This is a genomic window from Bacillus inaquosorum KCTC 13429, from assembly GCF_000332645.1.
GTDB lineage: Bacteria > Bacillota > Bacilli > Bacillales > Bacillaceae > Bacillus > Bacillus inaquosorum.
In genome coordinates, this window is the sequence record NZ_AMXN01000001.1 from 115,344 (window position 1) to 173,014 (window position 57,671).

Consider the following 57,671-nt stretch of genomic DNA (forward strand, 5'->3'; position numbering starts at 1 on the left):
TTCATCTGTCACCGTCTCAGGATGATTAATCACTCGTGATACCGTCATTTTCGAAACATTTGCCTTTTTTGCCACATCTGACAATGTTGCCATTTTCATCCCCTCCTTACCTGTGCTTATTATCCAAACTAGTGAAAAAGTCCTTTATTACAACTGAATATACGATGCAGCAAAAAGAAATTTAAAAAAGAGATTTCCTTTAGGAAATCTCACATTGTCAAAAAACTCGATTATTAGTTGATCCTCCACCTGGATTACTGCCCCGGAATATAGTGAATCAACGGCCGTTGACCGAATACGATAGGCGGCTCACTCACTAACTCTCCTTCCCTGAAGAAGGCTCTTTTTTAGATCTCCGTCCACTTTTTCTCTAAAATCGGATAAGAGTAATTCTGCATTTGCTCAATTAACTCATCAGGGCGTGAAGAACTGTGGATCAGCTTAAGGTGTGAATCGTTAGAAAACCCTTCCTGAATGCTGTATTTGATCATTTTCATCATCGGTTCAAAATATCCGTTCACATTGTACAGTCCGATCGGCTTTTGGTGGATGCCGATCTGCGCCCAGCAAAGCACTTCAAATAATTCTTCATATGTACCGAAGCCGCCCGGCATAGCGATAAAACCATCTGCCAGCTCGCTCATTTTGGCCTTTCGTTCATGCATACCGTTTACTTCAATCAGCTCAGTCAGATTTTGATGGACAACCTCCCCGCTGAACAAACCGCTCGGCATGACCCCGATTGCAGTTCCGCCGTTTTCCATAATCGCGTCAGCAATCGCGCCCATCAAGCCTACGCGGGAGCCCCCATAGACAAGGCCGATTCCCTGTTCAGCCATGTACACGCCAAGCTCTGCCGCTTTTCTTTTATACGCTTCATTTCCCCCCGGGTTTGACCCCGCAAATACACAAATTGTTTTCATCTTGTCATCTCCGCATCTATATATCGTGTTAAATATTCAAAAAACACACTATATATTGTCCCACCTTCATGTGATAATATCAATATGAAATACATAAAGAATGCAGGAGTGATGATGTTGCAGCTGGCTGATGCAGAAAAATGGATGAAGGAGTTTTACGAAAAAAGAGGCTGGACAGAATACGGACCGTTTATTCGAGTCGGCTTTTTAATGGAGGAAGCCGGAGAACTGGCCCGGGCTGTCAGGGCATATGAGATCGGCAGAGACCGGCCGGATGAGAAGGAATCGACACGAGCTGAGCAAAAACAAGAATTGATTGAAGAAATGGGAGATGTCATCGGAAATATCGCCATTCTTGCTGATATGTACGGTGTCTCCTTAGAAGACGTGATGAAGGCCCACCAAGAAAAACTGACAAAACGATTTGAGCATGCATAAAAAAAGCGGCCGCATTGGCCGCTTTTTTTAACCTGTGATTTCATCATGGTGATCAAAGAAATGCTGCTTCCCTATTTTGTGAAATAGGCCTGTTTTATGCAGCAGCTCCTTCGGCTGCGATTGCAGTCCTACAATCATCAGCTTTCCGTTGTGGCGTTTAATTCTGTTCATAACGTTCCCAAGCACTGCTTCAGCCGACGTATCCATGTAGTGCACCTTATTCATGAGCAGGATAAGGGTCTTCGGCTTTTTCTGTACATGCTCCAGCAGTGAAGATTCAAGCGAATCAATTGATCCGAAAAACAGCGGCCCTTCTATCGCATACATGCTGACAGATGGATCTTCTCTCTTTGCCGCCTTCGCCAGAACAGGGTGCGATTCCTGATTGTGGATGCGGGTCGCTTCGCTCATTCTTCTGATGAAGAAGACAAATGCGAGCAGCAAGCCGGTTGCCACACCGACGATTAGATCAAACAGAACCGTAAGAACAAAGGTCGCCGCCAAAATAAAGGAATCAGCGTTTTTCAGTCTCAGCATGTTTGCGACTTCCTTCCGCTCACTCATATTCCATGCGACAACCATGAGAATCGGCGCCATACTGGCAAGCGGCACATGTGCCGCATAAGGCGCGAATACGAGCAGGACAAGAAGAACGACTACACCGTGAACGACCCCGGAAACAGGTGAAACCGCTCCGTTTTTAATATTGGTTGCCGTTCTGGCGATCGCTCCTGTTGCCGGAATTCCGCCGAACAGCGGCGCAGCCATATTCGCAATCCCCTGACCGACAAGCTCTTTGTTGCTGTCATGCTTTGAGCCCTTCATGTTATCAGCGACCATTGCGGACAAAATCGACTCAAGGCCGCCAAGAAGCGCGATGACAAGCGCTGCCGGAAACAGCATGACCATTTTATCCAATGTAAGCTCCGGGAACTGAAATTCCGGCAAATGGCGGGGAATTTCTCCATATGTTGACCCGATCGTTGCCATGCGGTCAGGGAAAAATACAACCGCGACCAGTGTGGAAATCAGAAGAGCCAATAAAGCGCCCGGTACTTTAGGCATCACTTTGGCGGATACAAGCAAAATGACGAGCCCGATCACTGCTGTCAAAATGGCATACATATTAAAGGTGCCGAGCTTCTGTGCAATTTCAAACATGTTGTGATGAAAATTCTCGTGTTTTTCAACATTTCTCAAACCGAGAAAATTAGCGATTTGCTCCGTGAAGATGAGCACGGCAATTCCGGCTGTAAAACCGACGATAACGGGCTTCGGCACGAATTTCATAATTTTTCCGAGCTTAAACAGCCCGAACAGCACCAGCATCACTCCTGCCATAAACCCTGCAATCAGCAGGTTCTCCAAGCCGTACTGCATCACAATGCCGAATAGAATCGGGACAAAGGCGCCTGTCGGACCGCCAATTTGATATTTGGATCCCCCAAACAAGGAAATACAAATCCCTGCCACAACAACAGTGTACAGCCCGTATTCAGGCTCGACTCCCGAGGCAATGGCAAATGCCATCCCTAAAGGAATTGCCACGACACCTACTACGATACCTGCAATCAGGTCTTTCTGAAATTTCTGCAAATTGTATCCCTTGAATCTCCCTGAGAATCGCATATTTTGTTATAACCTCCCTTATAAATGTGTGTTTATGAGCTCAGTTTCATAACCGTTAATGACGACATCAAGTTTTCCTGTTTCAGGATGAATGACAAGCCCGTGAACCGGAACCTTTTTCGGCAGCAACGGATGGTTCTTGATCATGTTCACACTGTGGGAAACGCTTTCTTCTACGCTGTGAAAACCGGTCAGCCATGATTTCAAATCAAGTCCGGCGCTCGACAGCAAATTCAGGCAGCTTTCTTCCACCCCGCGTTCCTTCGCTTTCTCGAGAATCGAAGACGCATTCAGTCCTGACATCCCGCATTCATGGTGGCCGACAATGCACACCTCTTCAGCCTGCAATTCATAAATCGCAACCAGTATGCTTCGCATCACGCTTCCAAATGGGTGAGAAACGATGGCTCCCGCGTTTTTTACAATTTTAGCATCACCGTTTTTAAGTCCCATTGCTTGCGGAAGAAGTTCTGTGAGCCTTGTATCCATACAGGTGACAATGACGAGCTTTTTTGAAGGAAATTTTGTCGTTTTGTACGGTTCATACTTCTTCTCTCTGACAAACCGCTGATTGTGTTCCAAAATTGATGTTAAAGAAACCATTTGATTCATCTCCCATCCATATGATTTTGCAAGCCTTCTTACCCAGCTTACAGTAAGGAATTATAGCATAGGAATACGCCGCGAAAAGGCTTTCAAAAAAAGACACTATAATTGGACTGTAGAATCAAAACATAAAAATTTATATCTTTCAAAGATAATAAAATTTATATTTAATGAATCCTATAATCTGGATGCAGCTCGCATATTGATGATTTGTCTGACAAAAAATATAGGTGAATTCAGATAATTAAAAAACTTTTTTAAGCGATTTTAGCTGCTCGTTCAATTTTTATATCCATTTTAAGTTCAAAAGAACCAGAAATTCAAATGAACGTAGCTATATTTTTAACATCTATTTATTTCCGATATAATGAAAGAGACAACAGCCATAAAGGGGGAGCCTTGTTGAAACCATTTGTATTTATCACAAAACCGATTCCTGAAGAGATTCAAGCATTCATCGGTGAACATTGCCGTTATGAAATATGGCAGGAGGATACGCTTCCGAATGACGTGCTTTTTGAAAAATTAAAAGATGCTGAAGGGCTTTTAACTTCAGGAACATCCGGACCGTCAATCAATCGTGAACTGCTTGAACATGCGCCTAAGCTCAAAGTGGTCAGCAATCAATCCGTTGGGTATGATAACTTCGACATAGAAGCCATGAAAGAAAGAGGTGTCGTCGGCACTCATACACCTTATACACTGGATGACACAGTTGCTGATCTGGCCTTTTCTCTGATTCTATCTTCCGCCAGACGTGTTGCCGAACTGGACCGTTTCGTCAGAGCCGGAAAATGGGGAACCGTTGAAGAGGAAGCGCTTTTCGGCATTGATGTTCATCATCAGACGTTAGGCATTATCGGCATGGGCAGAATCGGCGAACAAGCAGCAAGACGCGCCAAATTCGGCTTCGATATGGACGTGCTTTATCATAACCGCCATCGCAAACAAGAAATTGAAGACAGCATCGGCGTCAAGTACGCTGAGCTTGATACATTGCTCGAACAATCTGATTTTATTCTGCTCATCACACCGCTGACTGATGAAACGTATCACATGATAGGGGAACGCGAATTTAAGAAGATGAAGGATTCAGCAATTTTCGTCAATATTTCCCGGGGAAAGACGGTTGATGAAAAAGCACTGATTCGCGCCCTTCAGGAAGGCTGGATTAGGGGAGCCGGCTTAGACGTGTACGAGGAAGAACCTGTCGCAAAAGACAACCCCCTTTTGAAGCTAGATAATGTGACTTTACTGCCGCATATCGGCTCAGCAACAGCGAAAGTACGCTTCAATATGTGTAAACAGGCTGCCGAAAACATGGTCTCGGCCATCCAAGGGAATACACCGAAAAATCTGACAAGAGAATTTCAATAAATCAAAAATCCGGTCTGATCCAGACCGGATTTCATATTACATATGCTGGAGAACAGCGCGCTTATAAATATGACGAGTCACGATATAATAAACAGCCTGGAACACAAAATAAATGAAGATGACAATCACGGCCTCAAGAAATAAGTTGGAATTCAGCATGTTGCTTAACGCCGCATACGCAAAACCGGCGTGAATGGTGCCCGCGATAAATGGGATGAAGAACAAAAATCCAATTTGTTTTCCGAGGATGGAGTGAATCTCTTTGTCCGTAATCCCCATTCTCTTTAATGCTAATACTTGCACTCTCGTATCTTCTATTTCAGTAAACATCCGCAAATACAGCATACTTCCTTGCACGATAAAAAACAGCACGCTGACAAACAGACCGATAAACAGCATTAATGCGACTCCCTGCTTCACAATTTGATAACTGGGTGCACGCGTTTGAAAATCAGATGTATGTTCTTTCGGCACCATGTTTTCAAGCTTTTCAGAGACATCCACCTCCTCCTGCCAATGCTCAAGCTCATAACCTACCACTCTCATCTGTTCCTTCAGCGGCACATCATGTGTCAGGCTGTCAAAGCTCTTTTCACTGACAACCAATAAACGGCTGACTCCCTCGACTGACATCAATATCCCTTTGTTCTGCTGCTTTTTCATGACGTAGGAAAGTGTTTTTCCTGACTTCATATGAAATGCTGCTGTTTCCCCTTCTCCAAATGTATCTTTCACCATCATTTGAAAAGGAACATTGATAAACGCTTCATTTTCTTGTAAATGAATAACAGGGAAACCTTTTTCCTTTGCGACTTGATTATAGATTTTCTCTGAAATCAGCAAGGCCTCCGCTTCCGCTTTCCTGTTCCCATATGGCGAGTCTGATTGAAAAGTGACAGGAATTCCTGTGGCATTTACCTTATACTTGATGTCAGCATCAGCTTTTTTCAATGTATTCTCAGCCGTCTCAGGCTTCATGACCTGAAAGCTGGAAGCGTCTTTTTCTACCCAGGCAACAGATTGGGGAATGCTTTGCTCCTCTTGTCTTTCTAAATCAGCATAAAACATATAGATAACACCTGTAGCGGTTAAAATGACCGCCGTAATGACAGAGGTTAAAAACAGCATTCGGGCATGATCCTTTAGCCGGAAGATCATGTTGGAACGGACAATGATATTCGTTCCTTTATAAAAGCTGTGTTTCTTTCTGTACAGCATGCGGAAAAACGCCACACTGCTTTGTGTAAAAAAGAAATACGTCCCGATTAACACTAAAATTAAAATCGGAAAGACACGAAATACCATATCAATCGCATTCGCTGTGGCAGACAAATAATAACCGCCAGCCAGACAAAGCAAGGACAGCACAGTGAGCCACTTTGAATAAGCCGGCAAGCTTTTCGGCTTTCGGGCCGATTTAATTAGCTCAATGATTTCCAGCTTGCGAATCCGGCCCAGCGATAAAATGAGCAGCGTCTGAAACAGGATGAGAAAGCCCGCAACAGTCATCACAAACGCTTTCGGCACAATGGCAAACGAAATCGGCACTTTCACGCTGAGCATCCATGTCATAATCATAAAAAACAGTTTTGAAAATAACAGCCCTGCTCCAATGCCGGCCGCAATCGCCGCAAGAGAAATGAGGGACTGCTCATAATAAATCATTTTGCGAAGCTGCTGCTTTGATGTTCCGAACAGCGTCAGCAGCCCAAACTCTTTCTTTCTCGCCTGCAAAAACGCTGAATTCGAATATGAGATGAAAAATACACAAAACACAATGATAACGACAAGAGCTGCGCTCAAGCACGTTTTGACAAGGCTTCCGCCATATATATTGTCTTCATTGACATCAGGGTGAAAAATAAAAGATGTGAAGACAAAAAACACCGAAACGGCAAACACACAGCTTAAAAAGTAGGCGACATATCTTTGCAGATTTCCAAGAATGTTTTTACGGGCGATGGTTCTCAAATTCATGAAAATCGCCTCCCAACACACTCAAGGTATCCAATATACTTTGATAAAACACCTGCCGGTTTGTCCCTCTATGAATTTCTGAAAAGAAACGGCCGTCTTTAATAAACACAATCCGTTTACAGAAGCTTGCCGCTGTGGCATCATGCGTGACCAATAAAATGGTCGCTTCCTTTTCTTCATTCAGCTGAGCCAGCGTGTTCATTACTTGTTTAGCCGATTTTGAATCAAGGTTTCCTGTCGGTTCATCGGCAAGAATGAGCGCCGGATTGTGAATAATCGCTCTGGCACAGGCCGCTCGCTGCTGCTGTCCGCCCGACACCTCGTATGTCCGGTGGTCGAGAATATGCTTGATTTGCAGCGTATCAGCCAATTCTTCCAAGCGGGCTTCCATTTCTCTCAGCTTTACCTTGTCCAATGCGAGCGGCAGCAGAATATTTTCCCGAATCGTCAGCGTATCAAGCAGATTAAAATCCTGAAAGACGAAGCCGAGTTCTCTTCTGCGAAACAGAGCCAGGTCTTGATCCTTTAACGTTTTCGGCTGAATGCCGTTGATCATCATCTCGCCCTGAGTCGGCTTATCAATGGTGGCCAGCAAATTCAGGAGCGTGGTTTTTCCGCTTCCCGACGGCCCCATAATCCCGACAAATTCTCCTTTCGCCACACTGAGATCAAAGTCGCTGAGCGCTTGGTATGATATCGTTTCTTTATTTGAATAGTACGTTTTTGACAGGTTCGTTGTTTGTAACACGTTCATGTTCTGCTCCTCCTTTTTCTTTATTATAAAAAGGAAGTCAGCAGCCTCCCATCGAACTTTCTTTCAAATCTGCTCTCCAACCTTACAATGCTGTCACATTCACTAGGGTGTCACTTGAAAACACGATGGTCATCACAGTGCCAGCCCCTTCTTTTGATTCCGCATAAAGCTTATGGCCAAGCCGGCTGCACACCTGTTTTGCTAAATAAAGACCCATTCCCGTTGCCTCTGTCATGCTTCGCCCGTTTTCCCCGGTAAAAAACGCGTCAAAAATCCGCGGCAGATCCTGCGGCGGTATGCCGATTCCTTCATCAGCAACCGACAGGCGCGTCTCATGTCCCTCTGTTTCAATCCGGATTGTAATATGGTCGCCTACACCTTGCTTTGAATATTTCAAGGCGTTGAAAAGAAGCTGCTCAACCACAAAGGAAAGCCACTTTTGATCACTGGAAATCTGAACGGCGTTTGACGGCACATGTAGCTTTGGAAAAAGGCGCCGTTTGATAAACTGCCGTTTTTCCTGATTAATAAGTGAACGGACCAGCTCGGTCAAATCAAAGGTTTGCGGTCTTACATCAAACGCAAATTCCTCCAGCCGTGCCGTTTGCAGCATCATATCAAGACCATGGCGAAATCTCTCATTTTCATCCTCCAGCTCCTCTAAAAACGTCGGAAAAGAAGAAGCGGTTCCGTTTTTTCCTTCCTGAATCATTAAGGAAATAACAGATACCGGTGTTTTCATATGGTGGACCCATTGATTGGTGAAGGTATAATGCTGTTTTTGCTGATTCATATATTGTAAGAGCCTGCCTTCGTATTGCTGCCCGAGTGCGTTGATCATTTTCGTCCAAAGAGCTTGCTCTCGTGTTCTTGGCTTTCGGGCTTTCAAAGACGGTCCAATGTCATTCGAAGAAGAGGCTTGTTCTGCAAGCTTTTTAATATATGTGAGAAAGGAAAATTGCCGGATGTAATCAGCAGCAAAACCGGCAGCTAAAAGAGCACCGGGCAAAATCCATATGTACATCATATTTTCGGCGGGAGGTTCTGCGCCGCTCTCTATGATGCTTAAATACGCAATCAACATGGCGGTCCCTATCCCTAATAATGAAAATAGAATAATGGCTAAGCGGTCGATGAGATAAGTCTTTAACACTCCGGTTCATCCTTCCGATTGACTTGAAATTGATAGCCTTGTCCTCTTATCGTTGAAATGCAATCTTTCAGTCCGGCATTCTCCAGTTTTCTCCGCAGCCGATTGACATTGACCGTTAACGTATTATCATCAACAAAATCAATGTCATCCCATAATGCCTCCAATAGTTCATCACGGGAGACGATTTTTTTATGCTCCCTCACAAAAATCGATAGGAGCTGAAATTCTTTTTGTGAAAACAAAATGCGGGTGCTGTTCCACTCTGCCTCGTTCTGATCCGGATAAATCGTGAGCCCGCAAAGCTCCACTATTCTTGATTCCTGTGACAAAGAGGGCGAGTATTCACCATATGTGCGACGCAGGACGCTTTTGATTTTGGCCATCACTACCTCTAAATGGAATGGCTTCGTGATATAATCATCGCCGCCATTTTCAATCGCCATCACCTGATTCAGCTCATCAGTCCGTGCTGATATAAAGATAATCGGCGCATTGGAAATGGTACGGATTTGCCTGCACCAATAAAACCCGTCAAAAAAAGGCAGGTTGATATCAAGCAGCACAAGATCCGGCTTCATTTCTGCAAATTCCAATTTTATATCATTCAGCTGTTCAGCAATTTTCACTTCATATCCGTATTTTTGAAGATGACCGCCCAGCAAAGAAGCAATCCGGTCATCATCTTCCACAAGCAAAATCCGATACACGTTTATCCCCCTTATATTCTGCACGATGATTTTTCTAGAAGATTCCAAAATTCATTATAGCATGTGGCGGGATAGTAAATTGTTTTTTCTATTCGTTATGGTAGAATGGAAAAAGGAAAAAATTTCTTGATAAGCAGGTGCCATTATGAAGAAAATCATGCTACTTGTAACCATTACGTCAACTCTTTCAGCATGCCAGCCGAACTATACCGGGGAATACATAGAAATTGGAGATTCACTGACTGAATACGAAAAAGAGTGCTTTAAAGAGAATCACATTCCTTATCAATATGAAAAAGGGAAACTGTATATCCCGGAAGATGCATTTGATGTAGTAATCAATACTTGTTCATAAGAAAAAGCTTGCAGTATGTCTGCAAGCTTTTCACATTACAAAAAATAAGTATTTAATTTCTCTCCAAACTCTGAAGGGCCGATGTCACGTTTTTGACCCTCACCGCCGTTTTTATGAATCGTAAAATGGCGGTCTGACATGACCATCCGTCCGTTCGGCGTCAGCTTTGAGGCGAGCAGTGATTTGTTAAACGGAGATTTTTCATGAGAGTGAATCATGTCCTTCATGTCATCTAAATCACCGGCATCACTCTCTTCAAGGGTAAAGGCGTAACCGATTTGCCAGCCTTCCCCTTTGTCCATCAACAGGACATGGCTGCCCTTTTCTGTCTCTTCTTCTTTGATTCGGAATGACCCGACAGGTGATTGTACCGTTTCTCCAGAAAGCGGTATCGGCTGGAGCGCCAGGTTGATGCCAAATCCAATATCAACGATATAATCGCCTTTTTCCGCAGACAGCAATACAGCAGCATGCGTTCCTTCTAGTGCCCATTCTTCTTGTTGTCCTGCATAAACCGTTCCCCGAATGAGCTTCACATGAAATCCGGCCTCACGCAAGACAAAATAAAGAAAACCATTTAAATCATAGCACAGGCCGCCGTGCTGTTCTTTGACCAGGCGGCGCCATAGCTCTTCTTTTGTTATGTTGTAATTCTCTTTTGCGAGTACGGCACGGTTTTCAAATGGAAAACGGTATGCCATTGATTTGAGAAAAAGGGGGAGATCAACGAAGCTGACATGGTCTTTCTCCCAGCCGATTTTCTGAAAGCAGTCTTTTAGAAAGTCATTCATCTTTATCACCTAAACTTCTTCTTGAACATAAGCAGCCAGCTTTTCCAGCGCCTCCTGTTCGTCTTCTCCCTGGGCGATCAAGGTAACCTCAGTGCCTGTGCTGACCGCAAGGCTCATCAGCCCCATGATGCTTTTTGCGTTTACTTTTTTCCCATCCTTCTCAAGAAACACATCTGACGTAAACCGGTTTGCTTCTTGTACAAACAAAGCAGCAGGACGCGCCTGCAGTCCTGTCTTTAATCGAACTTCCACTTTCTGTTGAACCATAAGATCTCCCCTTTTCTTTACGGTTATTTTAAAGTGACGGTTTGCCCTGTCCGCAGCTGTTCTGCGATTTCGTCAAGTTTTCTCAGCCTGTGGTTGATTCCTGATTTGCTGATTTTCCCGCTTGCTACCATTTCCCCTAGCTCTTTCAGCGTCACTTCCTGATAATCAATCCGCAGCTGCGCGATTTCCCGAAGTTTTTCAGGAAGCGCATCCAGGCCGATTCTTTCATCGATGTATTTAATATTTTCCACCTGTCTGAGCGAAGCGCCGATCGTTTTGTTTAAGTTGGCTGTTTCACAATTGACGAGGCGGTTGACTGAATTTCTCATATCCCTGACGATTCTGACATCCTCAAATCGCAGAAGCGAATTGTGGGCGCCGATCACGTTCAGAAACTCAGTAATCTTTTCCGCCTCTTTTAAATAAGTGATATAGCCTTTTTTCCGTTCGAGCGTTTTGCTGTTTAGCTGAAACTCATTTAGCAGGTCGCATAATGAATCGTTATGCTCCTTATAAAGAGAGAAGATTTCTAAATGATACGAGGAGGTTTCCGGGTTATTGACCGAACCTCCCGCCAAAAATGCCCCTCTCATATAAGAACGCTTGCAGCATCTCTTTTTGACCAGCTCTTCCGAAATACTTCGTTCAAACACAAAATTCTCTCCGAGTATTTTTAAATCCTCTAAGATCGCTTTTGCATTTTCTGAAAATCGCACAATATAGACGTTGTTCTTTTTCAGCCGCATTTTCTTTCTGACCAGCAGCTCGACCGATACATCATATTGTTTTTTCAGCAATGTATAAATGCGGCGGGCAATCGCCGCATTTTCGGTTTGAACGTCAAGTACGAGATGGCGGTTTGTAAATGATAAAGCTCCATTCATCCGGATAAGCGCAGACAGCTCCGCCTTAATGCAGCAGTCTTTCACTTCCAGATTCGTTAATTCTTTTTTTGTTTCTGATGCAAATGACATATTAGCCACCTCATTTCAAGGCTTCATTCTTTCAATAAATCAACAAGAAGAGAGGCCACTTTATGTGTATCGTGACGAATTACGTCATTTTTATACGTTACGATTTGATCTCTGATGACTTCAAGCCCCATCGCTTTCAGCTCTTCGATATCAAAATCTACAGGACGCGCCGATTCCATTTCGTACTTACGTTTTATTTCGTCAGGAATGTCTTCGCTGTTCACTAATATCGTATCAATAAAACCGCAGCCCATATGCTGATTGAGCGCTTTCACATGATCAGCAGCGGTGTAATGGAGCGTTTCGCCGGGCTGAGTCATCACATTGCAAATGTATACTTTTTTCGCCGTCGCCTTCACCACTTCTTCCCCAATCTTTGGGACGAGCAAATTGGGAAGAATGCTTGTATAGAGGCTTCCCGGGCCGATAATAATCAAATCCGCTTCCCTGATCACGTCTATCGTTTCCGGCAGCGGATCAATATGTTCAGGCGTGAGAAAAACACGCTTAATGCGTTGCCCGTACGCCGGAATCGTGGACTCGCCTGAGACCACGCGGCCGTCTTCCATCTCAGCATGCAGAACGACACTGGCATTGGCAGCTGGCAAAACCTTTCCTCTTACATTCAGCACCTTGCTCATTTCTGTGACAGCGTGAAAAAAATCACCGGTTATATTTGTCATCGCTGCCAAAATCAAATTGCCGAGAGAATGGCCTGTTAAATCATTCCCCTTATTGAAGCGGTGCTGAAAGAGATCTTCAACAAGCGGCTCCACATCGGATAAAGCGGCAAGCACATTTCTGATGTCTCCGGGAGGCGGAATTTGCAATTCATCCCGCAGACGGCCAGAGCTTCCCCCATCATCGGCAACTGTCACAATGGCCGTAATGTCAACAGGTTTATGCTTTAAGCCCCGAAGCAATACAGAAAGACCCGTACCGCCGCCAAAGATTGCGATTTTCGGCTTTTGTCCCATCTTATTTCCGGCTTCTCTTTTCAATGTCCCGGTGAGTAACATGAGTATAGTAATCCTTTTTGAAATAATCAGCTAAATTTTCGGCAAGTGTCACAGAGCGGTGCTGGCCCCCTGTGCAGCCAATTGCAATAACGACCTGGCTTTTTCCTTCTCTTTTGTAAGATGGAAGCATAAAGCTCAGCAGATCGATTAATTTTTCATTGAACTTTTGCGTTTCATTCCACTTCATGACGTAAGAGGATACCTCTTCATCCTTGCCAGTCAGCGGCCGCATGCTTTCGATATAATAAGGATTCGGCAAAAATCTGACATCAAAGACGAGATCTGCGTCAATCGGGATACCGTATTTAAAACCAAATGACATGACATTCACGGTAAATGTCTCCCCTTGGTTTGACGCAAAGTGCTTTACGATTTTTTCGCGTAAATCACGCGGCTTCATGTCCGACGTATCATAAATGATTTGAGAGCGGCCTTTTAATTCCTCAAGCAGCTCACGTTCCAGCGCGATGCCTTCAAGCGGCAGGCCAGTCGCTGCCAGCGGGTGCGAACGTCTCGTTTCTTTATATCTCGTAACAAGAATAGAATCCTTCGCGTCCAAGAATAAAATTCGCGGTGTTATCCACGGATTTTCCGCCATTTCATCAAGCGCTTCGATCAGCCGGTCAAAAAATTCACGCCCGCGCAAATCCATAACGAGCGCAACCTTGCTCATTTTCGAATTTGATTCCTTCATCAGCTCTAAAAATTTTGGAAGCAATGATGGCGGAAGATTATCGACGCAGAAATAGCCGAGATCTTCAAAGCTTTGAATGGCGACAGTTTTCCCCGCGCCCGACATTCCGGTTATAATGACAAGCTGAATATCATGTGATTCACTAACACTCATCTTTCTCCCCCCTGACTTGTCTTTCTATTTGATATGCTGCGGGTCTAATCGATAACTAAGCAGCTCAAAGTCCGGTGTATACGTAAATGTCCCGTGCAGCAGCCCTTGTCCCTTCATCATAAAATCAAGGATATGGCCGTCTCCCGGGGCCATAGGCAGGTTTTGAATATCATTGACATCGTGCCACTGCAGCTTGCCCTCCTCTGATTCAGATACATTTTGTCCTGTATAAGAATCAGCGACAAACGTAAACATCATCCACTCAGAGACAATGTGGTCACCGTCTTTAATAATAAAGGTAAAAACGCCTTTTAACTGAGGATTTATGATATAGATACCAGTCTCTTCTCTGTACTCTCTGATGACGGAGTCTCTGACTGATTCTCCGCTCTCCATCTTGCCTCCCGGCGCGACCCACCAGCCGCGTCTCGGCTTTTGAAGCAAAAGAACCTTGTCATCCGTCTGAAGCACACAATTTGTCACTCTTTGCAAGTACGTCACCTAACCTTCTCGTCCTGTCATCGTCTCTTTATTATACCGCTTCAAGATGCCTCCCACAATGAAGAGACATTGACAATCTTTTCTTCTATTTTACAGCATATTCATCCCTGAGTTCAGATGATTTTGCTGTAACAGGCATCCGTCTTTTATTTTTGGACAAAAAAAGGACACGGATAACTGGAGAATCCGTGCCAAAAAAGTGTATTCATTATAAAAAGGGGGTCAATTACTTTATTAATCATAACCGAAAAGCATTACACAACTGTTACAGCGGAATTAAAACCCAGTAACGTTATGTGAAGCTCGTATGACAGCCCTTTTTATTTTAAGGTTTTCAGCGTTTCTTGGAGCTCTTCGACATAATGCTGTACGCTTTGTGCCGCAATACTTCCGTCTCCTGTAGCCGTTACGATTTGACGAAGTGATTTTTCGCGAATGTCTCCGGCAGCGAAAATACCTTCAACCTTTGTTTCCATTCGGTCGTTTGTTTCGATGTAGCCTTCTTCATTCGTAATGCCCAGATTTTCAAACGGTTTAGACAGAGGAAGCATGCCGATGTAAATGAATACGCCGTCTGTTTTGAATTCACTTTCTTCACCGGTTACCGTATCGACAAGCGTTACGTTACCGACTTTGCCGTTTTCCTCATGAATTTCCTTCACGGTTTTATTCCATAGGAAGTCAACTTTTTCATTATCAAATGCTCTCGCTTGAAGAATGCTTTGCGCACGGAGTTTATCACGTCTGTGAACGATCGTTACTTTTGAAGCGAAACGTGTCAGATACACGCCTTCTTCAACAGCAGAATCTCCGCCGCCGACAACGACAAGCTCTTTGCCTTTAAAGAAAGCGCCGTCACATACCGCACAATAAGACACACCGCGGCCGCCCAATTCTTTTTCGCCAGGCACGCCGATTTTTTTATACTCCGCACCCGCGGCAATGATCACAGCGCGTGCTTTATATTCTTTTGAACCGGCTTTAACCACTTTGTACTCTTTGCCATCAACGACTTCTTTAATATCACCATAAGCGTATTCAGCGCCGAATTTTTTCGCGTGTTCGAACATTTTGTTGGAAAGCTCAGGTCCGAGGATGCTTTCGAATCCAGGATAGTTTTCTACATCTTCCGTATTGGCCATTTGCCCGCCGGGAATTCCTCTTTCAATCATTAATGTCGATAAATTTGCTCTTGATGTGTATACAGCGGCCGTCATCCCAGCAGGGCCCGCGCCGATAATAATCACGTCATAAATTTTCTCTTCTGACACACTATTCACTCCTTAAACCGTCTTTTCAAGTTGGGGGCTTTTTCTAATAAGATTAGAATCCCCATCAAACGTATTCCTTACCCATATCCTATAAAATCTCAAGGTGATACGCTATTTTTTTGCTCATATTTTTTCTCATCACGATTAAATGTATTTTAAAAGGGTATATATGTTAATAAAGAAAGAGCCTTCTGTTCATAGAAGGCCCTTGTCTTATTTATTATTGAACAACACGTCTTACAACGCCTTTAAATGCTTTTTTCCAGTAAACGTTGCTCATTGAGTCAACAGATACACCATGAGATGTATTGTCGTTTAGGAAAGTACCGTTTCCTAAGTAAATTCCAACGTGACCGTTTGTTTTGTATGTGTCAAAGAAAACTAAGTCTCCGCGTTTCATTTCAGACGCGCTGACAGCTTGTCCTCTTGCAACTAACGTATCAGTTGTTGTTCCGCCTACAGGTCCAAGGTTCACACCTGCAGAAGCGTATGCCCAGCGTACGAATGATGAGCAGTCAAAAATACGGTTGTTGATATCAGACTGAGTGCGTCCGCCGCCAAATTTGTACGGAGATTGTCCTACAATGCTTGAACCAACGCTGATCGCACCTTCAATTCCGCCTGAATTGCTGATAACAGTGCCGCCTGAGTTGCTGTTTGAGCCGCTGCTCTTCTTAGAAGATGAGCCGTTAGACGAACTGTTTGATGAACCGTTAGAAGAGTTGTCTGAAGAATCATCATCAGATGAGCTTGCTTTTGCTGTTTCAGTTGTAGCCGTTTGGCTGTCATCTGTTTGTGTCTCATCAGATGCTTTTTGTGCTTCTTCCTGCTTTTTGATCAAGGCAGCCGCAGCTTCTTGTTCTTTTTTGATACGTGCTTGTTCAGCTTCAGTATCTGCTTTTTGGTTTGCAAGTTCAGATGCTTCTGATTTTAATTCAGAAATCGCATCAGCCGTTTTCTTCTGGCTTGCTTTTGCTTCGTCGAAAAGCTTGTCTTTTTCATCAAGCTGTTTATCAAGGTCTTTTTGCATTGTTTCTAATTTAGCCAATGCAGCTTGAACTTCTTTCAGCTTGTCATTCAAATCCGCTTCAGAATCTTCAAGCTTCGCTTTATCCTGCTCTTGCTGCTTGATTAAATCTTTGTCTGCATCCACAATAGATGAAACCGCAGTTGCGCGAGAGATAAAGTCACCAAAGCTTGTTGATCCTAAAAGAACATCTATGTATCCTTGAGATCCGCCGCTTTCCTGTAAAGAACGAACGCGTTTTTTCAGGATTTCATTGCGTTTTTCGATGCGGGCTTCTGTCTCTTTAATCTCTTTTTTCAGTTTTTTGATTTCTTCTTTTGTTTTATCGTTTTCTTCTTTTTTATCTTCGATCTTGTTGCTTGTATCAAGCGCCTTAGCGTTAATGTCTTTCAGTTCTTTTTCAATCTTTGATTGATTTTCCTGAAGCTCAGTTAATTCTTTTTCCTTCGCTTCAATGCTGGAAGCAACCTCAGATTGCTTGCTTTCGATTTTTTGTTTCTTTTCATCTAATGTTTCCGCCGATGCAGTTTTACTTGTAAATGGGATCAAAAAACTGCTTGTCCCGATGACGGAAGCCAAACCAAGTGTCAATAAACTCTTTCTCACTTTTATATCCTCCCTTTTACTGTGAACCTGTCCTCATTTGGAATCGTATTTTAAACATCAAGTTTCGTTCCTCATACTCTACGAGGAATGATGGTTGTTTATGGTTAATTATTCTGTGCATCTCTTATTCTGGTTGTATAGCGTTTATTTCACATCATATGTAAAAAACACTAATTCCTTATGTACGAGAATCATTATACCATCAAGTTTCGACAAATTAGCGATAAATTTTATTACATTTGTGTTTCAAACAGATGTCAAGTCGCCCATCGTTTGTCATTTTTCTTAAATGAGTAAAAAAGCTGTCGATATTATTTTATTAATATAATCTACTAAATAAAAAAAGAGTCGATTCTATAAATCGACTCTTCAAAATATTCTATTCTAGAATATCATCAATATATTTCATATATTTCGTCAAAGTTGCCGGAGAGATGCCGAATCGGGCCGCTGTGTCTTTTTTCGTATCATGTTTGCCGTGAGCTTCTTTCCAAATATAACAGATTGCCGCTGCCCAGCCCCTCTCATTTTTCAACGGAGCGGCTGCGCGGATTTGCTGGATGACATGGAACACCCAGCAGCTCATGACTTCTGTTTTCATCTCTTCTTTTTCAGCATGCTCCAATAATTTGACGGTTTGATAGGCGAAAAGCGCATCCTCTGATACGTCAGCTGCCACGGAATCTCCATTTAAAAGCAGCTTAACAAAATGATTTTCGAAAGGAGCGGTAATTCTCTTCGAGCGTATCACCGCTTCAAGATGCTCCGTTTCTCCCTTTGTGCTGCTGATATAATAGGCTGCGAGACGTTGTTCTACAGATGAAGGAAGTGCTTCCCTCCGCTCAATCCATGGAGCCGGGCGGTCTTCTCCGGGATATTGCGACTCGACTTTTCTCCAGATCGTCTCGGCAAAATCAGTATGTCCCGTAAAATAAGCGGAGCACGAGAGCCAGTAAAAGAATGTGTCGTCACCTTCAAAGCCGCTTTTATATAATGATTTGAGCCATTTATATCCGATCTCATAACGGCCGACAAGCGCCAAAGTGGCTCCCAGTTTATAGCGCTGTTCCAATAGCATCGGGTATACGTTAGAAAGCTGATCACTCAGTTCCGCCACTTTTTCGTCTTCTCTTTCATAATAGTAGAAAACGAGAAGATTGCATAAGGCGTGTAGGTTTCCTTCATTATGACTGAGCACTTGGTAAGCGGTTTGCTTCGCTTTTACGATGTTGCCTGAATAGAAATAGGCAAGCGCCAGATTATTGTATGCTGACCAAAGCTCCGGATAATCGGCTGTGATTTCCTCAAGCGCCGCAACCGCTTCGGCAAGCTGACCGCTTTCCAGCAGTGACTTTGCCCGATCCTGTTTCATCAGCAATTCATCCTGATCATACAAAGAATCCTCCGGCCCGCCGTCTCCTAAATCGAGCAATTCAAGCAGACTTTCGTTTTCTTCGGCGAATTCACCGTCCGGATCCGCATCTGAATAAGTGGCCGCTTCTTTATAAGCTTCTTGAAAGAGCCCCAGATGGGCAAAGTTATTCGCTTTAAAGTAATGGCACTCCGGCATTTCGGCCTCCAGATTTGCCATGATATAATCAAGAAGATCGTTCGACTCCTGATATTGGCCCATTTCTGAATAAATGACCGCAAGCTGCGAAAGCATCTCTGAATCCTCCGGCTCCAAATGAACCGCGCGCTGAATCAGTTTGCTTGCCCGTTTCAGATTGCGCTCTTTATACGCTTTCAAGCCTTTATGAAAAAAATATTGTCCATCTTGAAGCAGCTGGACAATTTGTGCGTGATTTTTATGTTCAGAAGTGTGTTTTCCCACAACTACCCTCCGTTTTATACAATGTACCGTCAGTAGTATACCATAAATCGCAAGCCCCTCAATAGTTCAAAAGGAAGGATTGGGAAAATCCCTCCGCTTTTTTACTGGCTGATTCGACCAAAATTTACCCGGCTTTGTTCTCTAAATCCGCGTTCATTTTCAGCTGCTGTTCAGCAAAATCTCTATATAGATCATGGGAAGCCATTAATTCATGATGTGTGCCCCGTCCGGTGATTTCTCCTTTTTCAACAAACAAAAGCTGGTCCGCGTCTACAACAGTGGATAAGCGGTGTGCGATGACAATCGTTGTACGGCCCTCCATCAGCACCTCAAGCGCCTGCTGGACTGATTTTTCAGATTGGCTGTCGAGGCTTGAAGTGGCTTCATCAAGCATTAGAATACTCGGATCACGGAGAAGCGCTCTCGCAATCGCGATTCTTTGCCTCTGTCCGCCTGACAGCATAATGCCGCGTTCGCCCACCTCAGTATCAAGCTGATTTGGCAGCTCCTTTATAAAATTGAGTGCATATGCCATCTCCGCGGCTTTTTCGATCTCGGCATCTGTTACATCACGTTCTAACCCGTAGCAAATATTTTCTCTAATCGTTCCCGACATTAACGGGCTTTCCTGTGATACATACCCGATGTGCTCCCGCCACGATTCAAGCGAGTAAGTATCAACCGGCTCGTCCCCCAGCCGAATGGTCCCTGCAGTCGGCGAATAAAAACGTTCAAGCAGCTTAAACAGCGTCGTTTTCCCGCCGCCGCTCGGACCGACAATCGCTGTTACTTTCCCTGCCTCAATGACGGCGCTGATCTCTTTCAAGATCAGCTGATCCGGCTTATAGCCAAAAGATACATGGTCAAGCTGAATAGGCAGATGCGCGTTTTCAATTTGTTTTCCTGTAACTGTATCTTCCTCTTCCTCTGCCAAAATCTCAATCATCCGTTCTGTTGCACCGATTGATTTTTGCAGCTGTGTAAAGAACGTTGTAATTTGGCCCATCGGCATAATAATTTGAAACAAATATAAAATAAATGCCACGAGCGCTCCGGCGGTCAACTCGCCTGATGAGACCTGCATGCCGCCGTATCCGATGACTGCTACGAGAGCTGCCATTAATACAAGTGAGATGAGCGGGCTGACAAGCGACTGAACCTTGGCTTCACGAACTCCAAGTTTAAATAAGGAAGAAATCCCCATCTTTCCGCGCCCATATTCAACATCCTCCGCATTTGAAGCCTTGACGAGCCTAATTTCCGGAAGAATTTGATTCAGCAGGCCTGTAAAACGGGCTGTTTCATCTTGCGTTTCCCGGGAAATCGAAAACATCTTCCGGCCTATCGGCATTAAGATAAGAGCGGCCAGAGGAACGACCACTAACACAAGCAGTGTCAGCTTCCAGTTCATAATAAACAAGATAGACAGTGATCCAATGACAGAAATGATACCTGTAATAAATCCGCTGATATGGGTTGTAATCAGTTCTTTGACCACCATCGTATCATTCGTTACACGGCTGACTGTTTCTCCGGAAGCGTTTGTATCAAAATAGGAGACAGGGAGCTTAATTAATTTCTTCCATAATAGATCCCTCAGCCCGGAGATGATTTTTTGTCCGTTATAGTTCAGCGCATAGGTGGCATAAGCGCTTAAACCGGCCTGAACGAGAAAAACAAGCGCGATCAGCCCGATTTGTGTTCCTGACAGGGCTGACATTGAAAAGCCATCGACAAGCTGCTTCGTTAATAATGGAATCAGCAGGCTGACCAGTGTGGTCACAATACTGAGAATTAACGCAAAAGCAAGCTTTCCATAAGAAGGATTGGTCTGCTTTACTAATGCAAAAAAGGGTTTTAATTTACTTTTAGATTTTTGTTGCTGGTTTGGCATATTATTATTCCTCCTGTTTCAGCGTTCAGAAAGGTGAAATAGCATTTCAAAAGGATGATTTTTACTCTTTCTCAATCATATCAATGGAGAGAGACTTTTTCAGTATATTTTTGCCGTGATGAAAATAAAAATCTCCCACTCATGGTTGAATAGGAGATTTTTATATTATCCATCTTGAACAGGCTTCTTTTTTCTATAAGTCAATGTCACATCCTGCTGTCGCATGTCTTCAATCATCATTTTATACCGGTCAACTTTTGCAGTATGTTCTTCTTTTATCATTTGAAGTGCAGCTTTTCTACTTTCGCTTTTTGATTCTAGCTCTTCTTTTATTTTTTTTACGATCAACCCTTTTTGCCCTTTGATTTCCTCTTTTAAAGAAGACTCAAATTTCTTTGTCAGGCTGAGAATGTCATTGATCGGTTTATTGAGGCTGCCTGCTTTCCCCTTCATTTCATCATAGGTTAGAAACCTATAGGTGGTTGATACAATTTCTGTTTCACTTTCTGAAAATAAGGAAGTCACTCTTCATTTTCCTCCTAAGGCTGAAAATCAAATAACTGAGAAATCATTTCTTCTTTTTCAAACAGCTTTTCAATACTTTCGCGGATGTTTTTGATAAAATCTCTTTTTTCTGTTGTCTGTTTTTTTAATTCAGCAACAATTCCCTCATTAGCAGGGAGCGCACCTGTGTGGAACGATTCATGAACTGAGATTTTCTCTAATTTATCGAATGTGTGACTGAAACCAGCTGCAAGCCGGAATTGAAGATCGAAGGCATAATGCGAAGGATTTTCTTCCATATGATGAATAGCTGTGGTGATCGCCTGTTTTTTGTCTATAAAGTCTTCATCGATTTCCTGACTGTAAACCTTCTGGTACTTAGAAATCGCATCTTCCATATCTTCAACGATCTTCATACCGTTTTGATAGATTCTGACAGCGGATGAGATATTAACTTTAATCGTTTCTCCCGAGCCGCTCTTCCCTGTAAAATAAATATCGGAGCCTTTATAGCTGAAGCCTTTTTCCTTTGATAATGCGTTCAGCATTTGAACAATGCTGTGGCCGTCAACGATGAGTTTTAATGCGTCTTTTGTTTCTTTGTCGAGTGTTTCTATCGAGGACAAAATTGATTTTACGTACTCCACTATTTCACCAACGTTTTTTAAAGCTTGGGAGCTGCCATATAAGACAGCTCCCATCCTCTTACTTTTCAGAATGGCGTTTTTTCAATACATCTAGCACATCATCCAGCGGCAGAGCTTGCTCTCTGAGCAGGACAAGCAGGTGATACAGCAGGTCTGCCGCTTCCCATTTGAGTTCCTCGTGGTCTCGGTTCTTCGCGGCGATGATGACTTCGGATGCTTCTTCACCGACTTTTTTTAAAATCTTATCAACACCTTCTCGGAAAAGGTAAGTGGTGTAAGCTCCTTCAGGCATTTCCGCTTGGCGTTCCGCGATCACGCGCTCCAGTTCGTTAATGATGCCGAATCGGCCCGCAGCCTGTTCTTCTGATTGTTCCTTTGTAAAACAGCTGTAGCTGCCAGTGTGGCATGCTGGGCCGGACGGTTCTACGAGTACGATCAGCGCGTCCTGGTCGCAGTCATACCGGATACCTTTGACGGCTTGCGTGTTCCCTGAGGTTTCCCCTTTATGCCATAACGCTTGGCGCGAGCGGCTGTAAAACCATGTTTCTTTTGTTTCCAGCGTTTTTTCGTACGATTCCTTGTTCATATAGGCAAGTGTCAGCACTTCTTTACTTGCCGCATCCTGTACGATGGCAGGAATTAATCCGTCCTCGTTAAAACGCAGTTCATCTGCCTGTTTCATCTCACATTCACCCCGTGCTCTTTCAAGTATGATTTCACTTCTTTAATCGATGTTTCTTTATAATGAAAAATAGAGGCGGCAAGCGCGGCGTCGGCTTCTCCTTTTGTAAAAGCCTCAAGCATATGCTGCACGTTTCCCGCTCCTCCCGAGGCGATAACAGGTACGGGGACAGCTTCAGAAACAAGCTTTGTCAGCCTGTGGTCGAAGCCTTTTTTCTCACCGTCGGAGTCCATACTTGTCAGCAATATTTCTCCGGCTCCGCGTTTGACGCCTTCTTTTGCCCATGCTGTGACTTCCCAATCTGTTTTCTTTCTGCCGCCGTGCGTGTAGACCTTATATGTGTCAGATTCTTGGTCATACTTGGCATCGATGGCAAGGACGATGCATTGAGAACCGAAAAACTCGGCTCCCTCTGTAATCAGCTCAGGGCGGAGAACAGCTGCCGTGTTAACCGAAACTTTGTCCGCTCCGGCACGCAGAATCGTTTTCATATCGCTGAGCTGATTGATGCCGCCGCCGACTGTAAACGGTATTGCGAGCTTCGCGGCAACCTGCTCCACAACGTCAACCATCGTTTTGCGTCCTTCATGCGAGGCAGAAATATCAAGAAAAACGAGTTCATCCGCGCCTTCCTGGTCGTACACTTCCGCCAGTTCAACTGGGTCACCGGCATCCTTCAATTCAAGAAATTGAATTCCTTTGACAACGCGTCCTTCTTTAACATCAAGACATGGAATAATCCGTTTTGTAATCATTTCCGCTTCACCCTTTCAAGCGCCTCGCTCAGCGTAAACTGATTGGTATACAGCGCTTTTCCGATGATCGCTCCAGCAACGCCGTCCGCCTGATAGCGGGCGAGGGCTTCGAGGTCCGCGACGGAGCTGACTCCGCCGGAAGCGATCACAGATTTCCCCGTTTCCTTCGCAAGCTCGACAGTGCTTTCAATATTGGGGCCTGACAGCATTCCGTCTGTCGCGATGTCAGTAAAAATAAAGACTTCCGCACCTTCATTGGCAAGCTCTTTGCCGAGTTCGGTTGCCTTAAGGGTTGATGTTTCCAGCCATCCCTCTGTTGAAACAAAGCCGTCTCTCGCGTCCAGTCCGATTGCAATTTTCTCGCCATATTGTTTCAGCATTTTTTTTACAAACGGTGGGTTAGAGACAGCTGAGCTCCCCAGGATCACCCGATCGACTCCTGCTGATAAGTATTCATAGACGTCACTTTCGGAACGGATCCCGCCGCCAATTTCGACTTTCAGGTCCAGCTTTTGGGCAATCTCGATCACATGGCGGTCATTTACCCTTTTCCCTTCTTTTGCGCCGTCGAGATCAACGAGATGTATCCATTCGGCACCCTCACTCGCAAATAACGCGGCCATGTCGTAAGGTGAATCGCCGTATATCGTTTCCTTATTATAATCTCCTTGAACAAGGCGGACACATTTGCCGTTTCTCATATCAATTGCCGGATATAATGTAAAAGCACTCATTTTTTCACCTTCTGTTCTGCTGCCATTTTCGTGAATTGGGTTAAGATAGACATACCGACCGTGCTGCTTTTTTCCGGGTGGAATTGGGCGCCGAAGACGTTCCTTTTTCCAACTACAGCAGGCACTCGCACACCATAATCAGCGCTTGCCAGAAGCGCGTCCTCCTGCATCCCGTCAATGTAATAAGAATGCACGAAATAAGCGTAGCCTTCTTCTGCTTCAGCCAGCAGCGGAGATTCGTTATGAAAGGAAAGGCGGTTCCAGCCCATATGCGGAACCTTCAGCTTGTTTCCTTTCTCATCTTTTGCTTTCAGCCTGACTGCTTTTCCTTTTAACAGCCCGAGGCCTGACGCGGTGCCGTTTTCTTCGCTTTCATCAAATAAAAGCTGCATGCCGAGGCAAATCCCGAGAAGCAGTCTTCCCTCTGAGACCATATCGTGAATCAATTGATCGAGCTTCGCGTTGCGCAAATTGTCCATCGCGTCTCCAAATGAACCGACCCCCGGCAAAATGAAGGCATCGGCTTCTCTCAGCTCCTCCGGCTTTTCAGAAACAAGGTACGGCACGCCGACACGCTCAAGCGCCTTTGAGACACTGTATAAATTGCCCATTCCGTAATCTATCACGCCGATCATTTACAGCATCCCTTTCGTTGATGGTATTCCTTTAACACGCGGATCAATCGCTGTTGCTTCATCAAGCGCACGTCCGAGCGCTTTAAAAACAGCTTCAATCATGTGGTGAGTGTTTGTGCCGTAATGAACGATAACGTGCAGGTTCATTCGAGCTTCAAGCGCCAGCTTCCACAAAAATTCATGTACAAGCTCCGTATCAAATGTTCCGACTTTAGCCGCCGGGAAGTCCGCGCGCATTTCCAAGTGCGGCCGGTTGCTTAAATCAATCACGACTTGAGCAAGCGCCTCATCCATCGGTACAAACGCTGAACCGTAGCGTTTAATTCCTTTTTTATCGCCTAAGGCTTCAAGCAGCGCCTGCCCTAAGCAAATGCCGATATCTTCAGTCGTGTGGTGATCATCTATATCAACATCGCCTTTCGCGTTAATGGAAAGATCAAATTGTCCGTGTTTCGTGAATAAATCCAGCATGTGTGTCATAAACGGCACGTCTGTTTTGATATCCGCTTGTCCCTCGCCGTCTATTGCGAATGCCAGCTCAATATCTGTTTCGTTTGTTTTTCTGGCGCGTTCCGCTTTTCTCATTTTGAATTCCTCCGTTCTCTCGATTCAATTGATCTGGCATGCGCTTCTAATCCTTCAAGTCTGGCAAAAGCTGCGATGCTTTCGGCATGTTCTTCAAAGGCCGATTGACTGTAAGAAATAATGCTCGATCTCTTTTGAAAATCGGTTACGTTTAATGGACTTGAAAATCTGGCTGTTCCGTTTGTCGGAAGCACATGGTTCGGTCCGGCAAAGTAATCTCCGACAGGCTCAGGGCTGTATCTGCCTAAGAAAATCGCACCCGCATGTTTGATTCTGCCAAGCAAAGCTTCGGGAGACTGTGTGATGATTTCTAAATGCTCCGGTGCGAGTGTATTGACAGTATCAATGGCTTCATCCATTGTTTCCGCCACATATATACACCCGTAATCGTTCACTGCAGCTTCCGCTATTTCTCTTCGCGGCAAGGTTTTCAGCTGCTCGTTCACTTCGGCTGAAACCGCCTCGGCCAGCGTCATGGAATCTGTGACAAATACACTTGAGCTGAGCTTATCGTGTTCCGCCTGTGACAGCAGGTCGGCCGCAATTTCCCTCGGTATCGCTGTTTCATCAGCCAGGACGACGATTTCACTCGGTCCGGCAATCATATCGATATCGACATCACCGAACACCTCTCGTTTGGCAAGCGCGACATAAATATTTCCCGGGCCTGTGATTTTATCCACCGGCTCAATGGTTTCTGTTCCGTACGCAAGCGCCGCAATCGCCTGAGCGCCGCCCATTTTGTAAATGTCTTTTATGCCTAGCTCGGCAGCAGCGACTAAGACCCCTGGGGACAGCTGTCCGTCTTTTCCCGGAGGCGTCACAAGAACGATTCTTTCCACACCCGCTGTCAGCGCCGGGATGACATTCATTAAAACAGATGAAGGATATGCCGCCGTTCCCCCCGGCACATATACACCGGCGGAATCAAGCGCCGTCACTTTCTGCCCCAGCATGGTGCCGTCTTTTCTGTGATAAAACCAGGAGGATTGCAGCTGTCTCTCGTGATATTCCCTAATATTTTCGATTGCCTGCCTCATCACCTGAAGCAGCTGTGAATCCAGCGAGGTGTATGCTTTTTCAATTTCTTCTTTTGTGACCAGCGGGCTGTCTATTTCGATGCCGTCAAATCTCGCCGTGTAGCTGCGGACCGCCTGATCACCGTTTGCTTTTACATCTTCAATAATCGATCGGACCGTTTTTCTTTGCTCATCCGTTCCGGCATCTATGGACCGCTTGAGAGAAAACCGTTCTGCTCCGCTGATGGTTTTGATCTTCATTTTGCCGTTTCTCCTTCCACAACGAGAGATAAGCGGGATGCCATTTCGTCAATCACATCGTCTTTCATGCGATAGCTTACCGGGTTTACGATAAAGCGGGAAGTAATGTCACAAATGTGCTCCGTTTCAACAAGCCCGTTTTCTTTCAGCGTCTGTCCTGTGGAAACGATATCCACAATCCGGTCTGCAAGGCCGATGAGCGGGGCCAGCTCGATTGAACCGTTGAGCTTAATGATTTCGACTTGTTCCCCCTGCTCTCTAAAATAACTGGAGGCCACATTCGGATACTTTGTCGCGATTCTCGGTGCTACGCCGCTCCAGTCTGTATTCGGAAGTCCGGCGACTGCCAAGTGACATTTGCTGATCTTCAAATCCAGCACCTCATATACATCGCGTTCCTCCTCCAGCATGACATCCTTGCCTGCAATTCCGACATCTGCAACGCCATGCTCCACATATGTGGTCACGTCCATCGGTTTAGCTAATATGAAACGGAGATTTTCCTCCGGCACATCAATGATCAGTTTTCTTGAATCTTCAAACTCCTCAGGGAGCTTGTAGCCAGCCTGCCGCAGCAGCCCTGCCGCTTCTTCAAATATCCGGCCCTTCGGCATCGCCATTGTAAGTAACTTACCCATTTTGCTCTTCCTTTCTGGCACCGATAAAATAGGTGACATTTGCAAAAGATTTTGTCATCTGATCGATATTTTCAATTCCCGATAAATCTTGAAGAACCACTTTGTTCCCCTTCATACGTTCTTCATTCGCATAAGCGATGGCTTGCACCCGCTGCTCTTTGCTGAAAATAACAGCGTCTATTTCACAAGGTTCGTCTTTCATATGAAGCGCTTCAATCAGCCGGTCGATCCGAAGCCCGAAGCCTGTTGCCGGCGCGGGCGAATCAAAATGGCCTAGAAGCTTGTTATAACGGCCGCCGCTTCCAATGACAAAACCGACATTTTCGGCGTACACTTCAAATAAAATCCCTGTGTAATAGCTCATGTGGCTGACCATATTCAGATCAAGGCGGACATTTTCCGTACATCCGTAATCCTCAAGAATGTCCCACAGCGCCTTCAGCTCATCAACCACGCTTTTTCCTTGCTCAGAATCGACGATTTCCTCAGCACGTCCGCATACTTCTATGCCGCCCTGCAATTCAAGAAGCTCAAGCAGCCTGCTTTTATCAATGGAGGAAAGCGGTAGAGACTTGACATGTTCTCTGTAACCGACATAGTTCTTCTCGTATAAAAACCTCCGCAGCACATCAGCACGCTCAACGTTTCCGAGCACCTCAACAAACAGGGCATCCGCAATGCCGGCATGGCCGATGGCAATTTTAAAGGAAGACAGCCCGGCGCTTTTTAACGCACCGATTACTAAAGCAATGACCTCCGCATCCGCGCTTGTCGTACCGTCACCGATTAATTCCACTCCGACCTGCTCGAATTCGGCAGGGCGTCCGCCTTCGCGTTCCTGAGCCCTGAACACATTTGCCGCATAGCCGACTCTGAGCGGATGATCGTGTTTCAGAAGCTTTGATGCCGCCACCCTTGCAATCGGTCCTGTCATATCCGGGCGAAGCACCAATGTCTTGCCGTCCTGATCAAGAAGCTTGAACAGCTGCTGCTCCTCAATCGCTGACTGCACGCCAACGGTATCGTAAAACTCCAGCGTCGGCGTTTCCATAAATTGATATCCCCATTTATCTATCAAATCGGTTAACGATTGTCTCACCTTTTTTTTCGTTTCGTATAAACCGGGCAGTGTATCTCTCATGCCGTGCGGTTTTTCAAACATAAACATCAACCCGAGCACCTCCGTTGCCATTGTTTGAGGGAAAATTCCGAATCCTTTAGTTCGCTAATATGATAATATGTTAGCAGATGAAAGAATGAAAATCAATGCTTAACTTCAGTTAAGATATTTTTCATTCAGATGCCCTCCTCCTAATTATGAAAAAATCATGAATAAATGATTAAAGGTACGTAATATCTCAAATTCTTTATGTTTGGCATGCTATAATACAAATCAAATAGAGAACAAGGAGATAAAGATGAAAACACTGCGAACTCTATGTATACTGATCATACTTTCAGGCGTCATTTTTTTCGGACTTAAAATAAATGCAAAAGATATAGATATTCCTTTTTTCAATAGCGATAAAAAAGAGGCTGAAAAAGAATCGGCTGCCAACAGCAAAAAGGAGCTGAAGGGAAGCGCCGAACCGCTGGATGTCATCCTTTATAACCAGATGGACGCGCCTCGGCTCTATAACGGCTGTGAAGTAACAAGCCTTGCGATGGTGCTGAATTACGCGGGATACGACGTAACAAAAAACACACTGGCAGACCAGATTGCCACAGTGCCTTTGACATACAGCAGCGGATTAAAAGGTGATCCGAATGACGGATTTGTCGGGGATATGGCGAATGGCCCGGGTCTCGGTGTCTACCACGGACCGATCTATAAGCTGGCGAAAACCTATGCCGGCAACAAAGTGTCTGACCTGACTGGAAAAAGCATTTCCGCTGTTTATGAACAGCTTGAGAAAGGCAATCCTGTTTGGGTCATTACGACCGCCAACTTTACGCCAGTTGACAACATGCAGACATGGAAAACGCCAAACGGAACAATAGATATCACGTACAGCGAACACAGTGTCGCCGTTACGGGATATAATGAAAAATATGTGTATCTCAATGATCCGTATGGCTACAAAAACAGAAAAACCGACAGAACGAGCTTTGAAAAAGCGTGGGAACAAATGGGCAGCCAAGCCATCGTTATTCAAAAGTAAACTGCTGAAAACTGTTCGCTTTCACAGTGCCTATGCTCTCCCCTGAGCAAATACGACAATATTCATGCTTTTTGTTTCAATCGGTAATATCGATTCATTTTCCATTTATCATCCAAAATTGTCTTTACTTTCAGGCTGTCTGTTTTTATGATTAAAGCAGATTCAGCCTTGCCCCGATCTATGTGAGAGAAGCCGGTGCAAGACGCTGAGGCTTCTCTTACAAAAATTAAAGATATCCGGGGAGGATTTTATCATTGAAAAAAATCGTGTCTATCCTATTTATGTTCAGTTTGGTTATGGGTTTCAGCCAGTTTCAATCATCAACTGCTTTTGCAGCTGACAAAGTGGTTCACGAAACAATTATCGTACCAAAAAATACAACATATGACGGGAAGGGACAGCGGTTTGTAGCAGGGAAAGAATTAGGTGACGGAAGCCAGTCCGAAAATCAGGAACCTGTTTTTCGTGTAGAGGATGGAGCAACTCTGAAAAATGTGGTGCTCGGCACACCTGCTGCTGATGGCGTGCACACTTATGGAAACGTTAACATTCAGAATGTGAAGTGGGAAGATGTTGGTGAGGATGCGTTAACGGTGAAGAAGGAAGGAAAAGTGACCATCGATGGCGGCTCTGCCCAAAAAGCGTCAGATAAGATTTTCCAAATCAATAAAGCGAGCACCTTCACAGTGAAAAACTTCACGGCGGACAATGGCGGAAAGTTCATTAGACAGCTTGGCGGTTCAACCTTCCACGTTGATGTGATCATCGACAAGTGCACCATCACGAACATGAAAGAAGCGATATTCCGGACAGACAGCAAAACAAGCACGGTCAGAATGACAAATACACGCTACTCCAATGTCGGCCAAAAATGGATTGGCGTTCAGCATATTTACGAAAACAATAATACTCAATTTTAAAATGAAAAATCCCGCTGAAGTTTATTCAGCGGGACTTTTCAATCTTGCTTGCATTTCTTCCTTCGTATAGATGATCCTCATCGGATTTCCGCCGACAAATGCCCCGGCAGGCACGTCTTTATGGACAAGCGTTCCGGCTGACACAACCGCACCATCCCCTATTTCCACACCTGGCAGAATGGTCGTGTTCGCACCGATCATCACTTCGTCTCCGATCAGGACTTTGCCGATCCGGTATTCATGAATCAAATACTCATGGGCCAAAATGGTCGTATTGTACCCGATAATTGTATTTGTTCCGACTGAGATCTTTTCCGGAAACATAATATCCGGCATCACCATGAGGGCAAAGGATGTCTGATTTCCAACCTTCATCCGCAGAAATGTACGGTACAGCCAGTTTTTCATCCCTATAAACGGTGTATATCTCGCAATTTGAATGACGATAAAATTTTTGACAACCTTTACAAAAGGCACCGTTTGATAGACATGCCATAGTGAGTTAGCCCCCGAGACCGGATGGCGATCTGTTTTTCTCACAGATTACTTCACTCCAACGATTTGTAATAGATCACTCATTTTCTCAAGCATATAATCAGGCTCATGCTTCGCCAGCATTTCCGGCCCTTTAATCGTCCATGCGACTCCTGCCGTTTTTGTTCCGGCGTTTTTCCCTGCCAGCACATCGTGGTAATTATCTCCGACCATAATGGCTTCCCCAGGCTCGCTTCCAAGCTGTTTCAGCGCTAAAAGAACCGGCTCGGGATCAGGCTTTGCCATCGACACATCATCGAGGGTGACGACCGTTTCAAAAAATTCACCGATCCCCGTCAGCTTGAGGCCCATATTGACAGTATCTCTTAATTTCGTTGTTACAATCCCTAATTTAAAGCCGGCCTTTTTCAATGCATCCAGGGTTTCATACACTGTTTCATATTCGGTTACGAGTGAATCATGCATGTCATGATTGTACGCTCTGTACATGGCGATCATATCATCGCATTTATCAGCATCCATCGAGGAGAATGTGTCAAAAAGAGACGGCCCGATAAACGCAAGGACATCCTCTCGTTTATACTTGCTCGGGTAATAATGCTCCAGTGTATGCAAAAAGGACGCGATAATTAATTCATTCGTATTAATAAGCGTTCCGTCTAAATCAAACAGAATTGTCGTTACTTGTTTGTCACTCATATTGCTTCCTTTCCAACCGCTGAGGGTTTCCATTTTTTCCATGTATGCGCAATAATCATTGTTAGCAGCACTGCTGTGGTGACACGTATCAGAAGAAGAGGCCAGACCGGTATGCCGAGCGGAATAAAGACAAGTGTATCTTCCACGACCGCGTGGCAGGCAACAAGAAAAATAAACGCCAATGTCATATCCCGTCTGCTCACGCCGTCATCCTCGACAGCTTTGATCATAACACCGGCTCCGTAGGCCAGACCGATCGTCAATCCTGCCACCATCGTCATGGACGTATTTTTATTCATGCCAAGCAGCTGCGTAAACGGAGACAGCCACCTGGAAAAACGATGCAGCCAGCCTAAATCTCTTAAAAACTGAATGATGATCATCAGCGGGATCACAATTGCCGCCAGCTGCAAAACACCAAGTCCGGCTTTCGTTAAACCCTCGGCTAGCATTGCCAGCCAGCCGTCTGGCGCTGCACTCTTTGAAGCGATAAAACCGTACTGCGCCGTTTCCTGTCCGCCATGCCAAATGAGATTAATGACGATTGCTGACACAGCGGCCAAACCGATGCGCACCGCCAAAATAACGCCAATTCTGATGCCAACCTTTGCGGCAACTGTCGATTCAATAATCAAGTTATGACAGAATGAAAGCATAACAGCTAAAATAAAAACTTCCTTCACAGATAAATCCAATGTTAAAATCCCGGCAATGCCAGCGTACAGATTCAGCATATTTCCCAGCACAAGCGGAATAGCCGCTTCACCTGAAAGCCCGAACAGGCCCATAACCGGTGTGATCAGCCGTACCAGCCAATCCATGACAGGCGTATGCTGGAGCAAAGTGACCAATAGTGTTACCGGGAAAATGACTTTACCGAGCGTCCATGTTGTTTGAAGACCTGCCGCAAGACCAGTCAGAAAGATTTTCTTCATCCCTCATCCCCCTTTGTTGACGTCTACTCCGCGTACCGCTCCTTCGAGTACCCCTTGACCCGTCTGAAGATGATGGCTCCCACAGCCAAAACAATCAATACGATTGAAATCACCTGAGCGATACGAAGTGCATCAGTCAGCATTAAGCTGTCAGTCCTCATTCCTTCAATAAAGTATCTTCCGATTGAATACCAAATGATATAGATCAAGAACAGCTCGCCTCTCCGCAAATTCGCTCTGCGCAGGAGCAGCAAAGCGATGACTCCGACAAAGCTCCACAGTGATTCATATAAAAAAGTAGGGTGATAATATTGTCCATTGATGTACATTTGATTGATGATAAATTCAGGCAGGTGCAGGCTTTCTAAAAAGGCTCTGCTGACTGCCTCGCCGTGCGCTTCTTGGTTCATGAAGTTTCCCCAGCGGCCAATCGCCTGGCCGAGCAAAATGCTTGGCGCGGCAATATCCGCAAGCTTCCAAAACGAAAGGTTTTTCACTCTTGAAAACACATAACCTGTTAAAATGGCGCCGATTAACCCGCCGTGAATGGCAATGCCGCCCTTCCAAATCTTAATGATTTCTCCCGGATGTGCCGCATAATAATCCCATTCAAATGCAACGTAATAAATTCGTGCGCAAATAATCGCAATCGGAATGGCAAACAGGACAAGATCGATAAACGTGTCTTTCTGCAGCCCCCGTTTCTCACTTTCCCTCATCGCAATCCAAAGCCCTAGCAAAGCGCCGAGACCGATAATGATTCCGTACCAATGGACGGCTAACGGCCCCAGCTGAAAAGCTATCGGATTGAGTGGTTCTATCGCTTCATTCATTTAACGCCAACTCCTATTCGTCTTGTTCGCCGTCTTCAATGACGTCCGCCAGCTTGTTGGTAAATTGCTCAGCGGCGTTCAGACCCATCCGCTTCAATCTGAAGTTCATCGCTGCCACCTCGATGATGACTGCGAGATTTCGGCCCGGACGGACGGGAATCGTCAGTTTTGTAATTTCTGTATCAATGATTTTCATGGTTTCTTCCTCAAGTCCGAGACGGTCGTATTGCTTGCCCTGCTCCCAGAGTTCAAGATTCATGACAATCGTAATTCGTTTATTGCTTCTGACCGCGCCGGCGCCAAACAGCGTCATCACGTTGATAATGCCAAGCCCCCTGATTTCAAGGAGATGCTCAATTAATTCAGGCGCGTTTCCGACAAGGGTATCCTGATCCTCCTGCCGAATTTCAACGCAATCATCGGCAACGAGGCGGTGCCCCCTTTTCACAAGCTCCAGTGCGGTTTCACTTTTCCCGACGCCGCTTTTTCCCGTAATTAGCACGCCGACACCGTAAATATCGACAAGAACGCCATGAATCGCTGTAGTAGGCGCCAGACGGCTCTCAAGAAAATTGGTTAAACGGCTTGACAGCCTTGTCGTTTTCAGCGGCGATCTGAGGACAGGCACGCCGTTTTTCTCGGAAGCGTCAATCAGCTCCTGCGGGATAGGCATATCTCTGGAAAGAATAATAGCTGGTGTTACATCAGTGCACAGAGAATCCATTCGCTGCTTTTTATCCTCTTCCGGCAGCTGTTCAAAGAAAGAAAGCTCTGTTTTTCCGAGAAGCTGCACGCGCTCTCTCGGATAATATGTAAAATATCCGGCAATTTCAATGCCTGGTCTTGATAAGTCACTCATTGTAATCGGACGGTTAACCCCTTCTTCTCCGCTGATTAATTCCAAATTGAACTGTTCCATTACGTCTTTTGTGCGAACCTTTGCCACGATATGTTCCTCCTGTTCCGGGCTGCCCCGAGCTTGCTCACAATACTTTCATTTTATCACTTTCGGGCTTGAACCTAAAACAGATTTTATAAAAGACGGGAAAACACCTCAGCTGGTCTAGATCACTAGTCTGAAAAGGGGTAAAATAAATGTATTCATATTCCAGAAAGGCGGATCACCTATGGCAAAAAGTCTTCTTATCAAAGGCATCGCGATCGTGACAGAAAATGAAGTAATCAAAAATGGCTATGTCGGAATCAATGGCGGAAAAATCAGCACAGTTTCAACAGAACGGCCTAAAGAGTCTTACTCAAAAGAGATTCAAGCACCGGCAGATTCCGTTTTGCTTCCCGGGATGATTGACATTCATATTCACGGCGGCTATGGCGCAGATACGATGGATGCAAGCTTTTCCGCCCTCGACACCATGTCCTCAAGACTTCCAGAAGAAGGCACGACGAGCTTTTTAGCAACAACCATTACCCAGGAACATGGGCACATTTCCCAAGCTTTGGTGAATGCAAGAGATTGGAAAGCAGCTGAAGAATCCTCTTTATTAGGCGCGGAACTGCTCGGCATTCATTTGGAGGGGCCCTTTGTTTCACCTAAAAGAGCCGGAGCACAGCCAAAGGAATGGATCAGGCCTTCGGATGTTGCGCTTTTCAAAAAATGGCAGCAGGAGGCGGGCGGACTGATCAAAATCGTCACACTTGCGCCAGAGGAGGATCAGCATTTTGAACTGATCCGCTATTTGAAAGACGAATCGATTATCGCGTCGATGGGGCACACAGATGCCGACTCCGCATTACTGTCGGAGGCCGCGAAAGCAGGCGCGAGCCATATGACCCATCTTTACAACGCGATGAGCCCGTTTCATCACCGAGAGCCCGGAGTGATCGGAACGGCGCTAGCCCATGATGGGTTTGTGACAGAGCTTATCGCTGACGGCATCCACTCCCATCCTTTAGCGGCAAAGCTTGCTTTTTTGGCAAAAGGCAGCAGCAAGCTCATTTTAATTACCGATTCCATGAGGGCAAAAGGCCTGAAAGATGGTGTATACGAGTTCGGCGGCCAAAGTGTGACGGTAAGAGGAAAGACAGCTCTTCTTTCCGACGGAACACTTGCCGGTTCGATCCTCAAAATGAACGAAGGCGCACGGCATATGCGTGAGTTTACAAATTGCTCTTGGATGGATATAGCTAATATAACTTCTGCAAACGCGGCCAAACAGCTGGGCATCTTTGACCGAAAAGGGAGTGTGACAGAGGGAAAAGATGCGGATCTTGTGATTGTCAGCAGTGATTGCGAGGTGATTCTCACCATCTGCCGCGGAAACATTGCATTTATATCCAAGGAGGCTGACCAGATATGAAAGTAGTTGAATGCCAAACATATGAAGAGCTAAGCCAAAAAGCAGCCAGAATAGCGGCAGACACAATCAAGGAAAAACCTGACGCCGTTCTCGGTTTAGCAACAGGCGGCACACCGGAAGGCACGTATCGCGAGCTGATCCGCCTGCACCAAACTGAGAATCTTTCATTTAAAAACGTCACCACGGTTAATTTGGATGAATACGCCGGACTTTCAAGCGATGATCCGAACAGCTATCACTACTATATGAATTCTCGTTTTTTTCAGCATATCGACAGCCAGCCAAGCCGGCATTTTATTCCCAATGGAAATGCAGACGACCTGGAAGCCGAATGCAGGCGGTACGAACAACTAGTCGAATCCATTGGCGGCACTGACATTCAGCTTCTCGGCATCGGCCGAAACGGACATATCGGCTTCAACGAACCGGGAACGCCTTTCAAGTCGCGAACACACGTTGTGACATTAAATGAACAAACCCGCCAGGCGAATGCCAGATATTTTTCTTCAATAGACAGTGTGCCGAAAAAAGCACTCACAATGGGAATCCAGACGATTCTCTCAAGCAAGCGCATTCTGCTGCTTATTTCCGGCAAAAGCAAAGCGGAAGCTGCGAGAAAGCTGTTAGAAGGAGACGTAAGCGAAGATTTCCCAGCATCGGCTTTGCACCTGCACCCCGATGTTACGATTTTGATTGATCGTGAAGCCGCGGCATTAAGACCTTGAAAGGAACATGCTGACTTATGAATATCGATAAACAATCGCCTATTCCGATTTATTATCAGATTATGGAGCAATTAAAAGCCCAAATTAAGAGCGGAGAGCTGCAGCCGGATATGCCTCTTCCCTCCGAGCGTGAATATGCCGAACAATTCGGAATCAGCCGGATGACGGTTCGCCAGGCGCTTTCTAATTTAGTCAATGAAGGCTTTCTTTATCGCCTGAAAGGACGGGGCACCTTTGTCAGCAAGCCAAAAATGGAACAAGCACTCCAAGGGCTTACAAGCTTTACCGAGGATATGAAAAGCCGCGGGATGACACCGGGCAGCAGGCTCATTGACTATCAGCTAATTGAGTCAACTGAGGAGCTCGCAGCTTTATTAGGCTGCGGGCATCCCTCTCCTATCCATAAAATCACTCGAGTGCGGCTGGCAAATGATATTCCAATGGCGATTGAATCCTCGCATATTCCGTTTGAGCTTGCGGGTGAATTAAACGAATCGCATTTTCAGTCGTCGATTTACGAGCATATTGAAAAGTACAACAGCATCCCGATTTCCCGTGCAAAACAGGAGCTTGAACCAAGCGCTGCAACATCGAAAGAAGCAAGCATCCTTGGCATTCAAAAAGGGGCGCCTGTCCTGTTAATCAAACGAACAACGTATTTACAGAACGGAACTGCTTTTGAACATGCAAAATCAGTATACAGAGGCGACCGTTATACATTTGTCCACTATATGGATCGGCTTTCATAAAAAAATCTCCAACCCTTTTTAAGGATTGGAGACATGGCGAAAATCTAACTGGTCTGGCGCCGGACGATATGTCTCTTTTTTCGTCTTGAACTTCCAGATCGGTGATTTCGTTTTGCCGTTAAAGCTGTCTTCCACAATGGTGTACCAATAATAAACAGAGTGCGGTTCAAGATCATCCCAGCGGAATTCAGCGGTATCCCCGCTCTTCACTTGCTCCCGTTTTCCGAGCTCTTCATTGGTATATACATTACATTCAAAATAATCGGTTTCCACCTTTTTGACCCTCGGCTTCAAATCAAGCGAAAGCGAAAACTCATCCTTGTTGCCGTAGGTATCCGTATCATAGTAGTTTTTATCTTGTAAATGCGGAGAGTACGTCGACACATGCACCATATCATTCGCCTGGTCAAACTGCAGCAAACGCAAATACCCTTGCCCGCCTTCTGGCCCGCCCTGATAATCGGCCAGCATTTGATGCACGAGGCGATCCGGTTTTCCATCACCATCATCATCAAGTTCATCAGTTTTTCTCATCGCACTATGATAATGCCCGCTTAACACCATCACCACATTCGGATTCGGCTTCACGACTTTTTTGAATATCTTCTCTCCGATCGGGCTTCTGTTTCCGCTGACCAGCAAATACTCATGAAAAGCTAAAACAGCCATCCGGTCAGGATGCTTCTTCAGCACTTGATTCATCCACGCGATGTCTTCATCCGTAATGCCCCATCCCATGTACAGCATGATATAATCATTGCCGTTGCTCGAAATTAAGTCATAATGTCCGCGGTTATTTTTATAAGAACCGCCATAATGCAATTTTTTATCAAAACGATGACTGCCAAAGTATTTGCCAAACGCCCTGTAGGAGCCGTCCTTATGCCCGACATCGTGGTTACCTGCCAGCACGCCGTAAGGAATCCCGCTTTTATCCAGAACAGACATTGACCGATCAGCGTTTTTCCACTGTCTGATATCGGCAGAATCATCTACAATATCACCCGTGTGAAACACATATTTGATATTGAGCTGCTTTTGATTACTTTTGATCCATGCGGTCTGTTTATCAAAAATATGCGGATAGCTTTCCGCGTAATACTGCGTATCGGACATCCAGGCAAATGTGTACATATCCTTCGCAGGAGGAATTTCATCCTGGACAATCACATTCATCTTCGACTTCCGCACAAAATCGGAGGCGATTACTGACGCCTTCAGCGTAAACGGTTTGTGATCCTTGGCAACGAAGCTGTCAACCGGCTGCCACTCTTTTGTCCGATAATTCCAAGCATACATCGTCACCTTTCTTCCCGGCAAAGAACTTCCCTTCCAGACCGCTTCCGCCAAGTCATTCTCATCAACTGACGGATCAACCGTCACTTCAAAGCGATGATAAGGGAAAAGCTCCTTCTTTTCTGTCGATACTGTTTTTCCGTCAGCAGCAGATACCCGCTCCAATTCTTTATTCGTAAAGGGGGTCTCGCTTTCCGGCACAAAGCTTTTCGGCGGTTCAGTCAGTGACGCGTGCTTGAATATTTTCACATTGTTTCGTGCTGTATATTGAAATCCTCTATAAAAAGCAACATCCATGGGGTCATCCGTCGGATCCTTCACCCGCACAGAAAGCTTAGCCCTATGCGTATCGGCTTCGCTGTCTATGACCTCCGGCTGATCCGGATGCTCACGTTCTGTTTTAAACGTCCGCTCAATGATTGTTTTATTGCCCGCGAGGTCCGTTGCGGTTATTTTTAGAGAATGTTTTCCCGGCAAAAGTTCAGAAGATGACGTATGATAGGGAAGTGTAATGCTCTCACCATCTAAAGACGCCTCCGCTTCCTCAATTTTGCTCCATTTATCATACATATCCGCCTGCAGGATGAGGTTTCCTTTGTACGTTTGTCCCTCGGTGATATTCGGCTCGATATGCGGCCCCGAATTATCTACACGCACAACCAAGCTTACTTTTTCCTTGCCGTCGCTTGCTTGAATATGGTGAGCGCCTTCAGAAAGCTTTGATGTATCCCACTTCAGCAACTGTGACGTAAACAGTCCGTCAGGAAGATTGAATTGAAATTGCCAGCTTTTATTCGAGCGCTGATTATCTCCAATAAAGAGTTCCTTCTCAGGAGAAACCCTCTGATCCCTGATCACCGTCCCATCCGATAACACCAATCGGGCGTTTTTGACTAAGAAATCATCACGGTTTTCAGCCGTATCAAATGGAGACACCTTTGAACCTGATCGTATCGTAATACGCTGCAGCTGCTTCCCTTTACGGAGCAGCAACTCTGGTAAGGGAACAGAATAGGTGCGGTATTTATTTGTTGTATCATCAAATACCTTTAACACTTTGCCTTCCATCGTTACCGCGTTTTTAAAGTAAAGATTCGTTTTTCTCGTATCGAACGCAAAATACACTTCTTTTTCCATAGCGGGCTCTGTCACTTGTTTTTTTCCGTCTATCCACAGCTTAATGCTGTTAGTGCGCCCGTCTGTTGTCGCTTTGAGAAACTGAGTTCCCGATAGCGTGTCTCTGTTTTCAATGTTCATCCGCAAACCGTGCGATTTGCTTGTTTGTTTAATGTCAATCATTTTGACCGGCGTTCTCGCCTCATTGATTCCGTCCCCTGCTGCCACGTAATACTCAAGCTGATCCTTCCCGATCAATTCAGGCGAATACACAATATAATGGTAGAGATTGTCGTTGCGGTCTTTTTCAGCGAGAATGCGCTTAAACGGTTTGTTTTCATCTGTCCGATAGTAGAAGGCCGCTGTTTTCACAAGACTGCGGTCCCGTATATCAGCCCGCAGCTCAATGCTTTCAGCAGGGCGAACAGGCTTGCGGTCAGTCAAATCCTCAATGACCGGCTTTTCTTTATCAAGCTTAATTTTTCGTTTCTGCTCAGGAACTTGCGCCTGTAATACCGTTCCCGGGGACGGATTTTTTTCTCCGATTGAGATATTGAGAAGTTCTGCGGTTCCGTCCAGCGGATACTTGTAAAGCACAGATGACAGCCGGCGCAGCGCATGTTTCCGATAATGCGCAACCGAAATATCTTTTCCTGTATTCGTTGATATCACAACTGACCGCGGCCTAGTATTGGCCATCCCCTCTGTCTCTTCTAATACCGCGAGATTTTTCCCTTCCGTTAATTGTGTCTGGTAATATCGATTGAAATCCTCCGCCGTTAATTCTGGATGCCCGACAGGCTTCAGCCAAACCACAAAAGTTTCGCCGGATGGAATGGTGATCCTTTCATCCGGTCTCCAAATCAGATCGGAGTCAGGCCCTTCTTTCGGATAGCGGTAACGGATATGATAGTCTTTAAAATCAATCGTTCTGTCAGTCGTATTATAAATCTCTATAAATTCATAACCGTCTGCACGTCCCGTGTTCTTCGTATCAACCGCTAGCTCTGTGATCAGAAGCTCCGGAATATGGGCGAGATCAGCCTGATATCCTTCAAGTTTCAGTTTCTTCGTCTCCGACTCGACCCGCTGCTTCCCATTGGAAATCACAATGTAATACTCAAGCTCGCTGTTCCAAATCAATCGTTTCGGAATTTGCGCCAAAAACTTGTGAATCGCTCCGGGTGTCGGGTCCATCGGCACCATTTTGTAGCCCAGCTCATTACTTTGTTTATAAAAAAGAAAGGCAGAAAATGCTTGATACTCATTGTCACGCACTTGAGCCTCAATCATCAGATTGCTTTTCATTTCAGCTTTCACATCGATTTGAGGAGGATTTTCAAGCAAGGGTATGTAATGAGGCGTTTGGAATGGTTCCTGCTTTATAACAGGGAAAGCTTTCGATTCATGATGGCCGCCAGACAAAACTGAAAGAAAAGACAAGAACAAAGAAGCGATAACTGTGTATTTCCTCATCAAAACACCTCCCTTTTCACGTATTTTGCGTCTGAACAGGAAAGCTTATGAGTTAATTTTTGTGCAAAAAGAACAAAAAAGCGTCTGCCTCTTGAAAATTCCACTATTACCCAGTAAACTGAGGATAGTTAACCAGTTAACAATTAAATCAGAGAGGCAGATTGATGGACAACAGTATTCATGATGAATTATTTCAAGCTATACAACAATTCGCATTAAAAAGGGATAAACGCGTCTGGCAAAAGGTGCAAATACCATCCCGCGGCATGTCCTCAGCACATCTCGAACACCTCAAAAAAGACTGGACATTGACCCAGCTTCACATTGTTTCCTGTATACATACCAGCCAAAATGTGAACAACAGCTTCTTAGCATCCCGCTTACACATCTCAAAAGCAGCTGTTTCAAAAGCAGTTCAAGCTTTGTTGAAACACAATATCATCACAGTGACCAAAAAACCCGGCAACAAAAAAGAAATTTTTTATACGTTAACTGAAAGCGGCAGAGAACTGGCGGCATTACATGAACAGCTTCATGAAAAAGCAAAGGAGCAATACAAACAGCTCTTCAATGAATTTTCAATTGATGATTTAAAAACGGTGACTGCGTTTTTCAACTTGTGGGTCAAACATATGTAAAAAAAGCCTCACCCGATGGGAGAGACCTTTCAATCTTATTGAGCCCTGTCAAACGCAATATGAAGTGAGACGGGTCCGCGTGTATACAGACCGGACTCAGCATAACGAAAACCTTCCTCTAACCTGATATTCCGCATCTTATCCAGCACAATATTGGCTACAATCTCGATTTCGGTTTTGGCAAAAGCTGCTCCTACACAGTTATGGATGCCAGATCCGAAAGCGAGATGCCGGGCTGCGCCGCTAAAAGCGCTCTTGATGCCGAGATCTTCCCGATGAATATTAAACACGTCAGGATGTTCAAACGCTTCCGGGTCCCGGTTAGCTGCTCCGATCATACAAAAAACAATCGTATCCTTTTTGATTTCCATACCGCCGACCACCGTATCTTGGGACAGCTGCCGCGGAATCAGCTGAACCGGCGGTTTATAACGCAACGTCTCCGCAATGGCTCTCGGCACCAATGAACGGTCAGCCAAAACATCATTCATCTGCTCGGGATTGTTGAGCAAATGATATACCATCAGCGCCAGCGTCTTATCTGCCGGTTCCGTTGCGGCTAACAGCACATTGAGAATCAGTGCTAATATATCCTTGTCCGACATCGCCATGCCTTCATATTCAGACGTACACAGGATGGAAATTAAATCTGATCCCGGATTGACGCGGCGTTCCTCGATGACCGGCATCAAGTAATCGGAAAGTTGTTCGCTGCACCATAAAGAATGCGCCCGCGCTTCAGGAGTCTGAAAGATACTCGTAATAAAATCGGCAACTCCGCTGTGCCACTCAGCGATTTTTTCATGATCTCTTTTATCCAGTCCGAGCATGTCCATCGTGACACACACCGCAAACGTCTTTCCAAAATCATTGACGAGATCGATTCTCCCTTTTTCTAGATAAGGATCTAATAAGTTTTCTGCATTTTGCTTAATGAATGGAGACAGATGATCCAATGCGTCCCCGACAAAGCTTCTCACTACAATTCTTCTTTTTGCGGAGTGTTCTTTCCCATGCATTTGGGCCAGCACAGGGCCGCGCATGACCGGTTCAGCACGCTCAACAAGTGATTTTGTCGTAAAAATATCCGGATGCTGAAGGATATAGCGGACATCATGATAGCGGCTGATAAAATAACTGTCTATCGACTCTTCATAATGAACAGGATCTTCCTCCCGCAGCTGTGAAAAATAAGCATATGGATTTTCTTGAAATTGATCAGAAAGCACACTAAACAACTTAATTGATTGATTCATGTTTACTCCCCCTATCATCCTTCAGATGTGATCCGTGTTTCAGAAAGCATCTGCGCCGTTTCCTGCACAATGAGATACCCTTGATTAGGCCGCATGCGAATAGAAAATTCATGGTTACTGATCTTCTCACCAAGCTTCCACGGACGATGATAAGCAAGGAGCGTCTCTTCCACCTCAAGAATATCCGGAGCTCCGATAAAAAACGGCAGCTCAGCAATGACATATTCCACAGCTAAATTCAGCATATCCTCACTGACTTCTTCCATCATCAAACCGATGCCGCGTGCACGCCCGATCATCGCTTCACGAGACATGTCCAAACAAGCATGCCGAAAATGAGGCTGCTCAAAAAACGCATGTTCAACTTCTTGTCTCATCAGCTGATAGGCTTTATTTTCTGTAAAATCAGAAAATGTATGAATCGCTTTCAGATCCCCGCCATGAGCCGCAAGAGCCCTTTCTGCAAATCTTCTGTTTCGTGATACCTCTTTTCTTACTTTTCGCTCAGCTTTGCCTCTGGGAGTTCCGAGCGCTTCAAGAAGATTAGCCGCCTCATGTCCCGCAAGCAAAACGGAAACGCTTTTAAATTCAGCCGTTGCCCATCCAATCAATCTGTAAATATAATCCTCAGAAAACCTGCTGTTAAATGGGCTGATCCCCACCAAAACATGCCGGCGCCGTTCAAATATTTCTCTGCAGTTTTGTGTCAGTGACTCAGCAGTAAAATCTACAGGCTTTCTTTCCGTCACCATTTCGGTCATCTCATTCACCTCTAAAAACTTATCCCGCTTTAAGTCATCACCCTCAAAAATGAGATGGAATAACTGGCACAACTGAACAAGACGAATGGCAGGCAGCACTTAAAGTTTCCAAGTGAATTATTTTAAGATTTAAAACTTCTTTTTCATTATTCATATCATGATCAATGTTTACTAGTAAACATTAGTCATTTTATCCCTTATCGTTCCACCCGTCAATATGAATAGTACCTATTTTTTTGAAATAAATGTAAATGTCACATTTTTCACACACTTTTTACACTCCTGTTCAGCATGACATAACACCGGATAAAGTTTAAACATCAGCAATTGACAACGAAAGTAAGAAAAGATAAAATTAAATCGTTCACCAGTAAACAATTTTATTTATTGTTTCATCGTAAACTATTATTCCTCAGAAAGAAGGTAGCCTATGTCTGATTTGACAAAGCAGATGATATACGACATATATGTGAGACTGCTGCACCTTAATGAACAAAAAGCAAACACTTCACTTCAGCAATTTTTTAAGGAGGCCGCAGAAGAGGATGTGATCGATATCCCTAAAAACATGACAAGCATTCATGTCATTGACTGCATCGGCAAGCATGAGCCCATTAACAATGCGGGGATCGCAAAAAAAATGAACTTATCAAAAGCGAATGTAACGAAAATCAGCACAAAATTGATCACGGAAGAATTCATTAACAGCTATCAGCTGACAGATAACAAAAAAGAAGTGTATTTCAAATTAACCCGTAAAGGCAAACGGATTTTCGACTTGCATGAGAAACTGCATAAAAAAAAGGAGCTGGCCTTTTACCAATTCCTCGATTCGTTTTCACAAGATGAGCAAAATGCTGTATTGAAATTTTTAGAGCAGCTGACGTCTACACTTGAAGCAGAACAAACCGATGGGACTCCGGACAAACCTGTAAAGTAAACAAAAGGCGGTGTATTCTTTATGGCTCAAATGAAATCAAAAGCGGTATTGATCTTATACATTGTTTGCTTCAGCGCATTTTTTGCATCTTTAAGCCAAAACATTTATTCACCTATAATCCCGATCATTAAAGAATCGTTCCATGTTTCTGCAGCAATGGTGAATCTGTCAGTCTCCGTCTTTATGATTGTGACAGCGATTATGCAAATTATATTAGGGACCATCATCGATTTTAAAGGCGCGCGGTTTGTCTTGATTGCCGGAATTCTGGCAACGGCAGCAGCCAGCATCGGCTGTGCGGTGACCACTGACTTTACTTTGTTTCTGATATTCAGAATGATACAGGCTGCCGGGTCCGCAGCACTGCCTCTCATTGCTGCCACAACGATCGGACAGCTTTTTACAGGCAGTGAACGCGGGAGTGCGATGGGAACGTATCAAATGCTCCTTTCCGCCGCGCCGGCTGTCGCCCCTGTCCTCGGCGGATTCATAGGCGGAGCAGCCGGATACGAAGGGATCTTCTGGATGCTCACGGCCATCTCTGTCGTTATGCTGGTTGCAAACAGCATGATTTTTCCTAAGGACTCTCCCGCAGGATCTAAGCAGCAAACCAAAGGCAATGTGTTCACTCATTACAAATCAATATTTACAAATCGAACAGGAAACGTCATTTTGGCCTTAAGTTTTGTCCTCTTTTTCATTTATTTTGCGGTGATCGTCTACCTCCCGATATTACTGACGGAGCATTATCATATTGAAGTGAGCATAGCAGGATTGTTATATTTGCCACTGGCGCTAAGCACGATCGCAGGTACGTTTTTGTTTAAAAGAATACAGGCAAAAATCTCGCTGAACACATTGTTTATCGGCAGCAATGCGGTCGCGGCCTGCAGTATCATGTTGTTCGCCGTTACACATTCCGTTTCTCTCGTTCTCATGGCTCTTACACTGGCACTGTTTGGCATCTCGATGGGGGTCATTCCTCCCTTGTACTCCACAATGATCACCAATGAATTTGAACACAACAGAGGGAGTGCAATCGGAATTTTCAACTTTATCAGATACACAGGCATGGCGGCAGGTCCGATGATATCTGCCTATCTGCTCACCATGATGCCGTCTGCCATGTCCTTTGGCTTCTTAGGCCTTGTATTTGCCGCATTGGGCTTTTGCCTTCTGCCTCAAATGTATCCGCCGCAGAAGCGCGTTAAACAAAAAAAACACCACATGTAAAAAAAGCTGCCTTCTGTATGGCAGCTTTTTTATTTCTTTCGCAGCGGCTCTAAAATGCCTTTTTGAATCAGCAAATGGAACACCGACAGGATGACGGATGCCCATATCGCTGTGCCAAAGCCGTCAATTTGAAAACTGTCACCCATAATGGACGCGGTCATCATCAGCGTGATGGCGTTAATCACAAACAAGAAGAGACCAAGCGTCACCATCGTGACTGGCAGTGTAAAGATAATCAAAAGCGGTTTAATCAGCACGTTTAAGATTGATAAAATGAGGCTGGCGATAATCGCTGCCCCGATGCTGCTGATATGGATGGAGTCAATGTATCCATCGATAACGATTAATAACAATGCATTTACCAAAATGCTGACTGCCCATTTTACCATGTCATTTCATATCCCTTTCTGACGGGACGATAAAAATCCAAATGATATAAATAAGCAAAACAGGGATAACACTTGTCATAACAGCTAAAATGACAGTTATGACTCTGAGGAGCGATGCGTCCCAGTTGAAATATTCCGCAAGACCGCCGATGACGCCGGCCATTTTCTTGTTTTTTTCTGAACGATAAAGCCTATTCATTCGATCACCTCTGTGAGTACTTTAGTTTGATGGCGCCTGTTAATGATTCTGAGAAGACGGTGATGTTTTGATCATGTGCCTGATTTGAAGTGAACATCATTTCTTTTTGAATGGTATCATTTTTTTCTTTCAGCATCTCAACATCCATTAATTCATGGGACAGCGAACCCAGATTGCTTTTGAGTTCCGCCTTCACTGCAAGATCGTCCGGAATCGCAAGCTCTACATTTCCAGTCGTCGTTTTGGTATAAATGGAGCGGCAGTCCGATTCTGTTACGTTAATTGCAATATTTCCGTTAAAGCTTTGAACGTCAATGGATTCGCTTCTCCCGCGGAGATCAATCAATCCGTTAATGGTTTCCGCTTCTATCGTGCCGCAGCTGTGGCCGGCAAGCTTAATTTGCCCGTTAGCTGTTTCAGCTATGGCTTTTTCAGCTGTTAAATGCGAGAACGACAGCACGCCGTTTGTCGTTTTCGCCGAGAACTCTTTTACATGTAAATGTTCCCCTCTGACCGGGCCATTAAACAGCTTCACCCGAATCTTATCATACTCCTTCTGGGGAATATACAAAGTCACATTCGTTTTCATCGTTTTCTTCTCAGTACGGATAAAAAACTTATTTCCTTTGATTTCACATTCAATATGCTGAAGAAATGCATGTCTCGCCGCATCCTGGCTGTCAGCGCGATATACCTTCGCCTGGCATTCCGCTCTGATATCCTCGTCTTCCCATGGGACGATATTCACACTGCCGTTGGCGATCTGAAGTTCGACACTTGAAAAGTCAGTATCTTTAAATTGAAAGATGTGCTGAACATCATACGCATGGCCAAAGTTCAAATCAAGGTCAACTTCCTTGACCTTTTTTACAGCAGAATCAATCCAGTCAAACAGCTTGGCTCCTAAAGACGGCTTACTGCTTTCTTTTTTTGCTGCTGAAAACGGCTCTTCCTCGTCATGTACATGAACTGAGAGCGCTGTGATTTTTTCTTCCTTTTCCTTGTAGTCGCTGTCAAGCTTTTCAATCAGTGTCAAAGCCTCTTGTGCTGTAAGCTTTCCTTCCTCCACGAGCTTAAGGATTCGTTCCTTTTCTTGCTTCATTGCGATCTCCTCCCCATTGTCTACTTATGCTGCACGCAGTACCTTAATACCCTGAATCACATTCCAAATGATAATGCCGATAACAACTAAGAAATAAATAACCGCTCCCGCTATGATCACAAATACAGGCAGCAGGCTGTCTCCATCAATCGCTACGGCTCCGCCAAGAAAAGCAATAAAAAGGACCAGCCAGCCGACAAAAGGAACAATGTGAGAAATAAGAGAACGTATCGCATGGCGTTTAGTTTCTTTCTCATTTACAACAAAATAAGCGACGATCGGCACAATGATTGGCGCAATGAACACACTAAAATAACAAAGTGATGCAATAATAGCTTGATTACGGTTCAATTCATTCCACACTCCTATTGTAATTGCCCATGACAAAAGATCAGGGACATTTTACTTATTCATACGTTTAAAACCTGTTGAAGGTTTCAAATTCATTCTTTAGACATGCTCCGATTTACGGAAATTGGATTTTAAAAAGTTTTAGAAGTAGAATCTTTCCGCTGTACCGATTACAATATGTAAAAAGCTTACGGCAATCAAGGAGGCTGGACAAGCAATGGAGAAAGATCCCAGTGACTATACAGTAACACAAGAATCGGTGTTAAAGCTGATTCATGAACAAAAAAGAATGAATCGTGAAATGATCGCCGAGCTAGAACAGATTCACGGACCTTTTCCGATCTCTCACGATATTCAATATATAAAAGTGCTGCTCGACAGCAGCAATACGCATATTGTTCAAGATTTAATGAGTGTAAGCAAGCAGCTGTATAAGAAGACTTTGTAATTGCGGAAAAAGTTACATTCATTATAACTGAAACAAAGCTAAAGGTTAGATGACAAGATCTTGCCTTTTTTGTTTTGAGGAAACAAGTGATTTTGGCTGTCACAAAATGATTGTAACAAAAAAAGCCTGCCGGCACATCCAGTTAATGGACTCCTGTCGGCAAGCTGTGACTATCAGAAAGAGATAGCCGTTCAGAAATTAACGTAACAATTGAAGTACGTTTTGAGGCTGTTGGTTCGCTTGAGCAAGCATCGCTTGAGAAGCTTGAGAAAGAATATTGTTCTTTGTGAACTCGCTCATCTCTTTAGCCATGTCAACGTCACGGATACGAGACTCAGCAGCTGTTAAGTTTTCAGAAGAAGCACCAAGGTTGTTGATTGTGTGCTCTAGACGGTTTTGTACCGCACCAAGTTTAGCACGTTGAGCAGATACTTGATTCGTTGCTGCGTCGATAGCTCCAAGTTGATCGTCAAATGAATTAGTTGTGAAATCTGTTACTTTAATATCTTTGATTTTAATAGTGTCTGAACCTATGTCAGCAGCTTTCATGCTCTCAATGTTTACACTTAACTGCTGTCCGCCATTCGCTCCAATTTGGAATGTAAGCTTTTTACCGCTTGCTTCTGAAAAAGAACCGTCTAACAGGTTTTTACCGTTAAATTGCGTACGGTCCGCAATACCTTTACTTCCATCTTGCCCACCGATCTCTTCAATTAAAGAGTCCATTTCGTCTTGGATCGCTTGAAGGTCAGTAGCATCTTGCGTACCTGTGTTTCCTGCTTGAACAGTAAGTTCACGCATACGTTGAAGGATCGCATGAGTTTCAGTTAATGCACCCTCAGCTGTTTGGATAAGAGAGATTCCGTCTTGAGAGTTTTTAGAAGCCATTTCAAGACCTCTGATTTGTCCTCTCATTTTTTCAGAGATCGCAAGACCCGCTGCGTCATCTCCTGCACGGTTAATACGAAGACCTGAAGAAAGTTTCTCCATGTTTTTTGAGCTCGCGTTGTTGTTTGAAGACAAACGGTTTAGTGTGTTAAGCGCTGCGATATTGTGGTTAATTCTCATGTGTAAAATACCTCCATGTGTATATGTTTTTGAAATCAAAGACTTCCTTTTCTTTGATTTCTGGCGACTGCGATTCCAGTAAAGCTTCTAACTTATGTAGACCCTGTTATAAGGATACCTTCAAATCCCTTAATAGGGCTTTTTTGCTCAATATGGAAAACATCATCCGCCCCTCAATTCATATATCGACAGCGCTTTGTAAATGTTTAGGTTTTTTTCCAAAGAAATTTTACCCATTAAAAATTGAAACGATCACACAAATATTATCTTTTTCCGTTATGCCATAAGAAAAGCTTGCCTGCTAAGCCCAAGGATGGACTTGCTGACAAGCTGAACTCTCTCTAAATAGATGGTTTTAAGATGTAGCCGTTTCTTTCGCTTCTAAGAGCGATTTCATGCGTTTTTTGTCACGCTCCATAACAGGCTTCAAATAACGGCCTGTATACGATTCTTCCACTTCAGTGATTTCCTCAGGCGTTCCCGACGCGACAATGGTTCCGCCTCCGGCTCCGCCTTCTGGCCCCAGATCCACAATATAATCTGCCGTCTTAATGATATCTAGATTATGCTCAATGACGAGTACTGTATCTCCATTGTCCACCAAACGCTGAAGCACGACAAGAAGTCTGGCGATATCGTCGACGTGCAAACCTGTCGTCGGTTCATCTAAAATGTAGAGCGTGCGCCCTGTTGACCGTTTGTGCAGCTCCGATGCGAGCTTCACGCGCTGCGCTTCTCCGCCCGACAAGGTCGTTGCCGGCTGGCCGAGCGTAATATAACCTAAACCGACATCATAAAGGGTTTGGAGCTTACGCTTGATTTTTGGGATATTTTCAAAGAAAGAAAGAGCATCTTCAACCGTCATATCAAGCACATCAGAGATGCTTTTTCCTTTGTACGTCACTTCAAGCGTTTCCCGGTTATAGCGTTTGCCGTGGCACACCTCGCACGGAACGTATACGTCAGGAAGGAAGTGCATTTCAATTTTTATAATCCCGTCTCCGCGGCAGGCTTCACATCGCCCGCCCTTCACGTTAAAGCTGAAACGGCCTTTTTTATAGCCGCGTACCTTTGCTTCATTTGTCTGTGCAAATACATCACGAATGTCATCAAACACACCGGTGTATGTCGCAGGATTGGATCTCGGCGTTCTTCCGATTGGCGCCTGGTCAATGTCAATGACTTTGTCTAAATGATCCAAGCCTTTAATTTCTTTGTGGCTGCCGGGCTTCGCTTTCGCTTTATGAAGCTTTTGCGCCAGCGCCTTGTGCAAAATTTCATTAACGAGGGTACTCTTTCCTGATCCGGAAACCCCTGTAACCGCTGTGAACGTTCCAAGCGGGAACTTGGCATTTGCTTTTTTCAGGTTGTTTTCTGCAGCGCCTTTAATCTCAATGTAACGGCCGTCCGGCTTTCTTCTTTCAGGAGGCAATGGGATGAACTTTTTCCCTGATAAATAGCTGCCCGTTAATGAGTTTGGATCTCCCATCACTTCTTCCGGCGTGCCCGCAGATGTCACCTGTCCGCCGTGAATGCCAGCTCCGGGCCCAATATCAATTAAATAATCGGCTGCCATCATCGTGTCCTCATCGTGTTCGACAACAATCAGCGTGTTCCCAAGGTCTCTCATGTTTTTCAGGGCGCTGATCAAGCGGTCGTTATCACGCTGATGCAGGCCGATAGACGGCTCATCTAAAATATAAAGCACACCGGATAAGCGCGAGCCGATTTGCGTCGCCAGCCTGATGCGCTGCGCCTCTCCCCCGGACAATGTTCCCGCGGCCCTGCTCAGTGTCAGGTAATCAAGGCCGACTTTGTCCAGAAAGCTTAAGCGCTCCACAATTTCGCGCAAGATCATATCGGCAATCTTCATATCCTTCTCAGAAAGGGTAAGGCCTTTGAAGAAAGCAAGTGCATTGCCGACAGACAGCTCGGTAATTGTTCCGATGTGGCGTCCGTCAATCAGTACAGCAAGCGCCTCTTTCTTTAACCGATAGCCTTTGCACGTAGGACAAGACTTCTGAGACATATACTGCTCCATTTGTTCACGGATAAAATCAGAGCTTGTCTCCTTATAGCGTCTTTCAATATTGCGCAATACGCCTTCAAATTGAATTTCGCCTTCACGTATTTGCCCAAAGTCATTTTCATAACGGAAATAAATCAAATCATCTCCGCTGCCGTACAGCACTTTATCCAGCTGATGCTTCGGCAGATCTTTTACAGGCACGTCCATATCAATCCCGTAGTGGGTGCAGACCGCCTCAAGCAGCTGCGGATAATATTGTGAGCTGATCGGTGTCCAAGGGGCGACCGCATTCTCCTTCAATGACAAATCTTGATTGGGGATGACGAGATCCGCATCCACTTCAAGCTTCATTCCGAGACCGTCACACGTCGGACACGCTCCGAATGGGCTGTTGAATGAAAACAGCCGCGGCTCAAGTTCGCCGATTGAAAATCCGCAGTGCGGGCAGGCATGATGCTCACTGAACATCAACTCTTCCTCACCGATGACATCAATCATGACCCGTCCTTCACCTAAACGGAGGGCCGTTTCCAATGAATCTGACAGACGGGCTGCCACGCCTTCTTTCACTACAATTCGGTCAATGACAACCTCAATCGAATGCTTTTTATTCTTTTCTAATTCAATATCATCAGAAAGCTCAGCCATTTCGCCGTCAATTCTGACTCTGACATAGCCTTGTTTTCTGATCTGTTCAAGCACCTTGACATGAGCGCCTTTTCGGCCCGAGACAATCGGAGCCAGTACCTGAAGCTTTGTCCGTTCCGGATATTCCAGAATTCTGTCCACCATTTGCTCGATGGTCTGCGATGTAATCTCAATTCCGTGCTCCGGACAATGAGGCTTCCCTACTCTCGCATACAGTAGACGCAGATAATCATAAATCTCAGTTACCGTACCGACAGTAGACCTCGGATTGCGGCTCGTTGTTTTCTGATCAATGCTGATGGCGGGAGACAGCCCCTCAATTGCATCAACATCCGGCTTATCCATTTGCCCTAAAAACTGGCGGGCATAGGCAGACAAAGACTCAACATATCGTCGCTGTCCTTCTGCATATATGGTGTCAAAGGCAAGGGAGGATTTCCCTGATCCGGACAAACCAGTGACAACGACAAGCTGATCTCTCGGAATTGTTACATCTATATTTTTCAGGTTATGCGCCCTGGCTCCCTTCACCTCTATCCGATCCATAGCCATTTGTTCATCATCCTTCCGCTTTTAGCTCTAAAAGTAAATCGCGAAGCTCCGCGGCTCTTTCAAAGTCAAGCGCCTTGGCGGCTTCTTTCATTTCGTGCTCCATCTGTTCAACGACTTTCTGGCGTTCTTTCTTCGTCATTTTCGACAGCTTCGGCGCGGCTTTTGTTTTGTATTCCGCTTTGTCCTCAGCTGCTACTGTGGCACGAATGACATCGCGAATTTCTTTATTTATTGTTTTCGGCGTAATGCCGTGCTCTTCATTAAACCGCTCTTGCTGCTCGCGGCGGCGTTTTGTTTCATTAATCGCAATTTCCATAGACTTCGTTATTTTATCGGCATACATAATGACGCGGCCTTCAGAGTTCCTTGCTGCCCGTCCGATGGTCTGGATAAGCGAACGCTCCGAACGAAGGAAGCCTTCCTTATCCGCATCCAAAATCGCAACGAGGGATACTTCGGGTATATCGAGGCCTTCCCTCAGCAGGTTGATGCCGATAAGCACATCATGCTTGCCGAGGCGCAGGTCGCGGATAATTTCAATCCGTTCAAGCGTCTTAATCTCTGAATGCAGATAGTTTACTTTAATGCCAATTTCCTTTAAATAATCGGTGAGATCCTCTGACATTTTCTTCGTCAAGGTTGTCACGAGCACCCGTTCATCCCGCTCAATTCTTGCTTGAATTTCGCCGATCAAGTCATCAATCTGGCCTTCGATCGGGCGCACATCAATAAGCGGGTCAAGAAGCCCCGTCGGACGGATGATCTGTTCGATCATTTCATCCGTATGCTCAATCTCATACGGCCCTGGCGTTGCTGATACATACACGATATTGTGCATATGCTTTTCAAACTCTTCAAAACGGAGCGGACGGTTATCAAGCGCTGACGGAAGACGGAAGCCGTGATCCACGAGCACCTGTTTCCGCGCCTGGTCTCCATTAAACATGCCGCGCACCTGAGGAATCGTCACATGCGACTCATCTACCACGATCATAAAATCGTCTGGGAAATAATCGAGAAGCGTATACGGCGTTGAACCCGGAGGCCGAAGCGTCAGATGTCTTGAATAGTTCTCAATGCCGGAGCAGAAACCCATTTCCCGCATCATTTCAAGGTCATATCTTGTCCGCTGCTCTAAACGCTGCGCTTCAAGCAGCTTGCCGTTTTCATGCATGACCTTCAGCTGCTCCTCAAGCTCCTTCTCGATATTTTGAATCGCTTTCTCCATTTTCTCGGCCCGCGTTACGAAGTGGGATGCCGGAAAAATCGCGACATGGTCGCGGTCGCCGAGAATTTCTCCTGTCAGGGCGTCCACTTCCCGGATCCGTTCAATTTCATCTCCGAAAAACTCAACTCTTACACAGTGTTCATCACGAGATGCCGGGAAGATTTCCACGACATCTCCGCGCACACGAAATGTACCGCGCTGAAAGTCGATATCATTGCGGGCATATTGGATGTCTACAAGCTTTCTGAGCAGCTCGTTGCGCTCGATTTCCATTTCAGGCCGCAGTGACACGACCATTTCCCGGTATTCTTCAGGCGAACCGAGGCCATATATACAAGACACACTCGCGATGATAATGACATCTCTCCGCTCAAACAAAGAAGATGTAGCGGAGTGTCTCAGTTTATCAATTTCATCATTAATACTTGCGTCTTTCTCTATAAACGTATCCGTTTGAGGCACATACGCCTCCGGCTGATAATAATCATAGTAGCTGACAAAATACTCGACAGCGTTGTTCGGAAAAAATTCCTTGAACTCACTGTAAAGCTGTCCGGCGAGGGTTTTGTTATGGGCTATCACGAGAGTCGGCTTATTGACTTCTTTAATCAAATTGGACACCGTAAATGTTTTGCCCGTTCCTGTCGCACCCAGCAGAGTCTGATGCTTCTTGCCCTCCTGAATTCCTTTTACAAGTTTTTCAATGGCTTTCGGCTGATCTCCCTGGGGCTGATATTTCGAGACTAACTCAAAGCGATCTTTCACAAAATAAGCCTCCGTTTCTTTAACGAAATCTTCCTATAGATATAGTAACACAATGGAATGCAAAATCACTAAAAATACGAACTAAAGTTCGGTGGTTTTTTATTTCCAGCTGTTTTCATGTATAAAAAACCTGCTTTTAAAACGTAAAAGCAGGAATTCAGTCGTTATATTCATTATGTCCGATTTTATTCTTCTTTTTTCTCAGCAGCTTTTTTGGCCATATACAGTCCGCCAGCCACAAGAGATACAACATCCAATCCTACAATAAAATACGTTTCTGTATAGCCTTTCAAATAAGAGGCAAACAGCAATGCAGCTGTTAGAGCGATCGCCACATAATGATTAAAGGTGACTCTTGTAAAAAGAACAACGAGCATAAAAGGGAAAAACAATGCAAAAACGGCTTTTGTAATCAACAAAAACCCTCCTCAAGGATTCTTCATCTGATCTGATTATAGTAAAAAATGAAGAATCGGACAATCGTGCAATCGTTCCCTCTTTCTACACCATACCCTTTTTCAGCCTAAATCAATCATCATATCTGCACTTTGGTCCCGGCCAAGAGAAACATCAATAGATCTAACAATGATAATTAATAGAATGGAATGATTTACAAGATAAACAAGCAGAGTTATATTATGGTTGTAAGAACTGGTCAGTTTAAAACAAAAATAGACAGGGAGTGACAAATATGAAGTTCAAGTTCGTTACATATGTTTCAACAGCAGCTGTACTATCCGGTCTCCTTATGGCAACACAACCCGCTTCTGCAATCACGGGTTTAGCTGATAATAAAAGTTCAGCACTTGAAGTTCTTCCGGATAATCATTATAGATGGAAGCTCCAGACGGCTGCCGATGAAGATTGGTTCCTTTGGAAAAACAAAACGGCTGACGAGCATGATGTGTCCGCTTCGTTTACTTCTCCAAGCGGAAAAAACTACGATTTTGAAGTACAATATGTGACCCCCGAGAAGACAATCGTTATCAAGGCTGAAGATCATGGCCAAGGTGGAACGGACTCCATTCACCTCACCTCGATTAAGCCCGAAGAAAGTGTGTACATGAGGCTGAAATCCCATGATGGTGACTACAGCACAACAAGCAACTATGATTTCACTTATTCTATAAAGTAAGAACATATATTAATTTACATGAGTGCCGCTGATCCAATCAGCGGCACTTTTTTATGAATGCATGCCCGCCGCCAGATTAAAAGAATAAAAGAAAATAGGCATACAGCACCAGTTCAACTGCATTTTTCATGATAATATAACTAACTTAACTATTCATTTAATTTAGGACTTTCTGAGTTTGACAGCATTTTCCTGAAAACCTACAATTGAACGATAGTGTTCACTATCATTTTTTGAACACAGGCTCCGTCATAAAAAACTAGAGAGAAAACAAAATGAAGGAAAGAGGGGTTTCAAATATGTATTCTGTTTTATTTCGCCAAGCAGAAGAGTCCAGCCAGCTGGCTGGAGCAAAAGGCATGAATTTGATCAAACTGACCAAACACGGTCTTCCTGTTCCGGACGGGTTTATTATTCAGACGAATGCACTCGCCCGTTTTATGGAGGACAACCAGATTCATGATACAAGCGAAAGCATTGAGAGCGCGATCATCGCCGGAGCATTTTCAGATGAACTGAAACATGAGCTGACAAATTCCTTTTACAAGCTGAGAGAATCATACCGCTCTGTTGCCGTGCGTTCTTCATCTGCCTCGGAAGATTTAGAAGGCGCTTCATTCGCGGGTCAATATGAAACCTACTTAAATATCAAAACAGAGGAAGAGTTTCTAGCTAAAGTGAAAGAATGCTGGGCCTCATTTTTCTCAGGCCGAGTCAGCAGCTATAAGAAAAAAATGAACAATCAAATCGCAGAGCCGTTAATGGGGGTTGTCGTTCAAGGCCTGATCGATTCTGAAGTATCAGGCGTTATTTTCAGCCGCAATCCTGTTACCCATGATGATAGAGAGCTATTAATCAGCGCCAGCTACGGTTTGGGGGAAGCTGTCGTATCAGGAAGTGTCACCCCAGACACATTTATAGTCAATAAATCTTCGTTTGAGATTCAGAAAGAAATAGGCGCAAAGGAAATTTACATGGAGTCTGCGGCAGAAGGAATTGCTGAAAAAGAAACGAGCGAAGACATGCGCAGCCGTTTTTGCCTTACAGATGAACAAGTGATTGAACTGACTGAAATCACGAAAAAAACCGAGGACCTGTACGGATATCCAGTGGATGTAGAATTCGGAATCGCTGATCATCAAGTATACCTTCTGCAGGCCCGCCCAATTACAACCATTGAATTGGACAAAAAAGCGGCAGAAGAAGAACGCAGCTTCATGATTACAGACGCTGATATGAATGATTTCTGGCTCAACATGGAATCAAATATTGAAGGTCCGGTGAGTCCGTTATTTTCTTCGTTCATCGTACCGGCACTGGAATACGGCTTGAAGAAAAGCATGCAAAAGTTCCCGATTGGCGTAGTTGTTGACGAAGTAAAACTTTATCGCGGGCACATTTATTCCAAAAACCAAGGCGGACAACAGCCACCTTCTGAAGACTGCGGCAAAGAGCTTTTTCCGATATTATCGGAGCGTATGTATGACATCATCAATCACACATACCTCCCGTTTTACAGGAAGCTGGATCAGCTCGCACAAACTGAGCATACCGCAGAAAGCGCACTGGATGCTTTTCAAAAATTAAAAGCCTTTTATCTCACGGCTTATGAGGAGCACTTCAATATCGTTTTCCCGCAAATCCTTCTAACAAACAAACTGCAAGCGATGTATCAGCATATTCAAGGAGAGTCCGAAAACGCTCATTTTTACGAGATGCTAACAGGAAAAATGAACAAATCACTGGAAACAGACCGCTGCCTGTGGCTATTTTCCGTTGAAGTTCGGGAAAACCC

General features: G+C 44.8%; 57 protein-coding genes and 1 pseudogene (2 of these 58 cut by a window edge). 14 read left to right on the forward strand and 44 right to left on the reverse strand.

What is annotated here, in order from left to right; genetic code table 11:
* Together BSI_RS20120 and BSI_RS20115 are read right to left on the reverse strand one after the other, a co-directional pair.
* Nucleotides 1-93 carry the 5' portion of a LacI family DNA-binding transcriptional regulator gene (locus BSI_RS20120; protein WP_003235345.1) on the reverse strand. The gene continues 858 nt to the left of window position 1, outside the view, so the window shows 93 of its 951 coding nt (coding positions 1-93); the start codon lies at nt 91-93; its stop codon lies beyond the left edge, outside the window.
* Between the two features lie 254 nt (nt 94-347).
* Nucleotides 348-923, reverse strand: coding sequence for an LOG family protein (locus BSI_RS20115; RefSeq protein ID WP_003235346.1), 576 nt, complete (start codon nt 921-923; stop codon nt 348-350).
* Nucleotides 924-1,040: 117 nt separating this feature from the next.
* Here BSI_RS20115 and BSI_RS20110 point away from each other — a divergent pair, with 117 nt between their 5' ends.
* On the forward strand, nt 1,041-1,361 hold the full coding sequence (locus tag BSI_RS20110) for a MazG nucleotide pyrophosphohydrolase domain-containing protein (protein ID WP_003219846.1): 321 nt from the start codon (nt 1,041-1,043) through the stop codon (nt 1,359-1,361).
* A 27-nt stretch (nt 1,362-1,388) separates the two neighbouring features.
* Here BSI_RS20110 and BSI_RS20105 read toward each other — a convergent pair whose 3' ends face one another.
* The gene (locus tag BSI_RS20105) at nt 1,389-2,990 is read right to left on the reverse strand and encodes a SulP family inorganic anion transporter (protein ID WP_003235349.1); all 1,602 of its coding nucleotides are present in this window, start codon (nt 2,988-2,990) and stop codon (nt 1,389-1,391) included.
* Between the two features lie 18 nt (nt 2,991-3,008).
* Entirely contained in the window at nt 3,009-3,602 is a 594-nt protein-coding gene (locus tag BSI_RS20100) for a beta-class carbonic anhydrase (RefSeq protein WP_080010878.1), read from the reverse strand.
* Nucleotides 3,603-3,995: 393 nt separating this feature from the next.
* Here BSI_RS20100 and BSI_RS20095 point away from each other — a divergent pair, with 393 nt between their 5' ends.
* On the forward strand, nt 3,996-4,973 hold the full coding sequence (locus BSI_RS20095) for a 2-hydroxyacid dehydrogenase (protein WP_080030782.1): 978 nt from the start codon (nt 3,996-3,998) through the stop codon (nt 4,971-4,973).
* 36 nt (nt 4,974-5,009) lie between these two features.
* On the opposite strand, the gene psdB is transcribed toward BSI_RS20095, so the two are convergent.
* The 4 genes from psdB to psdR all read right to left on the reverse strand — a co-directional run bounded on the left by psdB (nt 5,010) and on the right by psdR (nt 9,564).
* Nucleotides 5,010-6,950: a lantibiotic ABC transporter permease PsdB gene (gene psdB / locus BSI_RS20090; RefSeq protein ID WP_003235354.1), complete on the reverse strand. Its 1,941-nt coding sequence runs from the start codon at nt 6,948-6,950 to the stop codon at nt 5,010-5,012.
* Nucleotides 6,925-7,704, reverse strand: a complete 780-nt coding sequence (psdA, locus tag BSI_RS20085) for a lantibiotic ABC transporter ATP-binding protein PsdA (RefSeq protein WP_003235356.1) — start codon at nt 7,702-7,704, stop codon at nt 6,925-6,927. Before psdA ends, psdB begins: the two co-directional genes overlap by 26 nt.
* 82 nt (nt 7,705-7,786) lie before the next feature.
* Entirely contained in the window at nt 7,787-8,857 is a 1,071-nt protein-coding gene (psdS, locus tag BSI_RS20080) for a two-component sensor histidine kinase PsdS (protein ID WP_003235358.1), read from the reverse strand.
* On the reverse strand, nt 8,851-9,564 hold the full coding sequence (gene psdR, locus BSI_RS20075) for a two-component system response regulator PsdR (RefSeq protein ID WP_003235360.1): 714 nt from the start codon (nt 9,562-9,564) through the stop codon (nt 8,851-8,853). Before psdR ends, psdS begins: the two co-directional genes overlap by 7 nt.
* Nucleotides 9,565-9,709: 145 nt before the next feature.
* On the opposite strand from psdR, the gene BSI_RS20070 reads away from it, so the two are divergent.
* The gene (locus BSI_RS20070) at nt 9,710-9,919 is read left to right on the forward strand and encodes a hypothetical protein (protein ID WP_003235362.1); all 210 of its coding nucleotides are present in this window, start codon (nt 9,710-9,712) and stop codon (nt 9,917-9,919) included.
* Nucleotides 9,920-9,954: 35 nt separating this feature from the next.
* Here BSI_RS20070 and BSI_RS20065 read toward each other — a convergent pair whose 3' ends face one another.
* The 20 genes and pseudogenes from BSI_RS20065 to BSI_RS19970 form a co-directional block, all read right to left on the reverse strand.
* Nucleotides 9,955-10,719: an arylamine N-acetyltransferase family protein gene (locus BSI_RS20065; RefSeq protein WP_080030773.1), complete on the reverse strand. Its 765-nt coding sequence runs from the start codon at nt 10,717-10,719 to the stop codon at nt 9,955-9,957.
* Nucleotides 10,720-10,977, reverse strand: a complete 258-nt coding sequence (locus BSI_RS20060) for an HPr family phosphocarrier protein (protein WP_003219835.1) — start codon at nt 10,975-10,977, stop codon at nt 10,720-10,722.
* A gap of 23 nt (nt 10,978-11,000) precedes the next feature.
* Entirely contained in the window at nt 11,001-11,951 is a 951-nt protein-coding gene (gene whiA / locus BSI_RS20055; protein WP_003235366.1) for a DNA-binding protein WhiA, read from the reverse strand.
* A 23-nt stretch (nt 11,952-11,974) separates the two neighbouring features.
* The gene (gene mgfK, locus BSI_RS20050) at nt 11,975-12,928 is read right to left on the reverse strand and encodes a gluconeogenesis morphogenetic factor MgfK (protein WP_032731799.1); all 954 of its coding nucleotides are present in this window, start codon (nt 12,926-12,928) and stop codon (nt 11,975-11,977) included.
* Between the two features lies 1 nt (nt 12,929).
* Nucleotides 12,930-13,817: an RNase adapter RapZ gene (gene rapZ, locus BSI_RS20045; protein ID WP_003235371.1), complete on the reverse strand. Its 888-nt coding sequence runs from the start codon at nt 13,815-13,817 to the stop codon at nt 12,930-12,932.
* Between the two features lie 24 nt (nt 13,818-13,841).
* Nucleotides 13,842-14,318 carry an 8-oxo-dGTP diphosphatase gene (locus BSI_RS20040; RefSeq protein WP_014481002.1) on the reverse strand — a complete coding sequence of 159 codons (477 nt, stop codon included), beginning with the start codon at nt 14,316-14,318 and terminating at the stop codon, nt 13,842-13,844.
* 320 nt (nt 14,319-14,638) lie between these two features.
* Nucleotides 14,639-15,589, reverse strand: coding sequence for a thioredoxin-disulfide reductase (gene trxB, locus BSI_RS20035; protein ID WP_003228139.1), 951 nt, complete (start codon nt 15,587-15,589; stop codon nt 14,639-14,641).
* Nucleotides 15,590-15,809: 220 nt separating this feature from the next.
* The gene (gene cwlO, locus BSI_RS20030) at nt 15,810-17,222 is read right to left on the reverse strand and encodes a peptidoglycan DL-endopeptidase CwlO (RefSeq protein ID WP_003235375.1); all 1,413 of its coding nucleotides are present in this window, start codon (nt 17,220-17,222) and stop codon (nt 15,810-15,812) included.
* 379 nt (nt 17,223-17,601) lie between these two features.
* Complete coding sequence (locus BSI_RS20025; protein ID WP_003235377.1) at nt 17,602-19,056, reverse strand: tetratricopeptide repeat protein; 1,455 nt, start codon at nt 19,054-19,056, stop codon at nt 17,602-17,604.
* A gap of 124 nt (nt 19,057-19,180) precedes the next feature.
* A complete protein-coding gene (gene bmrA / locus BSI_RS20020; protein ID WP_003235379.1) occupies nt 19,181-20,950 on the reverse strand; it encodes a multidrug resistance ABC transporter ATP-binding protein/permease BmrA in 1,770 nt (589 codons plus the stop codon).
* Between the two features lie 165 nt (nt 20,951-21,115).
* Nucleotides 21,116-21,475 (reverse strand): hypothetical protein, encoded by a 360-nt coding sequence (locus BSI_RS20015; protein ID WP_003235381.1) that lies wholly within the window; start codon nt 21,473-21,475, stop codon nt 21,116-21,118.
* Nucleotides 21,476-21,489: 14 nt separating this feature from the next.
* A pseudogene (locus BSI_RS20010) lies at nt 21,490-22,128 on the reverse strand (DUF6792 domain-containing protein); the annotation flags it as partial.
* Nucleotides 22,129-22,159: 31 nt separating this feature from the next.
* Complete coding sequence (hisIE, locus tag BSI_RS20005; RefSeq protein WP_003235384.1) at nt 22,160-22,783, reverse strand: bifunctional phosphoribosyl-AMP cyclohydrolase/phosphoribosyl-ATP diphosphatase HisIE; 624 nt, start codon at nt 22,781-22,783, stop codon at nt 22,160-22,162.
* Nucleotides 22,780-23,538, reverse strand: coding sequence for an imidazole glycerol phosphate synthase subunit HisF (gene hisF, locus BSI_RS20000; RefSeq protein WP_003235386.1), 759 nt, complete (start codon nt 23,536-23,538; stop codon nt 22,780-22,782). The genes hisIE and hisF overlap by 4 nt, the downstream gene beginning before the upstream one ends.
* Nucleotides 23,535-24,272, reverse strand: a complete 738-nt coding sequence (hisA, locus tag BSI_RS19995) for a 1-(5-phosphoribosyl)-5-[(5-phosphoribosylamino)methylideneamino]imidazole-4-carboxamide isomerase (protein WP_003235388.1) — start codon at nt 24,270-24,272, stop codon at nt 23,535-23,537. Before hisA ends, hisF begins: the two co-directional genes overlap by 4 nt.
* Nucleotides 24,269-24,907, reverse strand: a complete 639-nt coding sequence (gene hisH, locus BSI_RS19990) for an imidazole glycerol phosphate synthase subunit HisH (RefSeq protein ID WP_003235390.1) — start codon at nt 24,905-24,907, stop codon at nt 24,269-24,271. The genes hisA and hisH overlap by 4 nt, the downstream gene beginning before the upstream one ends.
* Complete coding sequence (hisB, locus tag BSI_RS19985) at nt 24,908-25,492, reverse strand: imidazoleglycerol-phosphate dehydratase HisB (protein ID WP_003235392.1); 585 nt, start codon at nt 25,490-25,492, stop codon at nt 24,908-24,910.
* Nucleotides 25,489-26,772, reverse strand: a complete 1,284-nt coding sequence (hisD, locus tag BSI_RS19980) for a histidinol dehydrogenase (protein ID WP_003235394.1) — start codon at nt 26,770-26,772, stop codon at nt 25,489-25,491. Before hisD ends, hisB begins: the two co-directional genes overlap by 4 nt.
* Nucleotides 26,769-27,410, reverse strand: coding sequence for an ATP phosphoribosyltransferase (hisG, locus tag BSI_RS19975; RefSeq protein ID WP_003219799.1), 642 nt, complete (start codon nt 27,408-27,410; stop codon nt 26,769-26,771). The genes hisD and hisG overlap by 4 nt, the downstream gene beginning before the upstream one ends.
* Nucleotides 27,403-28,578, reverse strand: coding sequence for an ATP phosphoribosyltransferase regulatory subunit (locus tag BSI_RS19970; protein WP_003235397.1), 1,176 nt, complete (start codon nt 28,576-28,578; stop codon nt 27,403-27,405). The genes hisG and BSI_RS19970 overlap by 8 nt, the downstream gene beginning before the upstream one ends.
* A gap of 250 nt (nt 28,579-28,828) precedes the next feature.
* Here BSI_RS19970 and BSI_RS19965 point away from each other — a divergent pair, with 250 nt between their 5' ends.
* Complete coding sequence (locus BSI_RS19965; RefSeq protein ID WP_003235399.1) at nt 28,829-29,572, forward strand: C39 family peptidase; 744 nt, start codon at nt 28,829-28,831, stop codon at nt 29,570-29,572.
* A gap of 254 nt (nt 29,573-29,826) precedes the next feature.
* A complete protein-coding gene (gene pelC, locus BSI_RS19960) occupies nt 29,827-30,492 on the forward strand; it encodes a pectate/pectin lyase PelC (protein WP_003235401.1) in 666 nt (221 codons plus the stop codon).
* A 21-nt stretch (nt 30,493-30,513) separates the two neighbouring features.
* Here the strand turns inward: pelC and BSI_RS19955 are convergent, their stop codons facing one another.
* The 5 genes from BSI_RS19955 to hprK are packed head-to-tail and all read right to left on the reverse strand — an operon-like array spanning nt 30,514 to nt 34,400.
* Entirely contained in the window at nt 30,514-31,032 is a 519-nt protein-coding gene (locus BSI_RS19955) for an acyltransferase (RefSeq protein ID WP_003235402.1), read from the reverse strand.
* Nucleotides 31,033-31,035: 3 nt separating this feature from the next.
* Nucleotides 31,036-31,686, reverse strand: coding sequence for a pyrophosphatase PpaX (gene ppaX, locus BSI_RS19950; protein ID WP_003235403.1), 651 nt, complete (start codon nt 31,684-31,686; stop codon nt 31,036-31,038).
* The gene (locus BSI_RS19945) at nt 31,683-32,621 is read right to left on the reverse strand and encodes a nucleoside recognition domain-containing protein (RefSeq protein ID WP_003235404.1); all 939 of its coding nucleotides are present in this window, start codon (nt 32,619-32,621) and stop codon (nt 31,683-31,685) included. Before BSI_RS19945 ends, ppaX begins: the two co-directional genes overlap by 4 nt.
* A 23-nt stretch (nt 32,622-32,644) precedes the next feature.
* Nucleotides 32,645-33,454 carry a prolipoprotein diacylglyceryl transferase gene (gene lgt, locus BSI_RS19940; protein WP_003235405.1) on the reverse strand — a complete coding sequence of 270 codons (810 nt, stop codon included), beginning with the start codon at nt 33,452-33,454 and terminating at the stop codon, nt 32,645-32,647.
* A 13-nt stretch (nt 33,455-33,467) separates the two neighbouring features.
* On the reverse strand, nt 33,468-34,400 hold the full coding sequence (gene hprK, locus BSI_RS19935) for an HPr(Ser) kinase/phosphatase (protein ID WP_003235406.1): 933 nt from the start codon (nt 34,398-34,400) through the stop codon (nt 33,468-33,470).
* Nucleotides 34,401-34,581: 181 nt separating this feature from the next.
* Here hprK and nagA point away from each other — a divergent pair, with 181 nt between their 5' ends.
* The 3 genes from nagA to nagR are packed head-to-tail and all read left to right on the forward strand — an operon-like array spanning nt 34,582 to nt 37,246.
* Nucleotides 34,582-35,772 carry an N-acetylglucosamine-6-phosphate deacetylase gene (gene nagA, locus BSI_RS19930; RefSeq protein WP_003235407.1) on the forward strand — a complete coding sequence of 397 codons (1,191 nt, stop codon included), beginning with the start codon at nt 34,582-34,584 and terminating at the stop codon, nt 35,770-35,772.
* Entirely contained in the window at nt 35,769-36,497 is a 729-nt protein-coding gene (gene nagB / locus BSI_RS19925; RefSeq protein WP_003235408.1) for a glucosamine-6-phosphate deaminase, read from the forward strand. Before nagA ends, nagB begins: the two co-directional genes overlap by 4 nt.
* A gap of 17 nt (nt 36,498-36,514) precedes the next feature.
* On the forward strand, nt 36,515-37,246 hold the full coding sequence (gene nagR / locus BSI_RS19920; protein ID WP_003235409.1) for an N-acetylglucosamine utilization transcriptional regulator NagR: 732 nt from the start codon (nt 36,515-36,517) through the stop codon (nt 37,244-37,246).
* An 18-nt stretch (nt 37,247-37,264) separates the two neighbouring features.
* On the opposite strand, the gene BSI_RS19915 is transcribed toward nagR, so the two are convergent.
* Nucleotides 37,265-41,134, reverse strand: a complete 3,870-nt coding sequence (locus tag BSI_RS19915; protein WP_003235410.1) for a lamin tail domain-containing metallophosphoesterase family protein — start codon at nt 41,132-41,134, stop codon at nt 37,265-37,267.
* 164 nt (nt 41,135-41,298) lie between these two features.
* On the opposite strand from BSI_RS19915, the gene BSI_RS19910 reads away from it, so the two are divergent.
* Nucleotides 41,299-41,772 (forward strand): MarR family transcriptional regulator, encoded by a 474-nt coding sequence (locus BSI_RS19910; RefSeq protein WP_003235411.1) that lies wholly within the window; start codon nt 41,299-41,301, stop codon nt 41,770-41,772.
* Nucleotides 41,773-41,807: 35 nt separating this feature from the next.
* Here BSI_RS19910 and cypX read toward each other — a convergent pair whose 3' ends face one another.
* Nucleotides 41,808-43,028, reverse strand: coding sequence for a pulcherriminic acid synthase (gene cypX, locus BSI_RS19905; protein ID WP_003235412.1), 1,221 nt, complete (start codon nt 43,026-43,028; stop codon nt 41,808-41,810).
* Between the two features lie 14 nt (nt 43,029-43,042).
* Complete coding sequence (gene pchC, locus BSI_RS19900; protein WP_032731802.1) at nt 43,043-43,789, reverse strand: cyclo(L-leucyl-L-leucyl) synthase; 747 nt, start codon at nt 43,787-43,789, stop codon at nt 43,043-43,045.
* Between the two features lie 430 nt (nt 43,790-44,219).
* On the opposite strand from pchC, the gene pchR reads away from it, so the two are divergent.
* Together pchR and BSI_RS19890 are read left to right on the forward strand one after the other, a co-directional pair.
* On the forward strand, nt 44,220-44,729 hold the full coding sequence (gene pchR / locus BSI_RS19895) for a pulcherriminic acid biosynthesis transcriptional regulator PchR (RefSeq protein WP_003235414.1): 510 nt from the start codon (nt 44,220-44,222) through the stop codon (nt 44,727-44,729).
* Nucleotides 44,730-44,750: 21 nt separating this feature from the next.
* A complete protein-coding gene (locus tag BSI_RS19890; RefSeq protein WP_003235415.1) occupies nt 44,751-45,962 on the forward strand; it encodes an MFS transporter in 1,212 nt (403 codons plus the stop codon).
* A 29-nt stretch (nt 45,963-45,991) separates the two neighbouring features.
* Here the strand turns inward: BSI_RS19890 and BSI_RS19885 are convergent, their stop codons facing one another.
* The 4 genes from BSI_RS19885 to yvlA are packed head-to-tail and all read right to left on the reverse strand — an operon-like array spanning nt 45,992 to nt 48,003.
* Nucleotides 45,992-46,351, reverse strand: a complete 360-nt coding sequence (locus BSI_RS19885) for a phage holin family protein (RefSeq protein ID WP_003228066.1) — start codon at nt 46,349-46,351, stop codon at nt 45,992-45,994.
* Between the two features lies 1 nt (nt 46,352).
* A complete protein-coding gene (locus BSI_RS19880) occupies nt 46,353-46,550 on the reverse strand; it encodes a PspC domain-containing protein (RefSeq protein WP_003235416.1) in 198 nt (65 codons plus the stop codon).
* A gap of 4 nt (nt 46,551-46,554) precedes the next feature.
* Nucleotides 46,555-47,652 (reverse strand): DUF4097 family beta strand repeat-containing protein, encoded by a 1,098-nt coding sequence (locus BSI_RS19875; RefSeq protein ID WP_003235417.1) that lies wholly within the window; start codon nt 47,650-47,652, stop codon nt 46,555-46,557.
* Nucleotides 47,653-47,676: 24 nt separating this feature from the next.
* The gene (gene yvlA / locus BSI_RS19870; protein ID WP_003235418.1) at nt 47,677-48,003 is read right to left on the reverse strand and encodes a protein YvlA; all 327 of its coding nucleotides are present in this window, start codon (nt 48,001-48,003) and stop codon (nt 47,677-47,679) included.
* 217 nt (nt 48,004-48,220) lie between these two features.
* On the opposite strand from yvlA, the gene BSI_RS19865 reads away from it, so the two are divergent.
* Nucleotides 48,221-48,451 (forward strand): hypothetical protein, encoded by a 231-nt coding sequence (locus BSI_RS19865; protein ID WP_003235419.1) that lies wholly within the window; start codon nt 48,221-48,223, stop codon nt 48,449-48,451.
* 198 nt (nt 48,452-48,649) lie between these two features.
* On the opposite strand, the gene hag is transcribed toward BSI_RS19865, so the two are convergent.
* The 4 genes from hag to BSI_RS19845 form a co-directional block, all read right to left on the reverse strand.
* The gene (gene hag, locus BSI_RS19860) at nt 48,650-49,519 is read right to left on the reverse strand and encodes a flagellin Hag (protein ID WP_003235420.1); all 870 of its coding nucleotides are present in this window, start codon (nt 49,517-49,519) and stop codon (nt 48,650-48,652) included.
* A 355-nt stretch (nt 49,520-49,874) separates the two neighbouring features.
* Nucleotides 49,875-52,748: an excinuclease ABC subunit UvrA gene (gene uvrA / locus BSI_RS19855; protein ID WP_003235421.1), complete on the reverse strand. Its 2,874-nt coding sequence runs from the start codon at nt 52,746-52,748 to the stop codon at nt 49,875-49,877.
* A gap of 7 nt (nt 52,749-52,755) precedes the next feature.
* The gene (gene uvrB / locus BSI_RS19850; protein ID WP_003235422.1) at nt 52,756-54,741 is read right to left on the reverse strand and encodes an excinuclease ABC subunit UvrB; all 1,986 of its coding nucleotides are present in this window, start codon (nt 54,739-54,741) and stop codon (nt 52,756-52,758) included.
* 185 nt (nt 54,742-54,926) lie between these two features.
* On the reverse strand, nt 54,927-55,157 hold the full coding sequence (locus tag BSI_RS19845) for a CsbA family protein (RefSeq protein WP_003228053.1): 231 nt from the start codon (nt 55,155-55,157) through the stop codon (nt 54,927-54,929).
* 275 nt (nt 55,158-55,432) lie between these two features.
* On the opposite strand from BSI_RS19845, the gene BSI_RS19840 reads away from it, so the two are divergent.
* Nucleotides 55,433-55,876 carry a hypothetical protein gene (locus BSI_RS19840; protein ID WP_003235424.1) on the forward strand — a complete coding sequence of 148 codons (444 nt, stop codon included), beginning with the start codon at nt 55,433-55,435 and terminating at the stop codon, nt 55,874-55,876.
* Between the two features lie 299 nt (nt 55,877-56,175).
* Nucleotides 56,176-57,671: the 5' portion of a PEP/pyruvate-binding domain-containing protein gene (locus tag BSI_RS19835; protein WP_003235425.1), read on the forward strand. 1,000 nt of this gene lie beyond the right edge of the window; the window shows 1,496 of its 2,496 coding nt (coding positions 1-1,496); its start codon is at nt 56,176-56,178; its stop codon lies off the right edge, out of view.

Excerpts from the sequence above, each read along its gene's own strand:
- BSI_RS20115 (WP_003235346.1), bottom strand. The coding sequence starts at position 923 with ATGAAAACAATTTGTGTATTTGCGGGGTCAAACCCGGGGGGAAATGAA.
- BSI_RS20105 (WP_003235349.1), bottom strand. The coding sequence starts at position 2,990 with ATGCGATTCTCAGGGAGATTCAAGGGATACAATTTGCAGAAATTTCAG.
- BSI_RS20100 (WP_080010878.1), bottom strand. The coding sequence starts at position 3,602 with ATGAATCAAATGGTTTCTTTAACATCAATTTTGGAACACAATCAGCGG.
- psdB (WP_003235354.1), bottom strand. The coding sequence starts at position 6,950 with ATGAATTTGAGAACCATCGCCCGTAAAAACATTCTTGGAAATCTGCAA.
- psdA (WP_003235356.1), bottom strand. The coding sequence starts at position 7,704 with ATGAACGTGTTACAAACAACGAACCTGTCAAAAACGTACTATTCAAAT.
- BSI_RS20070 (WP_003235362.1), top strand. The coding sequence starts at position 9,710 with ATGAAGAAAATCATGCTACTTGTAACCATTACGTCAACTCTTTCAGCA.
- BSI_RS20060 (WP_003219835.1), bottom strand. The coding sequence starts at position 10,977 with ATGGTTCAACAGAAAGTGGAAGTTCGATTAAAGACAGGACTGCAGGCG.
- whiA (WP_003235366.1), bottom strand. The coding sequence starts at position 11,951 with ATGTCATTTGCATCAGAAACAAAAAAAGAATTAACGAATCTGGAAGTG.
- mgfK (WP_032731799.1), bottom strand. The coding sequence starts at position 12,928 with ATGGGACAAAAGCCGAAAATCGCAATCTTTGGCGGCGGTACGGGTCTT.
- rapZ (WP_003235371.1), bottom strand. The coding sequence starts at position 13,817 with ATGAGTGTTAGTGAATCACATGATATTCAGCTTGTCATTATAACCGGA.
- bmrA (WP_003235379.1), bottom strand. The coding sequence starts at position 20,950 with ATGCCAAACCAGCAACAAAAATCTAAAAGTAAATTAAAACCCTTTTTT.
- hisIE (WP_003235384.1), bottom strand. The coding sequence starts at position 22,783 with ATGAAACAGGCAGATGAACTGCGTTTTAACGAGGACGGATTAATTCCT.
- hisF (WP_003235386.1), bottom strand. The coding sequence starts at position 23,538 with ATGATTACAAAACGGATTATTCCATGTCTTGATGTTAAAGAAGGACGC.
- hisA (WP_003235388.1), bottom strand. The coding sequence starts at position 24,272 with ATGAGTGCTTTTACATTATATCCGGCAATTGATATGAGAAACGGCAAA.
- hisH (WP_003235390.1), bottom strand. The coding sequence starts at position 24,907 with ATGATCGGCGTGATAGATTACGGAATGGGCAATTTATACAGTGTCTCA.
- hisB (WP_003235392.1), bottom strand. The coding sequence starts at position 25,492 with ATGAGAAAAGCGGAACGCGCCAGAAAAACAAACGAAACAGATATTGAG.
- hisD (WP_003235394.1), bottom strand. The coding sequence starts at position 26,772 with ATGAAGATCAAAACCATCAGCGGAGCAGAACGGTTTTCTCTCAAGCGG.
- hisG (WP_003219799.1), bottom strand. The coding sequence starts at position 27,410 with ATGGGTAAGTTACTTACAATGGCGATGCCGAAGGGCCGGATATTTGAA.
- BSI_RS19970 (WP_003235397.1), bottom strand. The coding sequence starts at position 28,578 with ATGTTTATGTTTGAAAAACCGCACGGCATGAGAGATACACTGCCCGGT.
- BSI_RS19965 (WP_003235399.1), top strand. The coding sequence starts at position 28,829 with ATGAAAACACTGCGAACTCTATGTATACTGATCATACTTTCAGGCGTC.
- ppaX (WP_003235403.1), bottom strand. The coding sequence starts at position 31,686 with ATGAGTGACAAACAAGTAACGACAATTCTGTTTGATTTAGACGGAACG.
- BSI_RS19945 (WP_003235404.1), bottom strand. The coding sequence starts at position 32,621 with ATGAAGAAAATCTTTCTGACTGGTCTTGCGGCAGGTCTTCAAACAACA.
- lgt (WP_003235405.1), bottom strand. The coding sequence starts at position 33,454 with ATGAATGAAGCGATAGAACCACTCAATCCGATAGCTTTTCAGCTGGGG.
- nagA (WP_003235407.1), top strand. The coding sequence starts at position 34,582 with ATGGCAAAAAGTCTTCTTATCAAAGGCATCGCGATCGTGACAGAAAAT.
- nagB (WP_003235408.1), top strand. The coding sequence starts at position 35,769 with ATGAAAGTAGTTGAATGCCAAACATATGAAGAGCTAAGCCAAAAAGCA.
- nagR (WP_003235409.1), top strand. The coding sequence starts at position 36,515 with ATGAATATCGATAAACAATCGCCTATTCCGATTTATTATCAGATTATG.
- BSI_RS19915 (WP_003235410.1), bottom strand. The coding sequence starts at position 41,134 with ATGAGGAAATACACAGTTATCGCTTCTTTGTTCTTGTCTTTTCTTTCA.
- BSI_RS19910 (WP_003235411.1), top strand. The coding sequence starts at position 41,299 with ATGGACAACAGTATTCATGATGAATTATTTCAAGCTATACAACAATTC.
- cypX (WP_003235412.1), bottom strand. The coding sequence starts at position 43,028 with ATGAATCAATCAATTAAGTTGTTTAGTGTGCTTTCTGATCAATTTCAA.
- pchC (WP_032731802.1), bottom strand. The coding sequence starts at position 43,789 with ATGACCGAAATGGTGACGGAAAGAAAGCCTGTAGATTTTACTGCTGAG.
- pchR (WP_003235414.1), top strand. The coding sequence starts at position 44,220 with ATGTCTGATTTGACAAAGCAGATGATATACGACATATATGTGAGACTG.
- BSI_RS19890 (WP_003235415.1), top strand. The coding sequence starts at position 44,751 with ATGGCTCAAATGAAATCAAAAGCGGTATTGATCTTATACATTGTTTGC.
- BSI_RS19885 (WP_003228066.1), bottom strand. The coding sequence starts at position 46,351 with ATGGTAAAATGGGCAGTCAGCATTTTGGTAAATGCATTGTTATTAATC.
- BSI_RS19880 (WP_003235416.1), bottom strand. The coding sequence starts at position 46,550 with ATGAATAGGCTTTATCGTTCAGAAAAAAACAAGAAAATGGCCGGCGTC.
- BSI_RS19875 (WP_003235417.1), bottom strand. The coding sequence starts at position 47,652 with ATGAAGCAAGAAAAGGAACGAATCCTTAAGCTCGTGGAGGAAGGAAAG.
- BSI_RS19865 (WP_003235419.1), top strand. The coding sequence starts at position 48,221 with ATGGAGAAAGATCCCAGTGACTATACAGTAACACAAGAATCGGTGTTA.
- hag (WP_003235420.1), bottom strand. The coding sequence starts at position 49,519 with ATGAGAATTAACCACAATATCGCAGCGCTTAACACACTAAACCGTTTG.
- uvrA (WP_003235421.1), bottom strand. The coding sequence starts at position 52,748 with ATGGCTATGGATCGGATAGAGGTGAAGGGAGCCAGGGCGCATAACCTG.
- BSI_RS19840 (WP_003235424.1), top strand. The coding sequence starts at position 55,433 with ATGAAGTTCAAGTTCGTTACATATGTTTCAACAGCAGCTGTACTATCC.